Below are 57,671 nucleotides of genomic sequence, written 5' to 3'. Positions count from 1 at the left end.
TCTTCACACTCATTGGTTTTGCATTTCTTACAATGAGGGGATACTCTCACAAAAACGAGATTATTTCGTATTTAGTTGTATTTTTATTTGGACTTTCTTTGCTTACCCTAGAATTTAATATTCTGCCCTTTGATACTCTAAATGTAATTTTCCTTTTAGCACTTTCTGTTGGGCTTTCTTACCTAATCTATGGAAGTGTTGTCAAATTTTCTATAAAGGCAATTTGGACTGGGATTATTTTTACAGCAATAGCACTTCTAATATTTCTTCCTAAAGCTCTTGCAATTGAAGATATTTTCTGGTTTAGTGTAAAAAGATACATTATACCAATTCTTCTTATAGTAGGGGGAATATTCATAATCTTACCCACAAGGAGAAAAGAATGACAGAAATTTGGGAAGAAGGTAAACCTTTTAGTAGTGTGGGTAATAAAGATGTAGGTGTCCTTGTTTTACAGGGCTTTACAGGAACAGTTGGAAGCATAATTTATCTTGCAAAATATCTTGCAAATATTGGATATCATGTTGAAGCACCAAGATTAAGTGGACATGCAACTAAATGGGAAGACCTCAATAAGGTTAAATACACCGATTGGATTAACGATGTTGAAAGTGCCTATAAAAAACTTCAAGATAGGACAAAAAACATTTTTGTTGCAGGCCTTTCCATGGGTGGCGCACTAACTCTCTATATGCTTGAAAATCATACTGAGGTGAAAGGCGGAATTCTCATAAATCATGTTGTCATAGTGAATGATCCAAAGGTTAAGCTTCTTCCGATTTTAAGTCTCTTTATAAAATCGATGCCTGCAATTGGTTCAGATATAAAAGATCCAAACGTAAAAGAACCTGCATACGATAGGACACCAACACGAGGCGCATATGAGATGATTAAACTCTTAAATGTTATCCAAAAGAATCTTTCAAAAGTACAACAACCACTTCTCATTTTAAAATCGAAAGAAGACCATGTTGTACCACTTGAAAATGTTGACTATACTTTGAAAAATGTCAGTTCAAAAGATGTAAAAGTTATCTATCTTGAGAATTCATATCATGTTGCCACAATGGACTACGATAAAGACCTAATAAATAATTACACAAAGGAATTTTTAGAAACACACCTATAACTTCTTAATTACCACAAGATAACCAAAGGAAGTCTCTTTGAGTTCTTTTAAATAAAAAGGATATGATATGTATTTAAGTTCTTCTTCTACATCTTTTTTCTTTCCAAGCACAACGACTCCTTCTGATCTCAGATTTTCCTTAATCCAGGAGAGTATTGTATCAATTCTATTAACTGCCCTCGCAACAACGACATCAAAAATGATCTTATTTCTTTTAAGAAGCGTAGCATCAAGGTTAATTACACTTACATTTTGAAGATTGAGAGTCTTTGCAACAAATTCTAAAAAATCCGTATGAGTTTTTCTTTTGTCGATAAGATAGAATTGAGCTTGAGGTTTCATTATTGCAAGAGGAATCCCAGGAAATCCTGCACCACTTCCTAAATCAAGTACCTTTAAATTATTATCAACATAAGGTAAATAAAGTTTTGCTTCCTCAATGTGTTTTTTGTATAAGATATTTAAGTCCTCTTTTGGACTCATAAGGACTACTCTCTTAGGAGCATTTACAAGTAATTTTAAGTACAAATAGAATCTATATGAAGGAATTATTTCCATAGAATTATTTTATCAAAATTCTTTAAGAATGGCTTAAGGATTTATTAATGAAAACAATGCCTGCAATAAGCTCATTGAAAAAGATGAAATAAACTTCTAAATTTTTTATAAAAAGATAAATAACTCTCGATTCCTTTAAAGTTGCTTCTAACTCACAGGTTGTCATGTCAAACTTAGGAAGACATGTCTATTTACTAAAAGGAAAAAAGTTTCCCATCAACCATCAGAAAGGGGGGTTACCCCATTTCGAATTTAAATCCCAAAGTCAAAGGACTATTGGGTAGAGTGCTGAGGAGGGTATCCCTTTCCAGATTAAAAAGCGGAGATTTCTCATTTAATCGAAGGGGTAAAAGTCCCCCATCAACCATTAGAAAGGGGGTGCCCCCTTTCTAACTTACCCCCAAATCAAAGTTATTATTTGGGGAAGTATTGAGGAAGGTTGTTGCCCCCTCAAAATGGTTGTCATTCCGAAGGCTTTAGTCTGAGGAATCTCCTCAGTTTACATTGGAGGATTAAAGTCTCCCCCTTCGAACTACCCCCAAAAGAGGAGATTTCTCCTCACTACGTTCGTCGAAATGACAATTATTGGAAGAGGGCACATCCCCCTTTAACTCCCCCTAAAAAGTCGGAGATCTCTCACATTCGTTCGAGATGACCAAAAAGCAGTCATTCCGAAGCCAATTTTCATTTGTCATTCCGAAGCCGAAGGCGAGGAATCTCCGTCGTATGGGTGGAGTTCTGGGAGGGTGTCCCTCCTCCATTTGGAGGGGAATCCTCGTCACTTCGTTCCTCGGATTGACAATTCTTTGGTTTATTTTTGGGGAAGTATTGAGAAGGCGGTTTAGTGCCCCCTCAAAATATTGAGATTTCTCACTTCGTTCGAAATGACTGCTTTTTGAGGAGTATTGAGGAGACATTACAATACAATGACAAGATGACAGTTTTTTCACATTTCAAAAAATAAACACTTATTCAAAACTTTTGCAATAACTTCAAATCTAATATAATAAAATATGTGTAGAATTCTTTTTGTTGAAAGCAATAAAGAAAACATTGAAACTGTATATGGACTTATTGATGCCCTTGTCAAAGCATCAGAATCCGACAATACTTATGGGGACAAATCTATAAGTCACAAGGATGGATTTGGGTATATTCTATTTGGAAAAAATGGAGAAAAATTACATAAGGTATATGTAAAAGAAACCAACCCAATCTTTGAAAGTCCATTAGAAATTGCAACATTAAAAGAAACTTTAACTCATTTTGAAAGATTTACTTTTGGAATTCACGTAAGACTAAAATCTGAAGGAGCCATAGATTTAATAAATACACATCCATATATGTTTTCTTTGCCAAACGGAAAAAATCTCTTCTTTATGCATAATGGTACACTTGATAAAACTCTTATTGAAGATGAATTCTCATTTAATGTTCCCGAAAACGTTTCAGACTCATTTACATTTTCCTATGCAATCTCAAGAAATTTTAAAAATATATCCGACTTAAAGGAACTTATAAAAAATGGCACAAAATTTGTAAAAGAAAACAGTGGCTTTAATACAATAACTTTCTTATTAGATCACTCAAAAATTGATGCAATAATTACATCCTATTTTAAAGGTAAAAGGGAATATTACAAAACCTACCTAATCAAAGAAAACGGTTTAACTGCATTTATGTCAAGCACATTACAGCAATATCTTGACAAAGCACTTCAAGCAAAACTAATGCTTATAGGAGATGAGCCATTCAAAGAGACGATAATCATCCTACAAGATCTTCTAACAAATGAAGTTTCAATCAAACAAGAACAATTTTGAACCAAAGACAACGCTTAATTATCAATAATTCTTATTTATTAATAAGGCTTGGTAATGTAAACATTGGAAGATACATCGCAAGCGCTATAAATCCAACTATAACACCGAGAATTAAAATAAGCGTCGGCTCAATTTTCGATGCAAGATTTTTCAAAGTAAAGTCAATAGATTTATCCCATAAATCGGCAAGTCTTGTTAATGAAGTATCAAGCAAACCTGACCTTTCACCAACAGACACCATCTGGACCATTACTTTAGGAAAGAAACTTCTATGAGATAAAGATTCCGAAAGACTTTCTCCTGATTGAATATCGTTTACAATATTTTTAATTTCATTAATTATGTAGGCATTGTCAGAAGTGTTAGAGGCAATTAAAAGACCTTCCAAAATGTTATAACCACTTCCACTAATAAGCGCAAGCGACCTAACAAACCGAGAAAGACTTCCAAGTTTGCTAATTCTTCCAAAAAGAGGTATTTTAAGTTTTAATTGATCAATTAAAATTCTTCCTTTTGGCGTTGAATATATAATTCTATAAATTAAGTAAACAACTACAACAACAGCCACAAGAATATACCACTTTAAACGAACAAAATTACTTACATTAAGTAAAATACGAGTTGGAGTTGGTAGTTTTGCTCCTGATGATGCAAACATTGAAACAAAGCGGGGCAAAACAAAGGATAGCATAAACACAACAACAAGAGTTACCACAAAAACTACAAATTTAGGATATGCAAATGCGCTTGAAATTTTTCTTCTTGACTCTAAATCCCTATCAAGGTATTGATACAAGCCGTCTAATACTTTATCAAGCCTTCCTGTTGCCTCTCCAACTGATAGAAGACTTATATAAATAGGTGAAAACACTCGTGGATATTTCTTAAAGGCATTACTTATTGAAGTTCCACTTTCTATATCTTCTTTTATCTGTAAAATAATTTTTCGCAAATATGGGTTTTCCTCTTGTTCATAAAGTCCCTGTAATGCATCAACTATTGTTAACCCAGATTGCAAAAGAGTTGCAAGTTCACTTGTAAATAAAATCAACTCATCGTCTTTAATGCGACGAGAAATAAATTGCAAGTTTAACTTTATTTTAGGAATTTTTCGTTCTACTATTTCAAGCGGGTAAAGACCCTTTTTCTCAAGTATCGTATGAACTTCGTTTTTATTTGACGCAGAGATTATTCCTTTTACGGTTTTACCAGTCTTATCTACAGCAACATACTTAAATTCACTCATAAGCCTGCAACTCTTTCTATTTCTTTAAGGGTGGTTATCCCTGCTTTCACCTTTATAAGCCCTGCTTGTCTCATAGTTATCATATTGGACCTAATTGCCTCTTCCTTAATTTTGTTATAAGGAGCTGATTTTTCAATGAGTTCTCTTATGGTTTCATTAATCTCCATAATTTCAAAAACTCCTGTTCGCCCTTTATATCCTGTTTCACCGCAAATGGGACAGCCAGCACCAAAATAAAGGGTCTCAATATCTTCTTGAAGTTCTCTTCTGAAAATTTCTTTTTCAAATTCCTGTGGTATATATTCTCTTTTACAATTAGGGCATATAACTCTTACCAATCTTTGAGCAATAACTCCCAAAAGAGATGAAGCAAGTAAATATGGTTCTACCCCAAGATTTAATAACCTTACAGGGGTTGATGCTGCGTCATTTGTATGAATTGATGCAAACACAAGGTGTCCTGTTAAAGAAGCTTCAACTGCAATTTTTGCCGTTTCAAGATCTCTTATTTCCCCCACCATAATTATGTCAGGGTCAAGTCTTAAGATTGATCTCAATCCAGTTGCAAAAGTAATGCCTGCTTCTTCATTTATCTGAATTTGGACGATTCCGCTGATGTTGTATTCAACAGGATCCTCAAGTGTTATTATCTCTTTTTCTCCTGTGTTAAGGGTTGAAATTGCCGAATATAGAGTTGTTGTTTTGCCTGATCCTGTAGGACCCGTTACAAGAATTATTCCATAAGGACGCTTTATAAGATTCAAAAAGATATCATATTGTTCCTTAAGCATCCCCAATCTTTCAAGTGGCATTAACAACTTTTGTTTGCTTAAAATCCTTATATTTAACTTTTCTCCAAAAGCCGTTCCCATTGAGGAGACTCTGAAATCAAAAAATTCATTGCCGTGCTTAGCTGAGAAATGCCCATCTTGTGAGCGGCGTTTCTCTGCAATATCCATTCCTGCATTTACCTTTAAAAGAGAAATTATAGAGTCTGAAATGTCCTTGGGAATGGTTAAGATATCATACATAATTCCATCAATTCTATACCGCACCTTGGTGAAATTCTGTCCGGGGTCAATATGGACATCGGATGCATTTCTATTAATGGCATCAGAAATAATAGAATTAGCAAGGTTTACTGTAGTTGGTTCCGTGCCAGATGGGACTTCAGAAATTACTTTTACTGTTGTCTCTTCTTTTCTTCCTTGAACTGTGGAAATCACTTTATCAACTTTTGTTTCTATGGAATAAATTTTATTTAGTGCCCTCTCAAATTCAGCATCAGTTATAATATAAGGTTTAACCTTTAAACCTGTGATTAGTTTTATGTTTTCAAGTACTTCAGGATTTATGGGAGGGACAACAGCAACTTCAAGTGAATCATTTGTCCTACCGATAGGTAAGACTTTATTTATCCTTACAAAGGCTTCGGGAAGTAGAGATGCAAGAGAAGTATCAAGTTGTCTCTCTTCAATATTAACAGACGGAATATTTGACTGCTTTTCAAGTATTTTTGAAAGTTCTATCGGTGTTATTAAACCCCTCTCAATTAAAATTTCTCCTAATTTTCTGCCTGTTTTTGATTGCTCTTCGAGGGCACTTTCAAGTTGTTCTTGTGTGATTTTTCCTTCCTTTATAAGAATGTCACCTATTCTAAATGTTTCTTTCATGGAACAGCCTTCCCTTCATAAACCCATCTAACCTCAGAATTTGTAAAAATATAAAACACCAAGTTAAGAGTCCCATCGTTTCTTATAATTGAAAGATTAACCTCTTTAATGTGCATCTTGTATTTTTCAAGATAATCAAGAAGGTTTATAACAGACCTGTAATCTGATGAAAAATTGATTTGCACGGGAAGAGTTTTTAAAGAAGGTTTTGAATCCAAAACAGTTGTCAAATTTGAAAAGGTAATTCGCCTTAACTCTACTCCATTGCTCTTACAAACATCATAGAAATCCTTAAAGAAGCTTAAAAGTGTATCATCATAAAAAAAAGAAGCTTGAATATCAGACATACTTTTATTTCCACTTTTTATTTGATTTTTTAGCACTTCTATTGTAGTTGAAGTTGCAACATACTGTTGAAGTTCGGCAGTCTTCAAAGATAACTGCCGTGATTTATAAGCAAGATTAAAGGTAAGATACCCCGCATAAACTAAAACACAAATTACCTCAATAACAACAAAAATGATAAAAATTTTGGTGAATTTTACCTTTTTCTTCATTTCACATTCCTCATTTGCATTTGCATTGTAAATGTCTCTGTGCCTTCTTTGTCTTTTTCTATTTCAAGAATCGTTGCATTTTTTATGAATCTTGCATTAGCAAGATTTTCCTCATAACTGAACACGCTTCTAAAGGAATTCGAAACACCTTTTAAATCCACAGAACCGTCTTCCTTAAGTGAAACTTCTCTTAATTCAATACCGCTTGGTGCAAGGCTTTTTAACTCCCTCAAAACCATAGAATAATACGGCATATTGTAAATATTGCTTTCTACCTCTTTTAAACTTGAAATAGTGCTATTTATCTTTTGTAATTCAATCTGCAATTTATTTGCGTCCTCAACTGGTTTGGAAATCGCGCTTATCGACTTTAGAACACTGCTCAATTGTTCCTCTGTAGATTTTAAACTTGAGGAAAAATAAGGAAAAGCAATTATAAACGCTCCATTTACAACAACAAAAACCAATAAAGTGGCAATTACCTTAAGCCGCTCTGAGACATGTTCCGTCAAAAAATACTCTGTTATTGAAAGGTAATTCTTTTCGCCTTTTTTAATCTTTGAAGTCAACGCAAGGCCTACTGGAACTGCAAACTCATTTCCACCAGTTTTTTGGTATCTTATAAAATCCTCTTCCCTATCAAAATTAATATCCTCTGGGATTGAAAGCATTATAACAGGATATCCTACTCTATTTGAAAGATAGGAAAGTATGTCAAAACTTTCTTCGTCATTTACGGAAACATAGATCTTTTTTACAGAAACATTTAAATTCCTTGAGACATAATTTAAAGAAGACACAATATTTCCCACCCATGCACCTTTTAATGAGGGATCGTTCAATTTAAATGCCTCAAAGCCAATATCTTGAGTGTAATTGAAAATGATTGTTTTTCCTTTTGAAATAGTCAATGTTGTTGTATCTTTATCAACATTCACGATAGCATAATTATCTTCTTCTTTATAAAACGTATTTATAAATTCCACAAGTGCAATTTGAGGAATAGTAATCCTGCGTGTTTTTAACCCTATTTTTCTTAAAAAATTCAAAACGGAAAGGACAATTGATTCCTTTGTTGCAGCCCAAATTATATCAATACCTTCGCTATTTCTATCAATTTCTGCAAATCCAAGAGATACATTTTCTCCTTCAAAAATTGCATAATCCCGAATTTCGGTTTTAATGAGTTTTACGATTTGTGAAGGTGGAATCTTGGGGACGTTCTTTATCCTTGTAAGGACTTTACTTGCAGGTAAAGACACAGATGCTTCATCATAGCGAATTTTCTTTAAGAATGTGCGGACGCTTTCAACAACCTCTTTATCGTTTAAAGCCAAATCAAAATTTTCAAATTGAACCTCAAAAAGTGCGTTAACAGTAAAATCTTGGTTATTTGTTTCTAACGCTACACATCTTATCGAATTCTCATTTATTGATAATCCCAAAAATTTCCTTTTCATAGATTCCCTACCTTCCATAGTTTAATAGATAAATTGAATTTGTCAAAGTAAAACCCGACAAAGTTTGAATAGCAACCTTTGCAAAATACGGAGGTGCTGTAGAAATTGTTATATTAAAGTCTCTAATTAAACCTTTTTCAAGACCCACAGGAAACACAGAAACTGCTGGGTTAGGTGATGTGCCTATACCTCTATTAAAAATTGAGTTCGTTGTCCCTGCATTTTGAAGTGTATATACGCAGTAAATAGTAGTCTTTTTACTCCCATCAGGATTTGCATCGGTATAAGAAAATGTTAGAGTGTAGTTTGAAAAATTTACACTGCCATTATCTGCGCGCCTTATCCTTTGCTCAATATCTTGCATAATTACATTTGCATAGTATTGCTCCTTTAAATAAGTGCTTTCAAAATAATTTGCCTTTAAATAATTCATAAGAAGAGTCCCGATAGGAATTGCAAGCACTAATATCAATGCAATAACAATTGTAATTTCAACAAAAGTAAAACCCCTTTTGAATTGTAAAAATTTATAACCCGATATTTGCACCATCTGAAACTCTCCTTACAAAATTTGCATCCATTTTTATAATAAGATTTCCATTTTTAAATATAGAAATTGTGCCTCTCCTAATGTAATATCCGTTAGAAGTGCTTGAAGATGTGAAATCAATCCTGTAAGTAAAGGCATCATATGGCGATGGGAAAGTACCTGTTAAAGGAGTTTGAAGACTTGACAGTTCTTGATAATTGTATCCTTTTAATTCTTCTATTTTTTGAGATGCAAGTGTTGTTCCTATAACTATATCAGATGAAGTGGAAGAACCCTTCCCAAGATTTGTTAATATATTCAAAGACCATATCACGACGATAGAAATAAGTGCAATAGAAATCGCCATTTCAATAAGAGTAAGACCCCTTCTTTTCATTAGTATTCCTCCCTATAAGAAGGAACAAGGTATGATGAGCCAGTATTCATATTAAAGTAGGGTGGTGGATATTTGTATGAGTCAACAGTATAGTCAAAAATAGTTTCAGTTGTAAATCTTCCATCGCCATTCATATCACCATAATAATCCGTTTCTAAATAATCCCAGTCTGTCGTTAAACTTTTTGCAAAAAGTGACGCCTTAAAATCAACAAAACCCCAATAACTACCATATGCAATAGATACATTTGAATTTGAGTAAAAAAGCCCGTTTATGGTAAAAGTATTGCCATCGTTTCCTTGATAGTCAAGGTTAAGATTTACACTGCTTCTGGAAGTAAGTGTTGGTTTATGAATAAATACAGGATATTTAGTAGTTGAATTATAACTTACAGGATTCCAAGTAAAGTTTCTACCAAAAATCCCCCAAATAGGATCTGTTCCTAAATGGATAAAGTTCACAATGGGAAAATTTGTTATGATTGTTATATTTATGCTTGTTGCTGAGGGATCCCCAAAGTCAACTGTAAGCGTTCCATTAGTGTTGTTCCCCATATAATTAATAAAGACAACTTTATCTTTATAGCTAAAAACTGTAAAATTATAATTCTTTTTAGTGTTTATTGGGATAAATGTATTTGGAGGATAATTATTTGGATTTGTATACTGGTTAAAATCTGGTTCTGGCACAACCGCTGAGCTTGTATTATAGGTTAATCCATAAATAGGGTTATTCATTGTAATAGTATTTGGAGCATTGCTATTGGTTTTTGTAAATCCTCCATTGCTTGTATAAAGACAATATTTAAACGCTTCAGATGTCCCTCTTGTAATTGAAGCATAAACAGTCCTTGTAAAATTTCCTGCAATTCCAACACCTTTAATGTATGCGACTCCTCCGAATGTATCATTTGTATAATAGGTTGCTGTGTATTGGTAACCGCTTGGGGTAGTTCCGCTTATAGATTGTCCGTTAGTGTAAGTTACTCCAACATTAAGATTATAAATCATCTCATTTATACCATATTGAGCCACATAAAGTGCAATTTCGCGCTGTGTTATTTCAGAAAGTTCAGTTGAGTGAGTCCTCATCCATATATTCGTTGCATATAAAAGACCTGTAAGCATCGCCGCTATAATGAATGTTGTAACTATAAGTATATATCCCTTTCTCATATTTCCCCTTGATAAAATTATATACACTACTCAAAAAAATCAAGCATAAAATAAGTAAATTTTCACATTTTTAACAAAATTAATTAGTAGATTATAATAAGTTGGTATGCATTTGATAATAGGACTTGGAAACATCGGAAAAGAATACGAGAACACACGCCATAATGTTGGTTTTATGGCAATTGATGAACTTTCAAAAGTATGGAAAATAAAGGTAAATTTTGCCAAACTTAATTCCATTTATGGGAAAGGCACTGTTTTTATTGATGGAAATGAATATAATGTAATTCTTGCAAAGCCGTTAACATATATGAATCTATCTGGAAGGGCTGTAAAGCAACTTATGGATGGATTTATTGTGCCACCAACACATGTCATTGTAATTCACGATGATCTTGATTTACCTTTGGGTATCATACGAATTAAGGTCGGTGGGAAAGATGCGGGGCATAAAGGTGTAAGATCAATAAAGGAACTTGTAGAAGACCCAATCATAAGGGTTCGTATTGGAATTGGAAGACCTCAAAATAAAAACGAAGTTGTAAATTATGTTCTTGAAGAGTTTGGGAAAGATGAAAAGTTTGCAATCACAGATGCTATAAAAAGATCAGTTAGGGCAATTGAAACAATTATTTCAAAAGGCGTTGAGGTAGCCCAAAGAGAATTTAACCAATGAGGCTTAAAAATATTGTAGAAAATGCAAATTTCTACATAAATTTCATTAAAAATGAACGCCATATAAAAATAAATTCGACATTAACGGGGGTTCTCAGTGCTATTATAAACGAACTTGATACACGAACAATAATAATAACTGAAAGTGATAATCTCGAAAAGCTTGCAAAAATTTTTAAAGAAGGAATTGTTTTTAATGAATTCGGACTTTTTCCCTATGAAGTTGGATATTCAAGCAAAGAAACCATTTTTAAAAAGAAAAAAGCAATTAAAGATCTTAAAAATTCAAAAACCATCATAACAACACTTAAAGGCATTTTTGACTTCACCCCAAGCGAAGATTCTATTAAAGAGCTTAAAATTAGCCTTAATGATACAATATCATTAACAAATTTAACAAATATTCTTACCAATTTTGGCTACGAAAGAGTCCCCGAGATTGAGCATCAGGGCGAATTTTCAGTAAAAGGAGCAATTATAGACATATTTCCCTTTAATTATGAAAAGCCTATAAGAATTCAGCTTGACTTTGACCGTGTTGAAAAAATTGCATTCTTAAGTGAACTTTTGCTTGCAGAAGAAAAAATAGAAGAAATAACAATCTCCTCTATTAAATACATCGAAGAAAAAGAAATCGAACAGATTGAAAAAACTGTGCAGCAAAAACTCAAAAATGAAAATGAGTTTGTAGAGGATGTTGTCCTCAAAGACATCGAAGAGTTAAAAAACTCAAGAAATTTCGGCCTTAACTTCTATCCAAAGTTTCTTAAAAATGGCTTCTATTTTACATACCGCACAATCCTTGATTATACAAGAGACTACCTTATCGTCTTTTTTGATGTTAATATTAACAAATTCCTTGAAGGTGTTAAGGAGTTTATAACAAACCAGAAAGAAAATTACGGAAATCTAATCGACTATGAATCCATCGAAGAAACGATTGATAATCTTCTTTCAAATAAAAAAATAATTGAGTTTGGAAATTTCCCAGAAAATGCGCTTGATTTTCACACAAAGGAACTTTCGGAAAGTTTAATCATGCTTGGAAATTTAAAAGACATCCTCATTAAAGAAAAAAATAGGCGACTAATACTTATAAAAACTGAAAATACAGAAAGAGTTAAAGAAATTTTAAATGCATATGAACTTCCCTATAAAACAGACCTTGATGAAGCATTAGGAATCTGTGTTCAAGAAGGCTTTTTGGATAGAGGCTTTGAATCAGATAAAATTGTTGTCCTCACTGATAGGGAGCTTTTCTTCCATATTGAGCCAACAAAGAGACCAAAAAAAATTGTATCCTCAAAGGAAATTGTTTCACTTGAAGAGCTCAAAGAAGGTGACCTTGTCGTACATAGAGACTTTGGCATTGGTATTTTTAGGGGGCTTGCAAAATTAGGAGATCCACCAAAAGAATTTCTCCTCATTGAATATAGAGACGGAGAAAAACTATATGTCCCGTTAGAGAGGATTGGCTTTGTAGAAAAATACATAGGCGACAGAAGAATCGTAAGTCTAAACTCACTTAGAGGAAATGAATGGGCAAAAACAAAAGAAAAGGCAAAAGAATCTGCAAAAGAACTTGCAAAAAAATTACTTCTCATACAGGCAAAAAGAAAAATCTACAGGCGCCCACCATTTAAGCCTCATCCACAGGAAGAACGCATACTTGATTTATCTTTCCCATATGAACTTACAGAAGACCAGATGAAGGCAATTGAAGAAGTTTATGCTGATTTAGAAGGAACCGAACCTATGGATAGACTTATCGTAGGAGACGTTGGCTATGGAAAAACCGAGGTTGCCATAAGAGCAGCTTTCAGAGTAGTTCTTAACGGAAAAAAGGTAATGGTGCTTGCTCCAACAACAATTCTTGCGATGCAACATGAACGTACATTCAGGGAAAGGTTGCGTCTATTTCCTATAAGAATTGAAATGCTTTCAAGATTAACAGATTCGAAAAAAGAGCAAGAGATTTTAAAAGACCTTAAAGAAGGAAAAATTGATATAGTAATTGGCACTCATAGGCTTCTTTCAAAAGATGTTGAAATGAAAGATGTAGGGCTCCTCATTATTGACGAGGAACAAAAATTTGGTGTAAGACACAAAGAAATCATAAAAGAGTTGAGAGCAAGCGTTGATGTGCTAACACTTTCTGCAACACCAATCCCCAGAACACTTTATACCTCCCTTATAAAACTTCGCCCAGTTTCTTTAATCCTTACTGCACCAACAGGAAGAATTCCAGTTAAAACATTTGCTATGCCTTTTAATGTGGAAGTGATGAAAAATGCCATAAATTATGAAATCAAAAGAGGAGGACAAGTCTTTGTCGTTTATAACGATATTGAAAAAATTTTTGGTTTTGCGGAATTCATAAAAAATCTCACAAACACTCGTGTTGCTGTAGCACACGGCAAAATGCGAAAGGAAGTTATTGAAGATGTAATGCTTGATTTCTATGAGGGAAAAACCGATGTGCTTGTTGCAACAACAATCATTGAAAATGGCCTTGATATTCCAACAGTTAATACACTCATAGTCATTGAAGCAGAGAACTTTGGACTTTCGCAAATGTACCAACTTAGAGGGCGTATTGGAAGGTCATCAATACAAGCATATGCATACTTTTTCTATACTGAAAAAAGCTTAAGTGCAATTGCAGAAGAGCGCCTTGAGGCAATAAGAGAATTTTCAGAAGAAGGTGCAGGCCTTAAAATTGCGATGAAGGATCTTGAAATAAGAGGTGCAGGAAATATCCTTGGTAAAGAACAACACGGACATATCATCTCTATCGGTTATAATATGTACTTATCGTTATTGGATCAAGCAATTAAGGAGCTATCAGGCGAAACCGTAAATGAGATAAAAGAGATATCCGTAAGATTAAACGAAAGCTATTATATAAAGGAATCATACATACCATTAAATGCAGAACGTATAAACTACTACAGAAAAATTACACAGGCAGAGTCAATAGATGAGCTTCGAAAAATTGAAGGCGAGCTTATCGATAAGTTTGGCTATCCTCCAATTGAAGTAAGAAATCTTTTAACAGTTGGTGAAATTATGGTTCATGCAAGAGAAATTCAAGCAAAAGAAATTTATGAGGAAGGAAAGCGAGTGTTTATTGTTATTGAAAAGACAAGCAAAATCACTGTGGATGACCTTATGAACATCGCAAAAATTGCAAAAAGCATCCAATTTGGAGAAGACTATATTTCCTTTGAAGTTAACTTCCCCTTGCAAGATACTCTAAAAGTATTACACTTATTAAGTGGCTATGAAAAGGTTAAATAACTTCTTTTATGATGAAGATTTAAGAAGTGATGCAAAGTGCTTTGTTGTTTTAAACGGCACTCAGATCGAAAGTAAAAAATTTGTTTTTCATTTTGATAAAAATTCTCAGTTCTTTGATATCCTCATAACCCTCTCATATCTTGAAAAAGTAAATCTTCCAACGCAAATTATCACAAGCAATATTGAAGAATTTTATGAAATCCTTGCAAAGTTCTATATTTATAAAAGACAACAAATCCCAAACGAAATTTTAATTTCAGAAAAATTAAAACCCGAAATAGAAAAATTTAAAGAAATCGTCCCTTTTCTTGCGATAAATAAAGACATCGAAAAGTTTTATTATACATATCTTATGATCAGAACACTTCGGAAACTCTGCCCGTGGGATTCAAAACAAACGCATGAAAGTCTTATTCCAGAACTTGTTGAAGAACCTCTTGAATGTATTGAGGAAATTAAAAAGCAAAACCCAAAAGGTGTAGAAGAAGAGCTGGGCGATGTACTTCTTCAGATACTTTTACATGCAGAAATAGGAAGCGAAACAAACGAATTCACCCTTGAAAGCATAGCAGAGGGACTTTTTAATAAGATGTATGAAAGACACCCCCACGTATTCAAAGAGACGAAGGAAAAATCACCTGAAGAGGTCTTAAATGATTGGGAAAACAACAAAAAGAAAAAGAAACACCTAAATATTTCAAAAATCCTTGCAAGCTTTATTACAACGGTAGATCTCCAAGAAGAGGCAAAATACATTGGCCTTGAATTTAGAAACAAAGAAGAAATTTACGATAAAATCCTCGAAGAGTTAAACGAGGTTAAAAAGGCCTCAGATGATGCACTCAAAGAGGAAATTGGTGATTTACTCTTTTCAGTTTTGAATCTTGCTCGCTACCTTCAAATTGATCCAGCACATGCGCTTTTTATTTCATATCAGAAATTTATGGAGCGGGTTCGCAAATTTAAATCACTTAGTGAAGAGGATCAAAAAGATATCGATAAAGCCTGGGAAAAAATCAAGAAAAATGAAAGATAAAGTTATAAGTAAAAATACAATTGTAAGAGATACAATTTTAGCAATTCTTGCAAGTATTATAGGTATTATTTTAATATCTCTTTTAACTCACAACTGGGATTTTTTATCTCTCATAAAATCTTTTAATTTTTTGTACATTTCTTTTGCTTTTATCCTTATGTTTTTGAACTGGTTTATTGAAGCCTATACAATAAAATTAGTTGCAAAAGTACTCGGCTATTCAATAGAAATGAAAGAGGCCATGAAGATTTTCCTTATAGGTGGGTTTATCTCAAGAATCACTCCTTTTGCTGGAGGTGGTGGAGAACCTGTTCAAATGATCATTCTTTCAAAGGAAAAGGCAATACCTCCAGGTGATTCTGCTGCAATTATTTCGATAAAGATGTTTATAGGAACATTCGTAAGAGTGAGCGCGTTTCTCTTTGTGCCTATATGGATATTGATTGCAAAACCTACATGGGGCATATCAGAAGCAGTAAATATCCTTATTGATACGGGGATTGTGATAACTCTTATACTTTTCTCAGCGCTACTTTTTATGATTTTGAAGCCTGACCTTGCACTTGTTATTACACAGAAGGCACTTAATACAAGATTTCTAAAAAAAATCGTAAAGGAGAGGACTCGAAACAAAACAATTGAATGGGTAGAAAAAACCGTAAATGACTATAAACTTGCAAAAAATAAGATATTTTCACTTAAAAGAGATACCTTATATTTTGTGTTCTTTTTGAGTTTTCTTTCGTGGGGAATGATTCTTCTTACACCAGTTGTGCTTATGAGAGGACTTGGAATTATGTCGCCATGGCCTGAAATCGTGATTACTGCAATTATCTTCTATATCTCATCCGCATATATTCCAACACCAGGTGGAAGCGGCACAGCAGAGATTGAACTTCTTGCACTATTTTCTCGCCTCATACCAAACCCCTTGATAGGCACATTCATTATTTCATGGAGATTTTTCACTCATTATTTCTTGCTCATTGCAGGAGGAATTGCCACATTTTTAGATACACTATTTAGTAGAAAGAGACCCTCAAAATCCAGTAAATAATCTCTCACCAAGATAAGAAGGCAAGTTTCTTTCTATTATTTTTTGGTAAACTTTTTCGATGTTATACGAGAATCTAATAAATTCAATAGAATATTCCTCGCTATCGTAGATAACAAATGCGCCTTTTGGGTTGCCATCTCTTGGTTGTCCAACACTTCCAACATTTATAAGATATCTATAATCCTTATCCAACTTAAATTTTGTTTGCCTTAATAGAGGTAATACTTCGATTATATTTTCAGGAGAATTTCTACAAATGCAAGGTACATGTGTATGTCCATAAAATGCAATTTTGGTCCTTATATACGAGAAAGCCTCCATCACATCAAATTCACTTAGGATATACCTAAAAGGATTTTTAGGATTTGGAAATCCATGAAAAATAGTAAAATCATCATTTTCAATCATTGTAGGTAAGCGCTTCAGGAAATTCTCGCTTGCCTTCGAAATGTTCCTTTTGGTATATATAAGTGCAAGTCTTGCATACTCGTTAAATTCGTATAGGATTGAATCCCCTACAACACCTGAATCATGATTGCCACGGACAGATACAATTCCATTTTCAATAAAAATGGATATTGCCTCCTCTGGGTCTGGGCCGTATCCAACAATATCACCGCAACTCATAATCTTTTGGACTTTTCTTTTTTTGATTAGATCAAGTACAACGGAAAATGCCTCAATGTTCGAATGTATATCCGACACAAACGCAATTCTCATACTTCAATTATATAAGAGTTTTAAGAAAACCCCTCACCTTCGCTTTGTTTGAGATAATAAATAAAATGCAAAAATAATCTTGATTTGTTATTTTTAAAAATTATTACAATGAAGAATCCCCATTAATCGAAGGGGTTAAAAACCCCTTCGAAATTTCCCAAAAGGGGAAGATTTCTTATTACTCGAAGGGGTAAAAGTCCCCCATCAACCATTAGAAAGGGGGTGCCCCCTTTCTAACTTATCCCCAAGGAAAAGTTATTATTTGGGGAAGTATTGAGGAAGGTTGTTGCCCCCTCAAAATAATTGTCATATCGAGCGAAGCGAGATATCTCCTCTTTTTATATCGAAGGGGTAAAAGTCCCCCTTCGAACTACCCCCAAAAGAGGAGATTTCTCCTCACTACGTTCGTCGAAATGACTCGTTGTGTCATTCTGAAGCCAATTTTCATTTGTCGTTCCGAAGCCGAAGGCGAGGAATCTCCTCAGTTTTGGGGGAGTATTAAGGGGGGTTGTTGCCCCCCCTCAAAATGGTTGTCATTCCGAAGTCAATTTTCATTTGTCATTCCGAAGGCTTTAGCCTGAGGAATCTCCAATATTAGAAAGGGAGACACCCCCCTTTCTAACTTATCCCCAAATTAAAGTTATTATTTGGGGGAGTATTGAGGGGGCGATTTGTTGCCCCCTCAAAATGGTGAAGCCGAAGGCGAGGAATCTCCGTCGTATGAGTGGAGTTCTGGGAGGGTGTCTCTCCTCCATTTAATAGAAGAATCCTCGTCACTTCGTTCCTCGGATTGACAATTCTTTGGTGTATTTTAGGAGAAGTATTGAGAGGGCTGTGTTCAATTTAGAGGGAGGCTTGCGATTCTTCCCCTCTACCTTCCCAAAAAAGAGGAGATTCATCCTTGCAAAGCTTGTAGAAATTAGTAATTGTTTTTTGGTGAAGTAATTGTAGAGTTAGTGCATCTTCCATTGAATGCCATTCTGAAGAAGCACAAGTCATCGTAGACTCAATTAAGGTTTTTTATGATTGGCTGTGAATTTTAAAAAATCATGAATTTTTTGTTATTGACTTTAATGCTAATTTTATTATAATTATTTTAAGAATTTTTTATTTAATGTAAAAAAATCAAAGAGAAGGAGGTAAGTATGAAGAAAGTATTAGTTACAGTATTGTTGGTTGCGCTCATTGCATCTGTATTTGCAGGATGCAAACCAAAAGCACAGCCAGTAAAACTTACAATCTGGCACTCATGGAGCGGCTCTGAACTTGATGTACTTAACGAAGCAATTTCTCTTTACAACCAAAAACACCCAGAAGTCACAATTGAGCAACTTCAAGTTCCATTTGACCAGTTGAAAAACAAATATCAGACTGAAGCAGCAGCAGGTGGCGGTCCCGATATTCTTGTAGGTCCAGCAGACTGGATCGGCGATTTTACAAAGGCAAATCTTATTGCTCCTCTTGATTCTTATTTTGACTCTACATTCCTTGCAGATTACGTCCAAGGAGCGTTAGATCAAGTAAAATACAAAGGTCACATGATGGCATTCCCAGAATCCACGGAGTGCGTTGCATTAATCTATAATAAATCTCTTGTTTCAAATCTTCCTAAGGATACCAATGAGTTAATTACCCTTGTTGATTCTCTTACAAAGGGAGACACCTATGGGTTTGTTTATAACTCTGGTTTCTACTTTACAGCAGGCTACTTCTTTGCAGCAGGAATGAAACTTTTTGATGAAAACTACAATGCAATAGTTAATCAAGGAAACGGTGGAGTTCTTGCGCTTAACTTCCTTAAGAAACTTGCATCTGACAAACACTTTATTGTGGCAAATGACTATGGAAAGGCTGATTCTATGTTTAAAGAAGGAAAGGCTGCAATGATTATCAATGGGCCTTGGGCAGTTGGAGATTATACTAAGGCACTTGGCGATAAAGTTGGTGTTGCACCAATGCCAGTTTTTGCCGACACTGGTAATCCATTTGCACCTTTTGTAAATACAAAGGACTTCTTTATTAATGCAAACATAAATGAAACCCAGAAGAAAGCAGCGGTTGACTTTATTAAGTTTATGGTAAGCGCTGAAATCGAGCAAAAATTCTTTGAAAAGGCAAAACACATCCCATCAAACGTAAAAGTAAATACTTCCTCTGACCCAATCATTTCAGGTTTCCTTGAACAAATGAAAACAGGAGTTTCAATGCCAATTGCACCAGAAATGAGTGCCGTTTGGGATCCTATGCAAACTGCAATTGATTCTGTTCTTGCAGGAAAAGCATCACCACAAGATGCAATTAACGCAGCGCAAAATACAATTCAAAATAAGATTAACGCAATGAGAGGTCAGTAAATAGATTGATTTATATAGGGGGCTTATGCCCCCTTTTACTTTAAGGGGTAGAAATGGCTGACAAATCAGATATTTCTCTTTGGGAACAACTAAGAAGACATAAACTTGCATACTACTATATACTTCCTTCCGCAATTGTTATGGGGTTGATTACTGCATTTCCAATTATTTATCAAATTTGGATGGCTTTTACCAACTTCAATATCACAAATTTAAGGAATCCCCATCCCCAATTTGTTGGTCTTGCTAATTTTATAAAGATCTTTACAAATCAAGTTCCTCTTGAAAACTTCAATTTTTGGAGGACCTTTGGATTTAATGTTGTTTGGACTTTTGCAAACGTATTTTTACACGTTACAATCGGCATTAGTCTTGCAGTTGCGTTAAACACACCGCGCCTTGCACTAAAAAAATTCTACAGAACTCTTCTTGTAATTCCCTGGGCAGTTCCTTCATACATCAGCGCTCTTATATGGAGAAATATGTTTGACGTAGATTTTGGTGCAGTTAATCAGATTTTAAGCTCTATTTTAGGACATGCAGTTAAGATCCCATGGCTTACAAGCCCCAATGCTCCTATAAAAATTTTATCCTTCTTATCTTATGCTTTTTATGCAGATCTTATAACAAACGTATGGCTTGGATTTCCATTTATGATGGTTGTTGCAACTGGCGCACTCCAAAGCATTCCACATGAAATCTACGAAGCAGCAGAAATTGATGGAGTTAATGAACGTGGAAAGTTCTTTAAAATTACACTTCCTCTCATTAGATCAGCAATGCTTCCTGCAATAATGCTTGGAATTGTTTGGACTTTTAACCAATTTAACGTTATCTACCTTGTATCAGGTGGGGGTCCTCTTGGTACAACTGAAATTCTTGTAACACAGGCATACAAAATCGTAAATCCCGGTGGATTATATGGAGTTGCAAGTGCATTTGGTCTCATAGTGTTCTTTATCCTACTTGGCATCACCTTAATCACAAACAGGATTACAAGAGCAACGGAGAGTCATATATGAAAAGGCATATTATAGAAAGGCTTAAACACCTATACATTCATGCATATATAATTCTATGGATTGTAATTGCGATATTCCCAGTTATTTGGATTGTTTCAATGTCTTTGAATCCCATCGATGTACTTCACCCTACGACTCTTCAAATTATCCCCAAAAATGCAACACTTTCAGCATACATAAAGGTCCTTACACGTCCATATGAAGCATATCCAGTATCATTTGGAAAACTTCTTTTTAATAGCTTATTTGTTGCAGGAGGTACTGCGCTTTTATCAGTTGCGCTTGCATCAACTGCTGCTTATGCGTTTTCAAGATTCAAATTTCCTGGAAGAGAAATAGGCTTGCTCAGTTTTATTGTTACGCAAATGCTTCCTGCAACAGCAACCCTTGCACCACTTTTCGTTATATTGACACTTCTTCACATAAGAAACACACTCTATGGACTTATTGTTGCATATGCATCGGGCTCAGTTCCCTTTGCGATATGGAACCTCAAAGGCTATTTTGATACGGTTCCAAAAGAACTTGAAGAGGCAGCACTTGTAGATGGTTGTGATAGAAACCAGGCATTCTTAAAAATAATTTTGCCACTATCTTTTCCTGCAATTGCGGTAACATTCCTATTCGGTTTCATGAACGGATGGATGGAATGGATGCTTGCGTGGACTTTCCTGACAAAACCAGAGAACTTTACACTTGCAATGACCCTCTATAATATGCAGGGACAGTGGAATACTCCTTGGTCTCAGTTTGCGGCATTCTCTATAATCATTTCACTTCCCGTTATGATTGTTTGGTATCTTCTTCAAAGATACATTGTTTCAGGACTTACACTTGGTGCAGTTAAGGGTTAGTCAAAATCAAGGAATTTCAATACGAGAACCATATTCGTCCTTTACAACTCTTATTTGATTTGGGAAGTTTTCTTTTATTTCGTTTAAGTGGCTTATCACAAGGATTTTTTTGAAATCACTCTTTATATTATTTATCTCTTCAAGGATATTGGTTCTTCCTTTTGCATCTTGACTTCCGAAACCTTCGTCTATTACAAGTGTTTCGAGAGTTGCGTTTCTTATTTGGGCAAGGAACTTTGCAATCCCTAAACGCAAAGAGAAATCAATTCTAAATTTCTCTCCGCCTGAAAATAATTCGTATCTTCTTTCAACTCCTCTATCGTAAATGATGATATCCAGTGTGGGCTTCTCAGAATTTTTGTCAGCTTTAACCGTAAGAAACTTAAGATACATTCTACCGTCTGTAAGTCTTTGAAGGAATCTATTAACCTCGTTTTCAAGATGTGGAAGATAATCGCTTATAATTGAAAGTTGGACGCCATTCCTTCCAAGAATTTCTTCAAGCGCCGTAAGTGCCTCAAGTCGTTTTTTATTCCTTTCAATAGTATCTGTCTTCTCTTTAATTTCAATCTTCATATTTTCTAATTCTTTTAAATTTTCCTCAAGCTTTGCCCTTTGAATTAAAAGTTCATTTAAAACCTTTTGTGCATTTTCAAGGTTTAGGGATTCATTTTCAAATGTTTTTTCAACATAATCAAAATTTTTCAAATTTTCAGAGATTTCTTGAATCTTCTGTTCAATCTCTTTGATTTCTTCATTTGTGTTTTCTATGTCTTTTCCAACTTTTTCTATTTGTTTTTCAAGTTCAGTAATCCTTGCATCTGCTACTGCAAGTTTTGTAAATTTTTCCTCATAGATCTTTAAAGCATTCTCCTTTTCCTTGAGTTCGTTATAAAAATGCTCGTCAAAATTTAAAAGTTCTATTTTTCCTTGAAGTGTTCTTAACTCGTTGAGCTCGTTCTCGATAAAGGTTTTTTCTTCTAATTCTTTCCTTAATTTTAAAATAGCTTCCCTTTCCAGAGCTTCTTCTTCTTGAAGTTTTGTAAGTTTTTCAATTTCATTTTTCTTATTTGTTGATGCCTCAATAAGGCTACTTTCAATTTTTTGTAGTTGCAATTCTATTTTCCCTAATTCTTCTTGTCTTTTTGTTAAATCATTTTGAATTTTATCCTTTGATTTAACCTCTTCCCTAAGTAACAATAACTCCTCTTCTTTTGCACTATTTAGGGCAAGATCTTCTTTTAATTTTTTAAGTTCTGCCTCAATTTCTTTAAGCCTCAAAGTCTCTTCATTTAATTGATCTTCTAAATGGACTTTCTTCTCTTTTAGATTCGTAAGGGATTCTTCAATTTTTGCAATTAAAATATCCGTTTGGGAAAGTTCTTGCGAAAAGCCCTCTAATTCCTTCAAGGTTTTTTCTAAAGTTGATTTCTTTTCTCTTAATTCTCCAATTTGGTTTTTAAGTTTTACTGTATTTTCTTCAAACTCGTTTATAAGAGTATGCCTATGCTCTTCTGTGAGTGGGCTTCCGCACAAAGGACATTTTGCAGTATCTGACTCTGAAATGAGGTTAATTTTTTCTGTTTCTAATTCTAAATTTTTTTCAAAACCTGAAATTTTCTTTAAAATCTCTTCAATCTCTTTTTGAATTGCTTCTTTTCTAGATACTTGGCTCTGAAGTTCAGTTCTATCATCTTTAAGGGTATTTAACCTTTTCTCTCCCTCAAAGATGTTATTTTTTATCCTATCTAAATCTTCTACTTCCTTAGTAATTTTATCAAGGATCTCCTGTCTTTCTTTTTCGTACTTATTGATTGAATCCTTCAGATTCTTTTCAAAATCTCTAATGCTATTTTCGGTATTTTTTAAACGTTCCTCCTTTAATAAGATGCCATCCAGTTTTGTCTTAAGCTCTTCTATTTTTCCATTAATTACATCTTTTTGGAGTAATGCCTCTTCGCGTTGCTTAATTATATTGCCTATAAAAATCTCATATTTATCTATCTTTTCTTTGCTTGAGGTAATCTCATCTTGTATTTCTTTAAGTCTGTTTTCATGTATATCAAATTCTTTTGTCTTTGACTCGACTTTTGATTCTATCTCTTTTTCTTTCAGAGTTTTTTCATTTTTTAGTCTAATGAATTCTTTTTCCTTTTCGCTTTCCTTTTCTTTTTTTAGACGTATCTCCTTTAGAATTTCAAAATTCTTTGTTATCTCTTCTCTTTCGTTTATTATTTCAGTAAATTCCTCGAGGTTTTTTTGAAGATTTTCTTTCTCTTTTTGTAAATTGACTATGCGTTTTAAGGCAACTTCTCTTTCTCTATTTTTGCTTTCTAAACGTTCCTTTAATCTTAATATTTCTTCCCTTTTTTTATTAAGCTCATCTATATGTGCTTTTAAAGTCTCTATTTTTGAAGAATGGGTGGAAATTTCATTATCCAATCTTTCTTTTTCAATTTTTATGTCTTCTTCTTTCAAAAGAGATTCCTCTTTTGCCTTTATTTCATTTTCAAGGAGTTCTATTGTTGTTAAGACTTCTTTTTTTCTTGTTTTTGCAATTTCCTTTGCTCGTTCATAAATATCAAGACCAAGCATTTCACGTAATAATTCCGCCTTTTCTGCAGGTGTCTTAGTTGTGAAAAAGTCAGCTGCTCCTTGTAGGATAAACGATGCCCCAATAAATGTTTCGTAATTAAAACCTAAGACTTTCTTGATCTTTTCTTCTGTGTCTACAATTTTTCCTTCACTTATATTTTTAAAAGATCCTGTTGAGTCATCAAATTCTTCTAATATAAGCCCTGTTGTTTCTTTGTCTTTTCTGTAAGTTCTTTTAATCCTATAGCGTTTCCCTTTTTCCCTGAAGATGAGTTCTATAGAAAGTAAATTTTCGTCAATATTTACAACATCCTGTTTGTTTCTCGTGATACCACGTGCAATTCCAAAAAACGCATAAACAATTGCATCAATAATTGAAGATTTCCCATGTCCGTTATCTCCTGTGATGAGAATTACATCTCCAATTTGGTTAAAGTCAAGGACTGCTTCGTTTCTATAACTTAAAAAACCCTTAATCTTGAGTAATTCTGGAATCATTGGAGGCGAAAGATCTCTTTTATCTTTTTAATTGCTTCCTCGGGAGTATCTACAAAATATATTTCAGCATTTTTTCTTGAGTCAAAGTATTTTCCATCAATAAGGATTTGTTCTATCGAATCAGCAAAATCACCTGTTCCTCTTATTACAATTGCAGGTTTTCCGTTTTGATAAGTAGAGACAAGCTCAAGAAGGGTACCAATTTTTCCACCAATCATTACCGTTACATCAACTGTGTGAATCATAAGAATTGAACGAAAATCCATCCCAAGACCAGTTGTAATGGGAATCGTTACATAGGGATTTGCCTCATCAACGCTATTTGAGGGAAGAATCCCAACATTTATTCCATGAGCATCAAAATTTCCATGCGATGCTGCCTCCATAACTCCGTCACGCCCACCTGAAAAAAGTATAAAACCCTCTAATCCCACAAGATACCCAAACCTGTAAGCAATCTGTTTAACTTCTTCACTTACAGGTTCATTTGGCCTTTCAGATGTACCAATAAGTCCTACTCTTAACTTATTCTTTTCCATCAAAGTTTATATCCTCCAACTTTATTTGCTCTAATTTGATTGGTTCTCCCTCTTTTAATTCGTATCTTAAGCAACAGACAAGCCTTCCACATGCACCTGTAATTTTTGATACATTCATTGGAAGATTTTGCATCTTTGCATATGTTAGTTCAATACTTTCAATATCTTTAAGAAAATTTGTACAGCAAATAGGATACCCACACGGACCAACACCACCAAAAAACTTCATTGCATCTCTTGCGCCAACCTGCCATAGTTTAATTTTGGTATTAAAAGTTGAGACAAGGTCTTTTACAAGTGCTCTAAAATCCACTCTTGAATCTGCTGTAAAGTAAAAAACATATTCCTTTTCACTTTCATCCCATACAGTTTCGATAAGGTGCATTGGAAGTCCATGTTCTTTTATCTTTTGTTTGCAAATCTTGAAAGCATTATTCTCCTTTTTTGCAAGGTTCTCAAAATATTTTAAGTCATCTTCGTTTGCTCTTCGCAATATTCTCATTATGCCAAATCTTTCTTTTAATTTATCGTATAATTTGGCATCCATCTTTACATATGGACGTGTTATCTTACCAAGAGTCACCATTTCATTTTTTTTAACAACCACAAGGTCCCCGATTTTAAAGGTTAAATCTTCTCTTGGAATGAAATATGTGTGCATATCTTTTCTTATCATTACACCTGCTAATATCACTTTGTTTTCCGTTATTTCCATATTTTTCAACCCTTTCAAATATTCTCAATTGTAAATATTACACTTAATATTATATGCATTGCATTTGCATTTGTCAAAAGTCCCTCTTTTGCTTTGGTAAGAAGTACATATATCTCTTTTATCTTTTTTAAACTGAACGCAAGGAATTCATCCGCAATAAAACCCAACAAGTCAATATTTTTTATAATTTCTGTTTCTTTTTTAACTACTATGAACATCACATCTTTCAATAGGTCAATTGCTTCGTCTATAAAGTCATTAACTGTAATGTAGTTAAAGTCTCCATAATAATCCTTGAACCTTAAAATAAATTTTGTACCTGTTTCTTTTTTCTTAATAAGATTCAAAAATGATGTTAAAAGTTGTTTTCTCTTTTTGTATGTTTCCTCTTTTGTCAATTGTTCAAGATTTTTCAATGTTCCATCCAAAATGTGCGCAATAGTTGAAGCCCTTTCATTATCTTCAACAGACTTTTTTACTATTTTTTTGACAACTTCTAACGGCAATTTTCCAAACTTTACAATAACACCTCTTGATACAATTGTTTCGGGGAGGTTTTCTAAATTTTCACAGGTTAGAATGTTTAGGGTATTTTTTGGAGGTTCCTCGAGGAATTTTAACATACTGTTAAATGCTTGGATTGTTGCATTCTCTACATCTACTAAAATATTTACTTTATACCCCTCATAAGGCACATAAGAGTTATCGATAATATCACGAATATCATCAATCCCTATTGTTTCTTTATCAACAATCTTTAGGTTAGGATGCACACGGTTTTCAATTGCAATACACGATTTACAAGTATCACATCCATTGAGAGGGTCTACCTTGCAGTTCAAAGCCTTTGCAAACTCGACTGCTGCAAGTTTCTTCCCAACGCCTTTTTCACCTACAAATATAAGGGTTGAAGGTAAAGCTCTCCTCTCTAAAAGTTTTCTTAAATAGTTTATTGCTCTATCCTGTCCTAAAACCTTGTCAAGCCCCAACGCACTACCTCAAAATCTTTTCTAAATAAGCGTAGAGGTCTGTATTAAAAATTCTTTCATAGGCAATTTTAAACTGCGGATATGACTTTCCCTCAAGATATCGCAAATGAGATTCAATAGTTGTCATTTGTGCCTCTTTGTTAACTTCAAGGAAATATCGCTGTGAAGAATCAGGAATATCATCTTCCATTCCCTCGGGTATTGCAATAAGTCGTATAAAGTTTAAAACATCTTCTCTTGTGAGATTTAGGTTTTTGAAATTTCTTTCAATTTCTTCTGCAAGTGCCTCATCTTGTTCAAAAAAGTGAAGCGAAAACTTATCAAGAGTATCAATAGCATCCGCAAGATATGCGCCAAGTGCAGTACTTATATTGTAAAGCTTTCCCGAAACAAGCACTGCAAGATCATCGGAAACACCCAATCCTTTTTTGTGCCTTATATATTGGAACCTTATGTATGAATGTTTAAGGAAATCTACATTCGTTGGATCAATGATAAGCCCTACCCTTCGATACTCTTCAAGTTTATCTTCATGATCTCCATGCGCAAGCTGTTCGCCATCAAGCCCTAATTTTTCCATAACATGCATATCAACAAGATATGGTTTCCCGCCACCCATATTGAGGTTGAATTTTTGATTTGCAAGTTTCCTTGTTTCAAAATCATCCATAAAACCGCCAAGATATAGTCCTCTAAGAACTGATTCGGGATCCACCTCCACTTCTAAGAATAACGGACAACGCATAAGAGGTTCGCCTTTTTTGTTTACAAGATGTGTCCTTCTTTCGCCTTTCATTACAGATCTTGCATATTCATAGATTTCGTCAATTAAAAGCTGTCTTGAACTTCTAACAATGAAAGAATCCCTTCCAAGTGCAATTACAATATCATCAATTGTTGTATCGACAAATTTCTTCCCCTCAAAAGCTCCATCGCCATTGTGGGAATGTCCTTCAATTGTCTGCATGAAAAGCAAATCTTCAATTTCAGGTGATGTATATAAATCATGTTCTTTTTGCATTTTTCTAAAGTCTTTCCAAATTAATTCTCTTGGCGCAATTTTCATTTTTACCTCCTTATATTATTTTAATACTTTATTGCCCTTTTTATTACCCCACCAAGCACAATAATATCGTTGTCGTAAACAACAAGACTCTGTCCCTTTGTAACCGCAAACTGCTTCTCTAAAAATTCAACTTCGATTTGTCCATTTGTGTTTTTAACTACGCAATCAGCAGGCTTTGATTGGTATCGAACTTTTGCTTTGTAAATCCTATCAGGTTCTACTTCTTCAAGAAAATTTACCTCTGTTAATTCTGCCCCCTTGAATAGGCAATCTTCATAAGTACCAAGAACGACCGTATTTGTAATTGGGTCAGTATCTATAACATATAAAGGCTCCTTGTAAGAAACATTAAGACCACTTCTCTGTCCTATAGTATAGAATTGAACTCCTTTGTGCTTTCCTAAAATATTTCCAAATTTGTTAATGATATTTCCTTCTTTTTCTTTAAGGATTTCTTTAATAGTATCCTTTATGTTTCCCTTAACGAAACATAAATCTTCACTTTCTTTTGATTGGGGAAGATCCAATGATTCTGCAATTTTTTTTACTTCGCTTTTTAAGTAAGTCCCCAAGGGAAATATGATGTTCTTTAAATCCTCTTTTTTAAGGCGCCAAAGCATATAAGATTGGTCTTTTATGGGGTCAATTCCCTTTTTCAGGTGTAAATCTTCATTGCGAGCGTAATGTCCTGTTGCAAAGAGTCCATCACCAAAAAGCAATTTTGTTTTTTCAAAACCTATACCAAACTTTATTTTTTCATTACACACAGTACATGGATTAGGGGTAAAGCCTTCCTTTAAACTTTTAAAGAAGTACTCTTTTACAAGGACATTAAACTCTTCCGATACATCAATTTCGATAAAAGGTATCTCAAATTTTCTTGCAACAATCTCTGCATTAGAAATATTACAGCACCTTGACAAACTTTCATCTTTCTCTAATTTAAAGAAAACTGCAACAACATCATATCCCTGTTTTTTTAATAGGTATAGTGCAACAGAGCTGTCAACTCCTCCGCTTACTCCAACATAAACTTTCATATCTCAATTTTATAATCTTTTCACAAAAATTCAAAACATTTTGATTTTTAAAAACTTTTATTAAAATAAATTGTGAAACTTTACAATTGTGAAAAAAATAATGTAAGGAGGTACAAATGGAAATACCATTCGCAACAATTGAAAGATTGGCAATTTATGTAAGGTGCTTAAGACACCTTAAAGAACAGGGTATAAAAAAAATATCTTCATTTGAAATGGCTCAACATACAAGAACTACACCAGAGCAAGTTAGAAAGGATTTGTCATATTTTGGGAAATTCGGAAAAACTGGCGAAGGTTACGATGTTGAAAATCTTTTAAAGAAGCTTGAGAAAATTTTAAAAACTAAAAGAAAATGGAATGTTGCAATTATTGGAGCTGGTTCTTTAGGTACAGCCTTGTCCAAATACAGAGGGTTTAAAGAAGTTGGCTACGATGTTAAAGCCATGTTTGATATTGACCCAGAGAAAATTAACAAAAAAATAAACGGTGTTCCTGTGTATCATGTAGAAAAATTCTCTGAAATAACAGAAAAAGAAGGCATAGAGATAGCAATAGTTGCTGTTCCAGTTGAAGCAGTTTCTGATGTAGAAGAAGTTATAGTGAAGAGTAAAATTAAAGGAATTTTAAATTTCGTTCCGGTCACATTAAATCTTAAAACTCGAAGAAAAATTGTCGTCCTTGATGTTGACCTCACTCAGAAATTGTATATAATTTCATATCTAATTAAAAATAAATGGGAGGAATAGATGGATATTTTAACACTAAACTGTGGTAGCTCTTCAGTAAAATACCAACTTTATCGATGGAGCGAGAAAAGAATTTTAGCCAAAGGAATTGTTGAGCGAGTTACAATTGGTGGGTCTTTTATCAAACATGAAGTGCCAGGAAGAGAAACTGTAAAAATTGCAAGTGAATGCCCCACGCATAAAGAGGCAATCGAATTAATTTTAAAGACACTTGTAGATCAAGAACTTGGAGTTATAAAAGATGTAAAAGAAGTAAAAGCAGTAGGACATAGAGTTGTACACGGAGGAGAGAAGTTTAATAAATCTGTTCTAATTACTGACGAAGCATTAAGAACCTTTGAAGAACTTCAAGATCTTGCTCCCCTTCACAATCCACCAAATATCTTAGGTATCAAAGCAGCTATGAAGGTCCTTCCAGATGTCCCACACGTTGCAATTATGGACACTGCATGGCATCAAACAATGCCAGAGCATGCCTTTATTTATGCACTTCCAAGAGAGTGGTACGAAAAGTATCACATAAGAAGGTATGGTTTCCATGGAACTTCTTTTCTTTACGTTGCAAAAAGAGCAGCAGTGCTTTTAGGAAAAAATCCATTTGAAACCAATGTTGTAATTGCTCATCTTGGAAATGGTGCAAGTATTGATGCAGTTAAAAATGGTATTTCTGTTGATACAAGCATGGGCTTCACACCTCTTGAAGGACTTGTTATGGGAACGCGTGCAGGTGATCACGACGCTGCAATTGATCTTTACATGATGGATAAGTTGGGATTGTCTTCCAAAGAAATGAACGACATTTTAAATAAAAAGAGCGGAGTCTTTGGAATCACAAATGGAAAATATACCGATAGACGAGATATTAAAATTGCAGCAGAACAAGGCGATCCTCTTGCACAACTTGCAATAGATATTGAAACTTACAGGCTAAAAAAATATATTTCTGCATATATGGGAGTTTTAGGTAGAGTTGATGCAATTGTTTTTACTGCAGGCGTTGGCGAAATGGGTCCTATCTTCCGCGAAAAGGCACTTATAGGTCTTGAAAATTTTGGCGTTGTTATTGACAAGAAGAAAAATAATCTTTCCCTTACAAGAAACGCAGAAACTGATATTACAGGAGAGGGCTCTAAAGTAAGAGTTTTTGTAATTCCAACTGATGAGGAGCTTGTAATGACAGAGGATACTGTAGCTATTATGGAAGGGCGGTATGATGTACATACGAATTTTACTTATTCATTCCAAGATCCAAAATACAAGAATTTATTGAGAGAAGAAAATTTTGCAAAGGAAGTTGAGAAAAAACCAGATCTTGCAAACATTAGAGCAAAAATACCCGGAGTTGATTTTTAGAAAATAATTTGATAATTTTCCTCTAAGAGTATTTGGAGTTTAATTTTACTTCTTTAAAATGACATGTTCTATTTATTACTTGCAAAAATTGGTAAAGTAGGGTATAATAATTGCGGTTTGGAGAGATGGCCGAGTAGGCTGAAGGCACTCGCCTGCTAAGCGAGTGAGGGGCCTAAAACCCCTCCGCGGGTTCGAATCCCGCTCTCTCCGCCAGACTCCCTCCAAAAATCCTTTTTGGTCAACGGAGGAGCTTCCCCCTCTCCTCCGTAATAAAATCAGAGACAGGCGTTCCCCCTTGCCTGTCCAAAAGATGCACACCTCCTCGGGTCAGGTATCCCTCCGCCTGACCCGTTTTTTATTTTGAAAAGTTTAGTTATAATTAAGCGATGCTAAAAATTCTTGTAGCAACAAAAAACAAAGGAAAACTTAAAGAGATTCAAGAAATTCTTGGGGAAATACCTGTCAAATTAATTTCTCTTCCAGAAAATGCTCCTGATGTTGAAGAAACGGGCTCAACATACCTTGAAAATGCTCTTATAAAGGCAAAGACCTACGGGACAAAATACAAACTTATAACACTTGCAGATGATTCTGGTCTTGAAATTGATTCATTGAATGGACTTCCTGGAGTTTTTTCTTCAAGATATCTTGGTAAAGATATTCCATTTGAGGAAAAAATGAAAAACATTCTTGACCTTCTTAAAGATAAAGACAACCGAAAAGCACGCTTCAGGTGTGTAAGTGTACTCTACAATCCAGACGAAGATAAATTTGTAAGTTTTGAAGGTGTCGTTGAGGGAGAAATCTTAAAAGAAATTCGCTATGGGAACTCAGGCTTTGGATACGATCCAATCTTTAAACCTAACGGATTTGATAAAAGTTTCTCTCAATTAGGCACAGAAATAAAAAATAAGATAAGCCATAGGGCAAAAGCCTTAGCTCAAGTTAGAGATTACATTGAGAACAACTTATTAGGAGGAGACATGATTGAAATAAAAGTAAATGGTAAACGCCTTCCAGCAAACAAATATGTTTATTCAGTTTTTGAGAAAGTCATTCTGGCACTACTTTCTACCCTTAAAGACATTCCCGAGATTAAAACTGTTGAAATAAAAATAGATAAGAGCCAGGAACAACAAAATTAGTTTTTGCCACCGCTCATTTTAATTCTTCCCGCAATATCTACAATTACATAGTATTTCTTTGTGCCCAATGCATTTTGTATTTCAATAGTATCAAAACTGTTTGGCTGTCCTCTAAAATGGTTATCTTTCCCGCAATAAAACTCAAGATAATAGTATTCCTTTCCGTTTATCCAACCAAATGGTTTAAAAGGCTTATGTGCAGTAAACTTGAAATTATACTTAAGTTCTCTTTTTACAAAGTGTATACCATCGGGCATATCGTAAGGTGTATAGTGGACTATATTAAGTGGGTCTTTTTGAAATGTTTCAAACATATAAAAAGTCCTTGAGGAGGCCGGTTCTGTACAAAAATAGATTCGCAGATCTTGCTGGTATAAAATAGCCGACTCCTTAACTAATCTTAAATCTTGGACCATTTGCCACGAAACCTCCTCAAGCTCTCTACTCAACATAAAACTATTTAAGTAAGGTAAAGAAATTCCCAGTATAATTAAAGCAATTACTATTACAACTAATAACTCAATTAAAGAAAAACCAAATCTAATCCGCTTTTTGATATCCATATTATGGCTTGACTTTATTTGCAATATTTTCCTTCCACACAATTCTATACATTGGTGTTTTGTTAAAACCAGCCTGAGCAGTGTAAACTGTAGAGATATTGAATACCGTTCCATAGTAATACGTGACCCCATTGTAAGTATATTTGTAAGGATAGTTAGGATCATAATCAGGATCAGTTGGACTGATCTGAATCAGTTTATCTTTTGTTAGCGATCTTAAATAATTATTTATAGAAGGATCAGTTACAACTTCATATTTAACTTCCCATTGAACATCAGTTCTTGAATTCGTCGCTGGATAAAATGGAGGCGCACCAAAATCAAAAAGATTGTAATCATAATAAGTTTGTTGGATTTCATAACCCTTAACATAATCTCCATTTACCAAACACGGCGCATTATCAGTGCTCCACTCAGCTTGTGCACCATACCACTTTGCTAAATATTTTCCAGAGATATCCATTGGTCTCCAAGGATAGTCATCGGTTACACCAAATGAACCATGAACAGCCATCATTGCAGCATCTACCTCAAGCTGGGGATAATTCTTGAATGTTGAGTATGGAATATAAATATTATTGTATGCAACAAGCCCCAAAGCATCTGGACTACCGTTCACCGGCATATTTTTATCGGTACGAGGTGGAGTATTATATAAAATATTCCCGCCTATATAAATGTTCCCGCCTGAACCCACGGTTACTCTTCCTTTAATTGTTCCCGAAACTGTTGCATTTCCTTCAACATAAATTACGCCATTTGGAGGTAAATCTTTCTTAGTGCCATTAATAATGACCTTACCTGCATTATTTTCAACAACAAAAACTATAGTTGCGTTACCATTTATGTAGTAATCAGGCAGTGCTTTATCTTGCATTCCGCCATTTGGATCAGAAGGATTCCTAACAGGAGTTGAACCTTTTAATGCCAAATCTCCATTGGGCCATTGAGCTTGTGGATATCCATTTTTTGCATATCCAGAATTGTAAGCCCAGGAAAGATTTTTCTGATCAGGACCAAATCTTCCAGTACGTGCCCAATTAGCATCTATTGCCTGATCGTAAACTGTTCCCGATGCATACACCGGATCTTGTGCCCATCCTCCCATATAAAGATTACTATCAGATCTTATTATTCCCTTCGTCACCTCATATTTTCCAAAATATACTTTTGTATGATATAAACCAGAAAAATCACTGTAATAAACAGTTGTGGAATCTGCGTCAGTTTTCCTTCTATACCAATTCCCGTTTGCAAGTTGCTGCGTTATTGTGCTAGTACTAATTCCCAACTGACCTCTAACAGCATGTGTCTCAATACTTCTATAAATTTCAGGTTTGGAAAGATTGTATGCAGTTGCTTCTATAACCCATTTGTCAGGATTTCCCGGCCAATATTGAGTATTTGTATCCACTTCAAACCAGAGATTATCTTTTTTGTAATTCGGGTCAATTTCACTGATATTGTTGTATGTATCGCCTGTTGTTAAATTCTTAATCGTTCTACTTTTGATATCACCGTCAGGTCCCACAGATGCAACAGAAGCAATCTTATTATTTAAAGGATCCCAAACTGCAAACCATACATTATCATCCGCCTTAAAAAGATAAGTAGAAACATTGTTAATAATCGCATTGTAAGAACCGATCGGATCATCTAAACTCGGCACACCACCATTTAATTCAGAAAGTCTTACTGCTATCGCATAATCCCTTGTTTTTATTAAAGCTTCTTGTTGATCATTATCATTTACCACTGGGGCATTATATGGAAAACTAAACGTATTAATGGTATTAAGAATATTTTCAACAGCAGAATCTGCAACAACAAGTGCTCTATCAGATATTGCCTCTCCAGAAGTTGTAAAATTACGGGTAGTAGTTGAAGAGAATAACATTAAAACAGGTATCATCATTAAGACCCCCATAAGCACGGCAAAAATCATTGAAAAGCCTTTTCTTGTAATCATTTAACTCACCTCCTATTGTTTTAAAGTTACTTGTATCATTCTAATGAATCTTTTCCCTTCTCTTGAAGTAGGGTCCTTAAGAAACGCTTCCACAATTATTTGAAAAACTTTAGGTGAATAACTTGGTCTTATTACGGCAAAATTAGTTATCACCTGTTCTGTAATGGGTTGAGATGTTATTCCACTCCATTTTGTTCCGTCCCAAATTTCGTTAGAGTATAGTACTTCGCAAGGTTCGTAAATTCTACTTAGCCAATAATTCTTGGGAACTCCTGCATAATTTCCGTTAGATGTAGGAACACCTAAGGTATAGGTTATTCTATGTTTCACACCAGAACTATCCAGAATATAAAACCGGAGAATTGGAGAAGCATTCGGAAGAAATGAGTAATAATCATGAACTGAGTCAAGAGGATATGGCGTTACAATATCTGATAAATCTCTTTTGGAGTCACTATTTGGATTGTATTGAGGAAAATCAACACCAGAAAATCCAGTTCCATCATCTAAAGTTGACGCTTGCATAAGTTCTTTCTTAAGCTGAGAAAGAAATGTATCTATATTTTCCTGAATATTTTGATTTACTGAAATATATCTTGCAAAGGCATTTATATAAGAAAAAGATGATAAACCGATATAAAGTAGAATAAGCATTATAACCATTGACACCATGAGCTCAATAAGGGTGAATCCTCTTCTTCTCATTAGCTCCCTCCATAAACAGTAAGTTTTGTTTTTGTCTGGTAAGACTTTTCTAATTTTCCTTCCATCCAATATACAGTTACTTCTACATCAAACCACTGGACATGGTCTGGATCGTTTACTTTTTGTTTTCTTGCAACAACTTTTGTTAAAACTCTAAAACCATTGTAATCAGTTGTTTTAGAAAATAAAGAACCATCATTTGTAAAATATGGTGTATAGTTTGGATTTCTTCCGTCAGTAAATGCGTTGGCTTTCACATAAATCTTTGGTATATAGTTTAAACCTGGATTGAAGAAATTTATTTTGTTTGGATTTGGTGCTCCATTTATAGTTGCACTTAGAGGGAACCTCACAACAATTGGATTAGAAGTCACTCTATCATAGTATTTGCCGGAGGAAGTAAAAAGGTTTGCATCTTCTAAAGATGGATTCGAGTCTATAATATAGCCATTTTCACCAAGAGAGACGAAACCTTGAAGCGAGAAATAAAATGCAGAAGGTTTATCATTATATTTGCCGTTTGGTGTTATTGGATTGACATTAATCGAGAGAGGATTACCATAATTATCAATAAGACCAGGTAAAGGATGATTTTCATCGTTACCAAAAAGATTTACATCAAAGCCAAGATTGTTGTCATATGTTACGTTTCTTGACCTTATATAATCAATTACATAGTTAGCAATGTCTTTAGCTTCTTGAAAGCTTTCTTTCCTTTTTTCTGAAACATTCATAGAAATAGCAACAGTAGTCACAGCAACAACAATAAAGGTAACAATAACAATTGAGATCATAGTTTCGATAATGGTAAATCCCCTTCTCCTTTTATTCATTTTTTTCACCTACCTTTTAACCCAATCAATAGATACGCTCCCCAATTTCGAAATGTAGATGCCTAATATTTTGGTCTCGTTGTTATTAGAAAGAAATATGCCATAATTTTTATCTTTACTGTAATAATTAGGATTCCCGAAATTATTAAATACTATTGAAACATAAGTAAGTGGCGGAGATAAAATGGTTGTAGTATCATCAGATTTAGCTAAATAAATCCTTTTTATTTTTATATTTGAAGGAAGAACAATTTTCTCTACTTTTCCTGTTATTGAATTTGTATTAGGATCAAAACGTGCATTTATATCTTTCTCTACATAATAAGTATTCAATTGAGGGAAAAAATAAATTTCAAAATTCCCAGAACTTTGTGAAGTACTGTAAGTTATTGCCTTGTTTTGAGCATAGAGTAAGCTTTGCTGTATTTGAACTCCTGCGTTGTAAAGATTCTTTTCAACTAAAACGTTAGGCATAATAGACATCGAAACTCCAATTAATATCATTAACACCACTATTACTGTCAATAGTTCTATAAGAGTAAAGCCTTTTTTAGAACGGTGTAGCATTGATAAAATCATCTATTGAAATTTTCCTCCATGCATTTCCCGATTGTTCTGCAGAAGTAATGATGTTTTGGACACTGCCGGAACTTCCAGGCGTCCCAACAATGCTTAAATTTGACATATCAACGGGTCTATAATACACATTATAAGTTCCGTTAAGATTAACTGCTCCTTTAGAGACAAGAGCTCCATACAGATCAAAAGTTCCGCCTCCCGTGAAACTGCCTGTGGTATAGAAAATGCCTTTTAATAAAGCATTACCGTTTGCAAGTTCCACATTTCCGTTTACAAGCATTGCAAGTGCTCCGTCATTATCTATAGTAGAGTTTCCGTTTATTATGAGGTTGCCGTTTATTACAATAGTTCCTTGAAGCTTAACATTGCCGTTTATATGTACATCTCCTTCAACAAAATAGACTATATTTTTAGCATAACTCTTTAGTTGCTGCCATTTAGCAACATCAAGTCCTGCAAATAAACCTGATTTATTGGATAAGTCGTTATAGAATGCTGCAATTTGGTTGATTGTTGAATTGTAAGTTGGACCAAGATAAGAAACAATTATAGACTTTACTATTGGATCTGTTGTATTGGGAAATCCCGAAACGCTTCCGTCGTAAGGCTTTTGACCAGTTTTGAATGCAAGTGCAAAAGCTTTGTAGTAATCAGTATTTAGCATCGGAAACTCAATAGGATTCTGACCCGGTTTTGCACCAACCTGCGCAACACCTTTTCCTGTAATCTGTCCCACTGCATATGCTGTGCCTCCGCCGTATGTTGGATCGTAAGCAATTCTTATCTTGCCTTTTGCAGGTCCCAGATCAATATTGCCATTTGCAAACACATTACCTGCAACTTCTTGAGCATTGCCGTTAAATGCAATGTCCGACCCAGAGAAAATTCCGTAATTAAAAACTGCAGAATTTGGCATAACTTGTGTTGCAGGAATTGTTTTCTTGTGATATGTTACAGCCATCTCAGTATAAACAGCGGATTGCGATACAATTTGACCATTCTGTTTTACCATACCGAGAGCATAAATACCAATAAAAATCGTCTTATCGCCGTCTAACCCTGTATCAGGATCCCAACCATTAACATCGCCTTTGCTCAATCTTTTAATCTTTGCTTTATAGTATGTATCAGGACTTGAAGAAAGTGATGCTTCGTTTAACTCTAAAATATATCCTGCACCATTTCTTACAATTGATTTGACATTATCCACCGTAAGATAGTGATAAACATTTGGGGGGTTTATAACATTATTTCCTAAATCTGCATTTCTTAAATCAAAAGCAATTTGAGATACACATGCTTCCGCTGCAGTCAAGGCTCTTTGGGAAGTAGATTGTGCATTAGAAATTGCTTTTTCTGGAACTACCTTCAACACTATCCCAATGATTGATGTTAAAACTAAAGCACTTATTAATATTACAGTTATTAAAGCAACTCCTTTTCTTCTAATATTCATAATATTCACCTCCTTATGGTGATTGTTCATTCGAATTTCTTGAAAAAATCAAAGATGTATACGATACACTTTGTTCTTTTCCAAAATAATTAATTTTCCCAACCATTATTACTACAACCTTCCCACCCTGTCTTACAAAATACAACTTCACAAGTTGCTTCATATATTCTGTTACTGGCTCTCCAATTGAAGTAGGATTTGTTCCATGAGGATACTTCACCTTATAGACAGCATTACCATTATTGGTTTGTTCCATCCTGTATCTAATATCCCAAGTGTTTGTTCCATCATAGTATGTAAAAATAAGTTCTTCTCCCATAGCATTTCCTGTGTTTAAACTGTCATTTGGCTTAAGAATTATATCAAAATTAGCATCGTTAGGTTTACTTGCCTGCATTAAGTCTCCAGTTATTTTTGTAAGTGCATATCTAAAATTCTGTTGAAGCGTCATCTCCTGATCATAATAGGTTCTTATCCTGAGAAAACTTGAAATCCCAGAAAATGCAAGGGAAAAGATTATTAAAAGTATAGCAAGAGAAACTACAACCTCAATAATCGTAAAACCCCTACGGTGTTGTCTGACTTCTTGCATAGCTTTTTTCTCCTGTAACCATTACGCTTTTTTGATTATTCCCTACCATCCAATACACAATAATTTTTATTTCATAGATTTTGTTTCTTAGGTCAGTAATCGTAGGAGTTTTGTCAATAATGATAATCCTTTTTGTATAGTGAGGATATACTTCCTTATGCAAGATAATGGTAAAATCATAGTAAGATTGATTAGTAATTGTATCTACCCTTAATCTAGGTGCAATCTCAATGTTTGGTGGAAGCATAATACCACTTGTATCTGGGACTGGCGGAGGATTTGTTGCGGTTCCGGTCTCTGATTCGATACCGCAAACATTAAGAATATGTTCTACTCTATATGAACCATCCATTGGATAATACTTATTAGTCGTAGGATCGTATTGAATAGAGTCATAGACGTTGTTATATGTAGTCCCATAGTCTATAAAATATGGAGAACTTGGTGGTGGTGGTGAAGATGGCTTTTGAGGATAATTAGGCGCATCATATGTAACAGTAGTGGGGAATTGACCACCCTTTATTAAGGAATCTATAACAGAAATAGAAAGACTCTTTACATCTTCTAATTGAAGTTGTGCTAAATTTAAACCAATTGACTTGTATCTTAAATCCTTTACAAAAGAGTAGTAGGAATAATAACCATAAAGGAGAGCAGTAGTTACAACAGCAAATATAGTAACTGCAATAATCACTTCAATTAGACTAAACCCCTTCTTCTTTTTCATTAAACTCCTTCCCATTTTAACTTCTCAAACATTATACTATTATTTTGAAAAATATTAAAACAAAAAAATTTTTTGTCAATAGAACAAAATATGATTATTGAGAGTATAATTTAGATAGAAGTTCAAATTCTTTTATGGAGGTTTATATGAAAGTTGTTGTGATGGGAAACTATCCTAAAAATTTATTGGAGATGTTTGATAAGTATAAAAAGGAATTTGATTTTGAGAATGTTGAGGTTGTTATTCTAAAAGATGACAGCGAAAAGGAAGATGCACTCAAAGATGCAGTTGCAGTAATTTCGGGATCATTAACTGAAAACGACCTAAACAATGCTCCAAATCTCAAATTCATTCAAGTACCTTTTGCAGGAGTTGACACCTACAACATTCCTGAGCTTATAAGACGCGGAATAAAGATTGCAAACGTGCATTCAAACGCAACAGCAGTTGCAGAGTTTGCTATGGCACTTGTCCTTGCGCTTGCTAAAAATGTAGTTGAAGGCGATAGAGATTTAAGAATTGGTTATTGGCACGGGTGGATGTCAAGAGAGCCAGTAATAAGCCTCGAAGGAAAGACAATGACGATCCTCGGACTTGGAAGCATTGGAAAAGAAATTGCACGATTTGCAAAAGTATTTCACATGTATGTAATTGGCGTAAAAAGGGAAAAGGTTGATGGTAAAATTCCTAATGTAGATGAGATTTATACACACGCAGAAATTGAAAAGGCAGTTGAGAAGGCACACTTTGTTGTTTGTGCATTACCTCTTACACCAGAAACAAAAGGAATGATAAATAGAAGGTTGTTTGAAAAAATGGCAGGTAAATTTTTTGTGAACGTTGGACGAGGTGCAGTGGTTAATGAAGAAGATCTTTTTGTTGCACTTAAAAATGGAATTTTGAGGGGCGCAGGAATTGATACGTGGTGGGTATATCCACAAGCTCCTATGCAAACTGCAATGCCTTCAAGGTATCCTTTCCATGGCTTAAAAAATATCATAATGACTCCACACGCAGCAGGATTTACTGATGTAACGCCTCAAAAAATGTGGGAAGATTCCGTTAAAAATGTAATACGCTTCCTTAAAGGATTACCAATTGAAAACGAGGTAAAAGAGGTAGGTTACTAAAACAATTTGAGGAGGCATAACACCGCTCCTTCAATACTCCCAAAAATACACCAAAGAATTGTCAATCCGAAAAACGAAGTGACGAAGATTCCCTCCTTTTTAGGGGGAAGTTAGAGGGGGAGACTTTCAAATCCACCTCTAAATAAGGTATTCCTCGTGGCTACGCCACTTCGGAATGACAATTATTTTGAGGGGGCAACAACCCCACTCAATACTCCCCCAAATAATAACTTTGATTTGGGGGTAAGTTAGAAAGGGGGATACCCCCCTTTCTAATGGTTGAGGGAGGGCTTTTACCCCTTCGATTAATAGAAATCTCCTCCTTTTAGGGGTAGTTAGAGGGAGAATCGAAAGTCCACCTCTAAATAGGAGGTACTAAGTAGGTTCTACCCAAAAGTTTTTTGACTTTGGGATTAGTTTTGAAAAAGTAACCTTCCTATTAAAGAATGGTTAAAAGTGGTGAAATCAAAAGAGGGGCGATGCTTAAGCCCCCTATAGTAAAGCTTATATTCCTAAATAATTTATGGCACAGGGATTGCATTAAAGCAGCGCAAACCTAACTCATATTTTGAAGCAGATGCCTGCTTGAGATCAAATTGTTTTTGAAGAAGTGATGCACATTCAATTAAATCTTCACTACAACCCTTCTTTAACTCAATCTCTACTTCATAATACTCTGCTTTCCTTCTGCCTTTTACAAAATTCAAATAGTCGAGATCAAGTTCAAGTTCAGCATTGTTCTTCTTTAAAACTATAGGATGCCTTTCATTCACGATCTCAAGTACTTCCCTTAATTCGTCATCTTTTACAATTTCGTAAACTTCAGGAAAATTTCTTTTCAAAAAACTTTTAGACAAAAAATCCTCATGATCAAGCTCAATTTCTTTCTCTTCTCTTACATAAACTCCTGCATTAAATGTCCCATTTGATTTTAATGTGAGCGTCTTTTTTGAACCCTCTTCACGCAAACGAAAAGCAAGATTCTTAAAAAGAAGTTTGAGATCATCTGTGTCATAATAATGGCTTATGAGCTTCTTTGGGGGAAGACGTGTAACTGACCAACTTAAAAAGTCCATCTCAGCCTCAATCTTCTCGAGAATCTTTCGTGAGGCTGTAAGTTTAACTTCGTACTCAATCATTTTTAACCCCCTTTCTTTTTGTTAATCTCTTTTAGATAAAGAGTCCTCTTGTATGCCGAATAAACCGCTTTTTCTAAAACAGTTCTAAAACCCCCTTTTTCAAGTTCATAAAGCGCATCAGCAGTTGTCCCTCCAGGAGAAGTAACCATATCCCTCAATTCTGCTGTATGCTTTCCAGACTGCATTGCAAACAACACTGACCCAAGAGTTGTTTTATATACAAGTTCCATTGCATCTCGCCTTGAGAAACCAAGATGCACTCCCGCATTTACAAGAGATTCCAAAAAGAGAAACACATATGCTGGCCCTGTACCTGAAAGTGCGGTTGCCATATCCACATAAACTTCATTCTCCACATACATCTCGCTTCCCATTGAAGTTAAAATCTGTTTAACAACATCTTTTTCAGAATCCTCTACCTCTTTTGTAGCAGTCCATACAGTCATACCCTGTCTTATCTGAGCAGGCGTATTTGGCATACAACGAACCACTTTTTTGTGAAGAAGATTTCTTTGTAGAGTTTCAACATCAATACCCGCCATTATCGAAATTATAAGCTGGGTATCCCTAATGTAATCTTTAACTTCATTTGCAACAGACTCAAAAATCTGAGGCTTCACGGAAAGCACAACTATATCTCCGAATTTAACGGCCTCAGTGTTTGATGTGGTTGTGTTTATATGAAGAGCCTCTTTAACTTCTTGGGCTTTCTTTTCTCTATGAAAACTTCCCATAATATCTTGTGGTACAAATATTCCTGCATCAATAATAGACTTGATCATTGCAGTTGCCATTGTACCTGTACCAATAAAACTTATCTTCATTTTCTTATTTCTCCTCTAAAATTATCGAAGAAATCCTTCAAACTCATCTTTAAAAGCCCCAATTCAAGCACTCTAAAAAGTGCTGCAAAGTCAAGGAGGAAAAATTCTTCAAGATCGACATCGTCAGAATTCTCAATTGCAAACTCCTTAAGTTCAACAAGCCTTTCTTTGATTGTTTTAAGTGAACGAACATTTCTAAAATATCTTTCCTTTATTTGAAGAATTGATTCAAGGGCATTAATTCTTTCACTCTCTGGAACTTGTAGAAAACTCTTATATTCGTTTAGAAAAAACTCCTTTGGGGATTGCTCAATGCTCTGTACAGGATATTTTGAAAGATTGATACTTCTAAAATATGTATTCAAGTCATCAATTGTACTTGCAAAGGTTTGGTCGGCATAAGGATAAATATCTATCGTAAAAAGTGTCATTCGTTCAATCTTCTTTTTTGAGTAGGTGAAATTTTTATAAGTCCAGCCAAGCCTGTAAAGAATATTTGCAAGTTTTTTAACATCATCCTCTTCAAGCAAAGATATCTTTACTGAGACAAAATCATCAACTTGAACAATATTCATCTCCTCGCCAATGTTATGGACAACAAACTGATTAAGACCTTCTTCCTTGATTTTGTCATACTTTATTTTTCTTGACCTTAGCACATCCTCGATTGCCTTTTCAATGCTCTTCTTACCCAACTCTTTAAGCCTCCATGTATTAATATTATACTCATTATTGCTTAATTTTCAAAAAGCTAATTTAAATGCCTAATTGTTTGCATTGATTGTTAAAAGTAAGGGAAGATTTTTCTTCATTTTAATTGACTATTAAACCTAAGAATGGTAAAATATAAAATGAGGTGAAATATGAACGAAATAATTGAATGCATTCCAAATGTCAGCGAAGGAAGAAATCAAGATGTTATAAATCAAATCATTGAAAATCTCAAAAAAACAGGTGTAAAAGTTTTAGATGTTTCGTCGGATTCAGATCATAACCGCACAGTTATAACATTTGTGGGAGATAGGTCAAATGTACTTGAAGGCGCATTCTCTGTTGCAAAAAGTGCAGTCGAACTCATCGACTTACGGCATCATAAGGGCACACATCCAAGAATGGGAGCAGTTGATGTAATTCCATTTGTGCCGATTAAAGGCATAACAATGGAAGAAACAGTTGAGTTAAGTAAAACACTTGCAAAGCGTATCGGAGAAGAACTTAAAGTGCCAGTGTATCTGTACGCGGAATCTGCAACAAAAGAAGAACGAAAAACACTTCCCAATATAAGGCAAGGTGAATTTGAAGGCTTTTTTGAAAAGATTAAGGATCCAAATTGGGCACCTGATTTTGGTCCAAATGAAGTGCATCCGACTGCAGGTGTTGTTGCAGTTGGTGCAAGAGAATTTCTCATCGCTTACAATATATACCTTAATACGAAAGATGTAAATATTGCAGAAAAAATTGCAAAATCCATAAGGGAAAGTTCTGGTGGTTTAAGATTTATACAGGCAAAAGGAATGTATATAGAAGAAAAGGGAATGGCTCAGGTTTCTATGAATGTTTTGAATTATAAAAAGGCACCCCTTTATAGGGTTTTTGAGATTGTAAAAATGGAAGCAGAGCGATATGGCGTAAATGTTGTTGAAAGCGAACTTGTTGGACTTATGCCACTCAAGGCTGCCCTTGATAGTCTTGCATTCTATTTAAGATTTCCAAAACTCACATCCGAAAGTATTATTGAAATGAAAATCTACGAATAAGGAGGGAAAGTTGGAAACTCAATTAGCAGACCTTATTATTTTTAATGCAAAAGAGTTGTTAACTCTTGTTGAAGACACAACAGTAGAAGGAACTGAGAAGGACAAAAAACTTGGGCTCATTCACGACGGCGCAGTTGCAGTAAAAGACAAAAAGATCATTGCCGTAGGTAAATCGGATGAGGTAATAAAAAGTATTAGAATCGGGAAACACACTTACCAAATAGATGCTTCAAACAAGGTCGTTATGCCAGGATTTGTTGACCCGCACACACACCTTATATTTGCTCACACGAGGGAAAAAGAATTCATTTTAAGACACCAGGGAGTACAAGAATCAAAGATTTTAAAAGAGGAAAACACAGGCATAATTTCAACTGTGCGCCATACAAGAAAGGCGACATTCGAAGAACTTCTTGAAGAAACCAAAAAACATCTTTCATACCTTGTTGATTGGGGCACAACAACTGTTGAAATAAAAAGCGGTTATGGGCTAAATCTCGAGGAAGAGATAAAGATGCTTAAAATTGCAAAATATCTCAAAGAAAACACTCCAATAAATATTAAATCAACGCTACTTGCGGCGCATGTAATACCTCCTGAATATCATATGAGAGACGAAAAGTACGTTGAGCTTGTCGTTGAAGATATAATACCAATCATTGCAAAAAATGATCTTGCCGATTTTAATGATGTTTGGTGCGAAAAGGGACAATTCACAAGAGAACAAGCAAAGAAGATTCTTTCACAAGGAAAGAAAATGGGTTTAAAACCAAAAATCCACGCAGATGAGTATTCTGACTCAGGTGGTGCAGAAGTTGCAGCAGCGGTACAGGCAATTTCAGCAGATCATCTTGTACATTCAAACGAAGGGGGGCTTAAAAAAATGAAGGAAGCAAATGTTACAGCAGTTCTACTTCCCTGCACGATGTTTTTCCTTGGTAAAGATACCTACCCAAATTACGAATTGATGAAAGATATTGGGCTTACAGTTGCATTGGGCACAGATTTTAACCCAGGCACATCATTTTGCCCTTCAATGCCCTTCATAATTACGCTTGCAATTATGAAACTCAAGATGACCGTTGAAGATGCAATAATTGCCTCAACTAAAAATGCAGCAAAAGCAATTGACATGGAAAAAGAAGTTGGTACCTTGGAAGTCGGAAAACGTGCAAACATAAATATTCTTGATATTGGGCATTACGAAGAAATTCCTTACAGAGTTGCACAAAATTATGTAGAAACGGTTATTTCAAATGGAGAAATTTTAAAAGGAGGATAAAATGGAAAATCTTAAACGAACCCCGCTTTATGAGGAGCACCTCAAATTAAATGCACAGATGGTGCCCTTTGCAGGCTTTGAAATGCCGCTCAAATACACAAGCATAAAAGAAGAGCACCTTGCAGTAAGAAATGCTCTAGGAATCTTTGATGTATCCCATATGGGTGAAATTGAAATTAAAGGTCCCGATGCACTCAAATTCACACACTACTTAGTTACAAATAGTGTCCTTGATATGAAACTTGGAAGGGTAAAATACACACCTATGTGTTATGAACATGGGGGAGAAGTTGATGACCTTTTTGTGTATAATCTTGACTCAAACTTTGTCCTCCTTGTTGTAAACGCTTCAAACTATGAAAAAGACCTTAAATTTGTACTCGACCATAAGGGGAATTTTAATGTAGAAATTGAAGGAAAAACAGATGACTACGGTGAAGTTGCAATACAAGGACCTAAAGGAGAAGAATTTTTGAAGAACTACTTTGAAGGAGAAACTCCGCTTGAAAAACTTGGATACTTTAAGGCAACATATGGAAAACTCTTTAATGTTAATGTTCTCATTTCAAGAACAGGATACACAGGCGAAGATGGTTTTGAAATCTATGCAAAACCTATTGATATCGTTCATATTTGGAATGAAGCACTTGAAAAAGGCAAACCATATGGCATTAAACCTGCTGGACTTGGAGCAAGAGATACCCTAAGATTTGAAGTCTGTTATTGGCTTTACGGAAACGATATCGACGAGACAATAAACCCGTTTGAAGCAGGGCAGGATTTTGCAGTAAAAATGGATAAGGAAAATTTTATTGGTAAATCTGCCTTAGAAAATATCTTAAAAGAGGGTATTAAAAGAAAACTTACAGGTTTTAAGGTGCTATCAGGTGGAGTACCACGACACGGAATGAAAATTTATAGCAAAGATGGCAATGAAATTGGTCATATCACATCGGGTAATATGTCGTTTGTAAGAAATGAAATCCTTGCGTTAGGTTATGTAAAATTAGAGTACAGAGATTTAGGAACACGTTTAATTATAAAAGACGGGAACAGGGTCTTTGAACTTGAAGTGATTGAAATGCCTTTTATTGAACCAAAAGCAGGCAAGAAAAAAGTTTGAAATTTAGACAATAATTTGTATAATAAATTGTTAAAGAAATTTAACAAAATTTTATGGAGGTTTAAAAAATGAAAATATCAAAAATGATTCAAAGAGCAGGTACTGAAACTGCCTTTGAAATGCTTGCAAAAGCAAAAGAACTTGAGCGACAGGGGAAAAGCGTAATTCACTTCGAAATTGGTGAGCCAGATTTTAACACCCCAGAAAATGTAAAAGAAGCAGGAATTAAAGCAATTAAAGAAAATTACACCCATTATTCACCAACACAGGGAATTCTTGAGTTAAGAGAGGCAGTTGCAGAATACATTTCAAAGACGAGAGATATTAAGGTAACACCAGATGAAGTAATCATTACTCCAGGTGGTAAGGATGTAATTTTTGGAACGATGTTATCCTTACTTGACGAGGGAGATGAAGCAATCTATCCAAATCCAGGTTATCCAATCTACGAATCGGCGATAAGGCTTGTTGGTGCAAAACCTGTACCAATGCCCATAAGAGAAGAAAATGACTTTGCCTTTGATAGGAAAGAATTTGAAAAGCTTGTAACTCCAAAAACAAGACTCATTGTCATTAACTCACCTGCGAACCCAACAGGTGGCATACTTTCCTATGAAGACCTTGAATTTATTGCAGACATTGCAAAGAAAAATGACATAATGATACTTTCTGATGAAATTTATTCGAGAATCATTTACGAAGGAAAATTTGTAAGTATTGCATCGCTTCCTGGCATGAAAGAAAGGACAGTAATTCTTGATGGATTTTCAAAAACTTATGCAATGACAGGTTGGAGATTAGGCTATGCTGTTGCTAATAAGGAAGTAATTGAAGCACTTAAGAGAGTTGCTGTAAATTCATTCTCTTGCGTTGCAACATTTGTGCAAATGGCAGGTATAGAAGCTCTTCGTGGCCCACAAGATGAGCCTGAAAGAATGAGAAAAGAATACGAGGAAAGAAGAAATTTGATTGTTCAAGGTTTAAATGAAATCCCTGGATTCTCTGTTAAGATGCCAAAGGGAGCATTCTATGCATTCCCTAACGTAAAGAAAGTCGGAAAATCCTCAAAAGAACTTGCAGATTATCTTCTCTATGAAGCAGGCGTCTGCACGCTTTCAGGCACTGCATTTGGTGAATATGGTGAAGGCTATTTGAGATTCTCTTACGCAACTTCCAAAGAAAACATTATTGAAGGCTTGAAGAGAGTAAAACAAGCAATTGAAAAGATCATATAGGATTCATATATTGAGGGGGCTTAAGCCCCCTTTTATATCATGGCATTAATAAAATTTTTAGGCACTGCGGGTGCACGATTTGTAGTTGCAAAGCAACTTCGCTACTCAGCAGGAACAGTTATAAAAAGCAAAAATGCAACTCTAATTTTGGATCCTGGACCTGGAACACTCTTAAGACTTGCCTCTGCTCGTCCAAAAATTCCAATTGAAACAGTTAATGGAGTTATTCTTACGCACATTCATCTCGATCACTCAACTGATGCAAATATAATTATTGATTCTATAACAGAAGGTGGCTTAAAAAAATCTGGGGCTCTTTTTACAACAGACGAAGCGCTCAATTCAGAAAATAGAGTAATTCTTCCATTCTTAAAACCATATCTTGAAGGGATTTTTACCTTAAAACATAAAGGTATTTTTGAATTCAAAGATATAAAATTTACTTCTTTTAAGCATAACCACACCGCAGAGACATACGGGATAAGATTTGAAATTGAGGAAAAAACTGTTTCATTTGTTGTTGATACGCTATTTTTCAATGAACTTCTTGATTACTATAAAGACTCCGATTATCTAATATTAAATGTGGTTCGCCTTTCCGAAAAAGAAGGAGTAATGCATTTATCAATTTCTGATGTTGAAAAGTTTATAAAATACTCAAACCCTAAAAAGGTTATAATGACTCACTTCGGAATGACAATGCTTCGAGCAAATCCTGAGAAAGTTGCAGAGTCACTCTCAAATAAATATGGAATTGAAGTAATTGCAGCATATGATGGACTCACAGTAGAGTTTTAGGAGGTAAATGTGAAATTAGGATTAGTTTTATCAGGTGGTGGCGCAAGAGGACTTGCACATATTGGAGTTCTTAAAGCCCTTGAAGAAATTGGAATTCATCCTGATGTTATTACTGGTGCATCAATGGGTGGTATTATAGGTGCAATGTATTCACTTGGGATTGAAGCAAAAGATCTTGAGAATATGCTTTCAAAACTCGATTTTAATGAACTTCTCGAAATTAGAAGTTTTTTCTATTCACAAAAGGAAAACAAAATTCTTAATACAGTAGTTCAGCAAACGTCTCTTATACCTCTTTTTACAAAGTTGGGTTTTGACTCTGGAAGAAAAATAAGAAAAGTCTTTAAAGATATAACTCAAGACAAAGAATTCAAAGACTTAAAAATACCATTTTCTTGCGTTGCAGTTGATCTTATTACAGAGCGCCTCATCACTCTAAATTCAGGAAAACTTTATGAAGCAATGTATGCAACGGGTGCAATTCCACCATATCTTGAACCATTAGAAAAAGATGGAATGCTTCTTGCAGATGGAGGTATTTTAAGTAATGCGCCAGTTGATGTTGCAAAGGAAATGGGAGCAGAAAAAGTAATCCTTGTAGATGTAAACACACTTCAAACATTCAGAAGAAAAGAAAACTTTAGAAACGCATTTGATATTATTTTAAGGGTACTTGATATAACGCTTGACACCCTCTACATAGATGAGCTTGCAAAAGCAGATTACCTAATTCAAATCCCGTTAAACTTTGATATATTTGATTTTGATAAAAAAGAGGAGATTATAAAAATCGGATATACCATCGGTAAAGAAAGTCTACTGGCTAAGGGTTTGAAGGGTTCTTAACTGCAAGTTTAAAAGTTAAAATAAGACCTAAAAGCGCCACAAGAAAGCCCAAAATAAATACGCCATTTAATTTAAACATTCTATAAGCAAAACTAAATATAAGTGGTCCAATTGTTTGCCCTAAATTTACCATTGAACCGTTTGCTGTCATTATTAAACCCCTCAATTCCTCTTTTGAAAATTTATTTAGAAGTTGTGGAGTAAGAGTTATATTAATGCCCTGCGCAACACCGAAAAACATAGAACCAAGTGTAAGAAAAATGTAATCTTTTGAAATGTAGAAAAGTATCATAGACAACGCATAAAATACAAAACCACTTACATATACAACTTCGTCTCTGAAAAATTCAGTAATACGCTCAATTTTATATGAAACTATTGCCGAAATAAAAGAAGAAATACCGATAAAAACACCTGTAAGAGTTGATGACATTTCAAACCTATATTTTGCTAAAAATGAAAAATAGTTAAGATATGCTCCATAAAGCACTATGAAGGTAAAAGTTGTACCTAAAAATACAAAAATAAGGTCATCGTTAACGGCATTTCTTATTGGAACTTTAATCTCATTTTCTGACTTTTTTATAGCTCTGTCTTCAAGAAGGAAAAGCAGTAAAATAAGCGAAACAAAAGAAAAAAGTGAAAGCAAAAACGGATTTCTTGGATTGATATCTGAAAGTACTCCCCCTAAAATTGGAAATAAAGTAAGTGCAATTGATGTTACAACACCGTTCATTCCAAGTGCAAATTTTAAGGCACGCCCTTCAAATGTATCAGCAAGGATTGCAACATTAAGGGATAGTAAAGTTGATGCACCAATGCCTTGGACAAAGCGAATAATAAGAAGCGCTTTAAAATCATTTGCAAAGTAACCAAGAAAGCCAAGCCCAAAAATAAATAGTGCAATTGAAAGAATAATTTTTCTTCCAACCTTATCAGAAAAGAACCCCAAAACTGGCGAAAAAACTATTCCAGGAAGAGTAAAAAATAGAAGAATAAGTCCCGAAGAGGCATCATCAATTTCAAAAGACTGTGCAATTTTAGGCAGCGCAGAAGACAAACTCGAAATACCTAAAACTGCCGTAATTGTAACAAGAATTGCAGCGTAAAAATTCCTGTTTTTAAAAACAATCGCACTAAAATTTTCTTTAGAATACGAGTTTAAAAAACTGTCTTTTGCCAACTCTTAAAATGTCTCCGTTATTTACCTTTACTTTAAAATTTTCAATCTTCTCATCATTTATTTTTAATCCGCCTTGCTCAATAAGTCTTTTAACCTCGCTTTTTGAGGGAAGGATTTTTAGGCTCACAAGAAGATTCACAATATCAACAACACCATCTTCTACAAATTCTTCAATGTGAAGTTCGGGCATCTCATCTGGCAGCTCTCTTTTACTGAAAACTTTTATGAAGTTATCATAGGCCTTTTGAGCTTCATCAATTCCATGGAAAATTTCAACAATACCCTTTGCAAGTTCAAGTTTAAGGTCTCTTGGATTGACCTTTCCTTCTTTTATACTTTCTTCTATTTCCTTTGCCTTTTCATCATCAACATCAAGGACAAGATAATAGTACTCTGAGATAAGGTCATCTGGAATGGACATAATTTTTCCAAACATTGTCTTTGGATCTTCTGTTATCCCTACATAATTTCCAAGGCTTTTACTCATCTTTTGAACTCCATCAAGCCCACGTAAGATTGGCACAATAATTGCAATCTGAGGAGGTTTTCCTTTAACCTCAAGTAGATGCCTTCCCATTATGAGATTAAATTTTTGGTCTGTTCCTCCAAGTTCTACATCGGCATCAATTGCATAAGAATCGTATGCTTGCATTATTGGGTAAAACAATTCATGGAAAAATATGGGAATATCCTGCGAAAAACGTTTTTGGAAGTCATCACGCTCAAGAATCCTTGCAAGGGTAAAATTGGCGCATAGTCTAAACCAATCTTCGAAAGTTATTTTTGATAACCATTCAGAGTTAAAGCGCACTTCGGTTTTTTCCTTGTCAAGTACTTTAAATACCTGATCAAAATAGGTCTTCGCATTTTCTTGTATTTGCTCTTTTGAGAGGGGTGGTCGTGTCTTTGACCTTCCAGACGGATCACCAACAAGCCCAGTAAAATCTCCTATAATAAAAACAACTTGATGTCCAAGTTCTTGAAAATCCCTTAACTTACGAAGGACTACATAATGTCCAAGGTGAAGATCTGGGGCAGTGGGATCTGCACCAAGTTTTACTCTTAATTTCTTTCCACTTGCAAGACGCTCTTTTAATTCGTCCTCATTTATTATCTCAACTGTTTTTCTTTTTATCTTTTCAAAGGCATCCATCAAAACCTCCCAAAATAAGTTTTTATATTTTACGCATAAATTTAATTTTTAAAAGCACAATCAAAAAAGCCCCTGACAAACAGGGGCACAAAAATATTGGCGCGCCTGAGGAGAATTGAACTCCTATTCATGGCTCCGGAGGCCATTGCTCTATCCGTTGAGCTACAGGCGCTAATAGACTACTTATTTACTTTTTATACTATGGTGGGCTTTACTTTGGCAATCTTTGCAAATGCCGTAAACATTTAAGGCAATATCCTCAACCTTAAAGCCGGTTTCTTTAATTTCCTTCTCAACATCTGAAAGATCTATATAAAGGTCTTCAATTTTTCCACACACTTTACAAATTAGATGTACGTGTGGTTCAATATGCCCATCATACCTTTTTGCATCTTCCGAGGTAGAAACTTCCTTTACAAGTCCCTTTTCAATAAAATCATTGAGCACATTATAAACTGTTGCATAACTTATTTTGTCCATTGTTTGTTTAACATTATTAAAAATTTCTTCAACCGTTGGGTGAGAATAGGTACTCTTAAGAAACTTGTAAATTTCTACTCTCGGTTTCGTTACCTTTAGCCCATTTTTTCTTAAAATTATTTCAATATTATCTTTCATCATGGTATATATTATTACACACTTTTTAATTTTTTGCAAGTACCAAATTGAAAAAAACTTTAAGACCCTCGATACTTTCCCAAAAATACACCAAAGAATTGTCAATCCAAGGAACAAAGTGACGAGGATTCTCCTCCTTTTGGGGAAGTTGGAGGGAAGCCTTAGGGGGTAAGTTAGAAAAGGGGGTACCCCCTTTCTAATATTGGAGATTCCTCGTGGCTTTGCCACTTCGGAATGACAAATGAAAATTGGCTTCGGAATGAACACATCCAGTCATTTCGACGAACGTAGTGAGGAGAAATCTCCTCCTTTGGGGAAGTTTGAAAGAGAATATGCCCTCTTCCAATAATTGTCATTTCGACGAACGTAGTGAGGAGAAATCTCCTCCTTTGGGGAAGTTTGAAAGAGAATGTACACCTTCCATCGATTGTCATTTCGAAGGAGCGTAAACGACGGAGAAATCTCCTCTTTTTGGGAAAGTTGGAAGATAGGTATTTTTACCCCTTCAATATAAACAGAGGAGATATCTCGCTTCGCTCGATATGACAAATATTTTGAGGGGGCAACAACCCCCCTCAATACTCCCCCAAAACTGAGGAGATATTCCTCAGGCTCAAGCCTTCGATATGACAATTATTTTGAAGGGGAGAATCGCAAGTCCCCCTCTAATTAGGGTATCCCTCCCAGAACTCTACCCGAAAAATTCCTTTTACTTTAGGGCAATACTTAAATAAAAAATAGGCGGGTAAATCCCGCCATAAACGATTTTAAAATCATCAAAAACATTTACTAAATCACATTTTACTTTTATAAATTACTGATTTGATAATTTAAAATAGTTTGCACCAATCTCCTTCAACTTATCATAATTTGGCACAACATAAGAAATTCCATCAATCATTTGAGTAACACCAGGAAAATTTACAATCTGTAAATCCTTGCTTGTAAGATCCTTATAGGTAAGACCAATTTTGGTAATCTGCGCAACAGTCAAGTTAGTATCAACTGCGTTTCCAATTTCTTGTGCAATTTGAGGAAGTTTAAAGATATTACGTATATCCTTAGTTTGGTCAATAATTGCTTTTATAAGTTCTTGTTGCCTCTCAACTCGACCGTGGACATTACCTTCCTCGTCAACTCCAAAGTCTCCCCATTGGTCATACCTAAATCTTGCATATTCTAGTGCCTTGACGCCATCAAGATGTTGCACTCCCGGATTTAAATCTATTTTTACATCACCTGCCCAGGAATGATAATGCATTGGCTCTTTTACATCGATAGTAACACCACCAATTGCATCAATTACCTTTGCAAATCCTTCAAAATTAACAATTACATAAAACGGGATATCTTTACTATCAATACCAAGAAGATTTGCAACAGTTTTAATCGAAAGATCTACACCACCATCGTCAAAATAATCAGAATTAAACGAGGAGTTAATCTTATCATATCCATGCCCTGGGACTAACACTCTTGAATCTCTTGGAATTGAAAGCAAAGTTACCTTTTTATTCACAGGATCAAGGTGAACAAGAATCATTACATCAGAGCGACCTGCTTCATTTTTGGTCCGCCTATCAGTCCCTAAAATGAGAATGTTTGTTGGCTTTGAAGTATCAAGCGGAATTTCTCCTTTTGAGTGTTCATTAATTAAACTCAAATTTTTTGCCGTAATATAAACATAATACCCCAAAACCGATAAAAACGCTACCAGTACTACAATTATAATCTGCTTTATAATTTTTTTTGTATTTACATCCATCTTTTCAAACTTCCTTTCAATCAAAAAATGCTGCTAAAATTATTACAAGTATTATTATAATCAAAAATTTTAATAAAATTATGAATTTTCTCACTTTAAAATTAATTTAACAATATATGGTCCAAACAAAAGAGAAATTGTAGTCATTAACTTAATTAAAATATTAATTGATGGACCTGCTGTATCCTTTAGAGGATCACCAACTGTATCTCCCACAACACTTGCCCTGTGTGCTTCAGAACCTTTGCCTCCAAAGTTTCCTTGCTCAATGTATTTCTTTGCATTATCCCAAGAAGCCCCAGCGTTTGCCATATAAATTGCAATTATAACGCCAGACAGAACTGCCCCTGCAAGAAGCCCACCTGTAAATTCTTTTCCGTAAGACATAAAAATGATTAAACCCGCAAAAGGAGAAATAACCGCAATTAAAGACGGAAGAATCATACTTTTTAAAGCACCTTTAGTTGATATTGCAACACACTTTTTATAATCAGGATCTGCCTTACCAGAAATTAGTCCGGGGATTTCTCTAAATTGTCTTCTCACTTCCTCTACCATATAACCTGCCGTTCTTGAAACAGCCATAATTGCAAGTGCAGAAAACAAAAACGGAAGTGAGGTTCCTATAAACATTCCTGAAATTGTATAAGGAGACATTATATCAAGCGAGGACATACCCATCGTCTGAATGTATGAGGAGAAAAGTGCAAGAGCGGTTAACGCTGCAGAACCAATTGCAAAACCTTTTCCCATTGCAGCAGTTGTATTTCCAAGAGCATCTAAGGTATCGGTCCTTCCTCTTACTTCGTGCGGAAGATGCGACATCTCAGCAATACCACCTGCATTATCTGCAATAGGTCCGTATGCATCAACGCTAAGGCTTATCCCAAGAGTTGCAAGCATTCCTAGACCAGCAAGAGCAATTCCAAAAAGCCCACTAAAGTGATATGAAATAATAATTCCTATTGCAATAAGAAGAAGGGGTATAAATGTACTTTCCATACCAACTGCCATTCCAGAAAGAATTGTTGTTGCAGCACCGCCTTCGGAGGCAGATTTTGCAATTTCAATAATTGGTTTTGAGCTTGTGTAATATTGGGTTATAAAACCAATTGCAAGTCCAATGAGAAGACCCGTTATTATTGACACAAAATAGCTAATACCGTTTGGGATATCTTTTGAAACAAAATAAAAGATTATAATTGCAATAATATTTGCAATGACAGAACCAAGATTTAGTGCTTTTTGAGGCTCAATATTAAGCTTGGAAGCAATAAGTGAAGAAGCTACCCCAATGATTGACGAAAGAATACCATAACCCACAATAAGATATATGTAAGTTGCTGCATTATTTCCAAGTGCAAGAACTCCAAGAATTATTGCAGCAGTAATTGAACCTACATAAGATTCATACAAATCAGCCCCCATTCCTGCAATATCTCCAACATTGTCGCCAACATTATCCGCAATGACTGCAGGATTTCTTGGGTCATCTTCTGGAATGCCTGCTTCAACTTTTCCAACCAAGTCTGCACCAACATCTGCAGCTTTCGTGTATATACCCCCACCCACACGTGCAAACAATGCAACAAAACTTGCACCAATTGAATAACCTGTTACTGCAACAAGTGGGCTAATCCCTGGAAAATACTTTGATGAGACTAAATATGTTATAAGAGATCCTATTATTCCAAGCCCTGTCACCGTTAGTCCCATTACAGAGCCACCTGAAAATGCAACAAACAAAGCTTCGCCTGTGCTTTTCATTGCGGCATTTGTTGTCCTCACGCTTGCCCTTGTTGCAATATACATACCAAAAAATCCCGAAAGCGTTGAGAATATCGTTCCAAGGACAAAAAATATAGCAACATAGGGAGAAATAACAACGCCAATAACAATTGCAAAGACTACAACCCAAAGATACATTGTTTTGTATTCTTCAAGAAGAAACGCAAGAGCACCATCTTGGATTGCCTTTGCGGTTTTTTTCATTCGCTCGGTTCCTTGATCACGTTTAAGGATTGAGATTGATAAAATGACTGCAACCACAAGTGATAACACCCCAAAGATCCCTGCAAGAAAAATTCCCATTTTCGCCTCCTTCTTATTCTATCTTATGGAGCCGGCGATCTGATTTGAACAGACGACCCGCTCATTACGAGTGAGCTGCTCTACCCCTGAGCTACGCCGGCACCAAATATAACCTAAAATAAAAATGGAGCGGAAGACGGGATTCGAACCCGCGACAGCTGCCTTGGCAAGGCAGTGCTCTACCCCTGAGCTACTCCCGCTTTTTTCATCATCTTCATAAAATTGGCGGGATCGATGGGATTCGAACCCACGGTCTCCGGCGTGACAGGCCAGCGTGTTAGACCACTACACCACGACCCCGCTAAATGTATTATATTTAAACTTACAATTTTTTGCAATATCCCAAGTGGTGGGCGAAACAGGATTCGAACCTGTGACCCCTTCCGTGTGAGGGAAGTGCTCTACCGCTGAGCCATCCGCCCACAACCCACCATAAAAAATGGTGCCCTCGAGGAGAGTCGAACTCCTATCGCCGCCTTGAAAGGGCGGTGTCCTAACCGTTAGACTACGAGGGCTCTGGTGAGCCGTGCAGGATTCGAACCTGCGACACCCGGCTTAAAAGGCCGGTGCTCTGCCTACTGAGCTAACGGCCCCCATAGGGGTATAGCAATAATATAATACAGAAATATTAATTTCTGTCAAGTGGCAAATTAATACTCTTCGGCTCTTTCAACAAACTTTGTGTAATCCTGAAGGAATTGAAGACGCGCACTTCCCTGAGGTCCGTTTCTCTGCTTTGCAACAATGAGTTCTATTTCCTCTTTATTGTCTTCATCTGGCACATGGAGGAATATAACAACATCTGCATCTTGCTCAATTGAACCTGATTCTCTTAAATCAGATAGAACTGGGCGTTTATCTTCACGTTTCTCAACAGCCCTACTTAACTGGGAAAGCACAACAAGTGGAATATCGAGTTCCCTTGCAAGATTTTTAAGACCACGTGTTATTTGTGATATTTCAAGCACTCTATTTTCAACTTTTTGCTCAGATCGAATTAATTGAAGATAATCTATAAAAATAACCTCAACTTTTGCTTCAATTTTTAG

52 protein-coding genes, 8 tRNA genes and 1 pseudogene (2 of these 61 cut by a window edge) are annotated in these 57,671 nt (G+C 35.0%); 21 read left to right on the top strand and 40 right to left on the bottom strand.

The annotated features are described in order from the left end of the window. Both ACMV0E_RS03535 and ACMV0E_RS03530 read left to right on the top strand, forming a co-directional pair. A protein-coding gene (locus ACMV0E_RS03535) for a hypothetical protein (protein ID WP_416084989.1) crosses the window boundary here: on the top strand, positions 1-386 show its 3' portion. It extends 118 nt beyond the left edge of the window; the window shows 386 of its 504 coding nt (coding positions 119-504); the start codon falls outside the window, past its left edge; the stop codon is at positions 384-386. After that, entirely contained in the window at positions 383-1,129 is a 747-nt protein-coding gene (locus tag ACMV0E_RS03530) for an alpha/beta hydrolase (RefSeq protein WP_416084988.1), read from the top strand. The genes ACMV0E_RS03535 and ACMV0E_RS03530 overlap by 4 nt, the downstream gene beginning before the upstream one ends. Here the strand turns inward: ACMV0E_RS03530 and rsmG are convergent. After that, complete coding sequence (rsmG, locus tag ACMV0E_RS03525) at positions 1,124-1,687, bottom strand: 16S rRNA (guanine(527)-N(7))-methyltransferase RsmG (protein ID WP_416084987.1); 564 nt, start codon at positions 1,685-1,687, stop codon at positions 1,124-1,126. The genes ACMV0E_RS03530 and rsmG overlap by 6 nt on opposite strands. Positions 1,688-2,700: 1,013 nt before the next feature. Here rsmG and ACMV0E_RS03520 point away from each other — a divergent pair. After that, positions 2,701-3,510 (top strand): class II glutamine amidotransferase, encoded by an 810-nt coding sequence (locus ACMV0E_RS03520; protein ID WP_416084986.1) that lies wholly within the window; start codon positions 2,701-2,703, stop codon positions 3,508-3,510. A 31-nt stretch (positions 3,511-3,541) separates the two neighbouring features. On the opposite strand, the gene ACMV0E_RS03515 is transcribed toward ACMV0E_RS03520, so the two are convergent. The 7 genes from ACMV0E_RS03515 to ACMV0E_RS03485 are packed head-to-tail and all read right to left on the bottom strand — an operon-like array spanning position 3,542 to position 10,547. Then, positions 3,542-4,756 carry a type II secretion system F family protein gene (locus ACMV0E_RS03515; protein WP_416084985.1) on the bottom strand — a complete coding sequence of 405 codons (1,215 nt, stop codon included), beginning with the start codon at positions 4,754-4,756 and terminating at the stop codon, positions 3,542-3,544. After that, entirely contained in the window at positions 4,753-6,429 is a 1,677-nt protein-coding gene (locus ACMV0E_RS03510) for a GspE/PulE family protein (RefSeq protein WP_416084984.1), read from the bottom strand. Before ACMV0E_RS03510 ends, ACMV0E_RS03515 begins: the two co-directional genes overlap by 4 nt. Continuing rightward, positions 6,426-6,986, bottom strand: a complete 561-nt coding sequence (locus tag ACMV0E_RS03505; RefSeq protein ID WP_416084983.1) for a hypothetical protein — start codon at positions 6,984-6,986, stop codon at positions 6,426-6,428. Before ACMV0E_RS03505 ends, ACMV0E_RS03510 begins: the two co-directional genes overlap by 4 nt. Next, on the bottom strand, positions 6,983-8,446 hold the full coding sequence (locus tag ACMV0E_RS03500; RefSeq protein ID WP_416084982.1) for a PilN domain-containing protein: 1,464 nt from the start codon (positions 8,444-8,446) through the stop codon (positions 6,983-6,985). Before ACMV0E_RS03500 ends, ACMV0E_RS03505 begins: the two co-directional genes overlap by 4 nt. A 7-nt stretch (positions 8,447-8,453) precedes the next feature. Beyond that, complete coding sequence (locus tag ACMV0E_RS03495; RefSeq protein ID WP_416084981.1) at positions 8,454-8,996, bottom strand: PilW family protein; 543 nt, start codon at positions 8,994-8,996, stop codon at positions 8,454-8,456. Further along, positions 8,974-9,372, bottom strand: coding sequence for a type IV pilus modification PilV family protein (locus tag ACMV0E_RS03490; RefSeq protein ID WP_416084980.1), 399 nt, complete (start codon positions 9,370-9,372; stop codon positions 8,974-8,976). The genes ACMV0E_RS03495 and ACMV0E_RS03490 overlap by 23 nt, the downstream gene beginning before the upstream one ends. After that, positions 9,372-10,547, bottom strand: a complete 1,176-nt coding sequence (locus ACMV0E_RS03485) for a hypothetical protein (RefSeq protein WP_416084979.1) — start codon at positions 10,545-10,547, stop codon at positions 9,372-9,374. Before ACMV0E_RS03485 ends, ACMV0E_RS03490 begins: the two co-directional genes overlap by 1 nt. Positions 10,548-10,653: 106 nt before the next feature. Between ACMV0E_RS03485 and pth the strand changes: the two genes are divergently transcribed. The 4 genes from pth to ACMV0E_RS03465 are packed head-to-tail and all read left to right on the top strand — an operon-like array spanning position 10,654 to position 16,615. Continuing rightward, positions 10,654-11,223: an aminoacyl-tRNA hydrolase gene (gene pth, locus ACMV0E_RS03480; RefSeq protein WP_416084978.1), complete on the top strand. Its 570-nt coding sequence runs from the start codon at positions 10,654-10,656 to the stop codon at positions 11,221-11,223. Continuing rightward, the gene (gene mfd / locus ACMV0E_RS03475) at positions 11,220-14,522 is read left to right on the top strand and encodes a transcription-repair coupling factor (RefSeq protein WP_416084977.1); all 3,303 of its coding nucleotides are present in this window, start codon (positions 11,220-11,222) and stop codon (positions 14,520-14,522) included. The genes pth and mfd overlap by 4 nt, the downstream gene beginning before the upstream one ends. Beyond that, positions 14,506-15,558: a MazG family protein gene (locus ACMV0E_RS03470; RefSeq protein ID WP_416084976.1), complete on the top strand. Its 1,053-nt coding sequence runs from the start codon at positions 14,506-14,508 to the stop codon at positions 15,556-15,558. Before mfd ends, ACMV0E_RS03470 begins: the two co-directional genes overlap by 17 nt. Next, a complete protein-coding gene (locus ACMV0E_RS03465; RefSeq protein WP_416084975.1) occupies positions 15,548-16,615 on the top strand; it encodes a lysylphosphatidylglycerol synthase transmembrane domain-containing protein in 1,068 nt (355 codons plus the stop codon). Before ACMV0E_RS03470 ends, ACMV0E_RS03465 begins: the two co-directional genes overlap by 11 nt. Here the strand turns inward: ACMV0E_RS03465 and ACMV0E_RS03460 are convergent. Continuing rightward, positions 16,598-17,335 (bottom strand): metallophosphoesterase family protein, encoded by a 738-nt coding sequence (locus tag ACMV0E_RS03460; protein ID WP_416084974.1) that lies wholly within the window; start codon positions 17,333-17,335, stop codon positions 16,598-16,600. The genes ACMV0E_RS03465 and ACMV0E_RS03460 overlap by 18 nt on opposite strands. 1,145 nt (positions 17,336-18,480) lie before the next feature. Here ACMV0E_RS03460 and ACMV0E_RS03455 point away from each other — a divergent pair. From ACMV0E_RS03455 to ACMV0E_RS03445, 3 genes are read left to right on the top strand one after another with little or no spacing between them, the layout of a single operon-like run. Beyond that, positions 18,481-19,689, top strand: a complete 1,209-nt coding sequence (locus ACMV0E_RS03455) for a sugar ABC transporter substrate-binding protein (RefSeq protein ID WP_416084973.1) — start codon at positions 18,481-18,483, stop codon at positions 19,687-19,689. A 53-nt stretch (positions 19,690-19,742) separates the two neighbouring features. After that, complete coding sequence (locus ACMV0E_RS03450; protein WP_416084972.1) at positions 19,743-20,711, top strand: carbohydrate ABC transporter permease; 969 nt, start codon at positions 19,743-19,745, stop codon at positions 20,709-20,711. After that, complete coding sequence (locus ACMV0E_RS03445; protein WP_416084971.1) at positions 20,708-21,565, top strand: sugar ABC transporter permease; 858 nt, start codon at positions 20,708-20,710, stop codon at positions 21,563-21,565. Before ACMV0E_RS03450 ends, ACMV0E_RS03445 begins: the two co-directional genes overlap by 4 nt. A 6-nt stretch (positions 21,566-21,571) precedes the next feature. Here ACMV0E_RS03445 and ACMV0E_RS03440 read toward each other — a convergent pair whose 3' ends face one another. The 6 genes from ACMV0E_RS03440 to mnmA are packed head-to-tail and all read right to left on the bottom strand — an operon-like array spanning position 21,572 to position 29,007. Next, entirely contained in the window at positions 21,572-24,658 is a 3,087-nt protein-coding gene (locus tag ACMV0E_RS03440) for an AAA family ATPase (protein WP_416084970.1), read from the bottom strand. Continuing rightward, complete coding sequence (locus ACMV0E_RS03435) at positions 24,655-25,197, bottom strand: TIGR00725 family protein (protein ID WP_416084969.1); 543 nt, start codon at positions 25,195-25,197, stop codon at positions 24,655-24,657. Before ACMV0E_RS03435 ends, ACMV0E_RS03440 begins: the two co-directional genes overlap by 4 nt. After that, positions 25,184-25,930 carry a regulatory iron-sulfur-containing complex subunit RicT gene (gene ricT / locus ACMV0E_RS03430; protein WP_416084968.1) on the bottom strand — a complete coding sequence of 249 codons (747 nt, stop codon included), beginning with the start codon at positions 25,928-25,930 and terminating at the stop codon, positions 25,184-25,186. Before ricT ends, ACMV0E_RS03435 begins: the two co-directional genes overlap by 14 nt. Further along, the gene (locus ACMV0E_RS03425) at positions 25,927-26,901 is read right to left on the bottom strand and encodes a DNA polymerase III subunit (RefSeq protein ID WP_416084967.1); all 975 of its coding nucleotides are present in this window, start codon (positions 26,899-26,901) and stop codon (positions 25,927-25,929) included. The genes ricT and ACMV0E_RS03425 overlap by 4 nt, the downstream gene beginning before the upstream one ends. Positions 26,902-26,905: 4 nt before the next feature. Continuing rightward, entirely contained in the window at positions 26,906-27,967 is a 1,062-nt protein-coding gene (locus tag ACMV0E_RS03420) for a hypothetical protein (RefSeq protein WP_416084966.1), read from the bottom strand. Positions 27,968-27,987: 20 nt separating this feature from the next. Continuing rightward, on the bottom strand, positions 27,988-29,007 hold the full coding sequence (mnmA, locus tag ACMV0E_RS03415) for a tRNA 2-thiouridine(34) synthase MnmA (protein WP_416084965.1): 1,020 nt from the start codon (positions 29,005-29,007) through the stop codon (positions 27,988-27,990). A gap of 116 nt (positions 29,008-29,123) precedes the next feature. On the opposite strand from mnmA, the gene ACMV0E_RS03410 reads away from it, so the two are divergent. The 4 genes from ACMV0E_RS03410 to rdgB all read left to right on the top strand — a co-directional run bounded on the left by ACMV0E_RS03410 (position 29,124) and on the right by rdgB (position 32,254). Further along, on the top strand, positions 29,124-29,756 hold the full coding sequence (locus ACMV0E_RS03410; protein ID WP_416084964.1) for a redox-sensing transcriptional repressor Rex: 633 nt from the start codon (positions 29,124-29,126) through the stop codon (positions 29,754-29,756). Continuing rightward, complete coding sequence (locus ACMV0E_RS03405; protein WP_416084963.1) at positions 29,757-31,109, top strand: acetate kinase; 1,353 nt, start codon at positions 29,757-29,759, stop codon at positions 31,107-31,109. Positions 31,110-31,228: 119 nt separating this feature from the next. Next, positions 31,229-31,322 (top strand) — tRNA-Ser (locus tag ACMV0E_RS03400). Positions 31,323-31,495: 173 nt separating this feature from the next. Next, on the top strand, positions 31,496-32,254 hold the full coding sequence (rdgB, locus tag ACMV0E_RS03395) for an RdgB/HAM1 family non-canonical purine NTP pyrophosphatase (RefSeq protein WP_416084962.1): 759 nt from the start codon (positions 31,496-31,498) through the stop codon (positions 32,252-32,254). On the opposite strand, the gene ACMV0E_RS03390 is transcribed toward rdgB, so the two are convergent. The 9 genes and pseudogenes from ACMV0E_RS03390 to ACMV0E_RS03350 form a co-directional block, all read right to left on the bottom strand. Continuing rightward, positions 32,251-32,568 carry a hypothetical protein gene (locus tag ACMV0E_RS03390; RefSeq protein ID WP_416085035.1) on the bottom strand — a complete coding sequence of 106 codons (318 nt, stop codon included), beginning with the start codon at positions 32,566-32,568 and terminating at the stop codon, positions 32,251-32,253. The two genes, rdgB and ACMV0E_RS03390, sit on opposite strands and share 4 nt — an antisense overlap. A gap of 165 nt (positions 32,569-32,733) precedes the next feature. Next, positions 32,734-32,817: pseudogene (locus ACMV0E_RS03385) on the bottom strand (prepilin-type N-terminal cleavage/methylation domain-containing protein); the annotation flags it as partial. A 1-nt stretch (position 32,818) separates the two neighbouring features. Continuing rightward, positions 32,819-34,786 (bottom strand): hypothetical protein, encoded by a 1,968-nt coding sequence (locus ACMV0E_RS03380; RefSeq protein WP_416084961.1) that lies wholly within the window; start codon positions 34,784-34,786, stop codon positions 32,819-32,821. Between the two features lie 12 nt (positions 34,787-34,798). Then, positions 34,799-35,491 (bottom strand): PilW family protein, encoded by a 693-nt coding sequence (locus tag ACMV0E_RS03375; protein WP_416084960.1) that lies wholly within the window; start codon positions 35,489-35,491, stop codon positions 34,799-34,801. Beyond that, a complete protein-coding gene (locus ACMV0E_RS03370; protein ID WP_416084959.1) occupies positions 35,491-36,324 on the bottom strand; it encodes a prepilin-type N-terminal cleavage/methylation domain-containing protein in 834 nt (277 codons plus the stop codon). Before ACMV0E_RS03370 ends, ACMV0E_RS03375 begins: the two co-directional genes overlap by 1 nt. A gap of 9 nt (positions 36,325-36,333) precedes the next feature. Then, complete coding sequence (locus ACMV0E_RS03365) at positions 36,334-36,903, bottom strand: prepilin-type N-terminal cleavage/methylation domain-containing protein (RefSeq protein WP_416084958.1); 570 nt, start codon at positions 36,901-36,903, stop codon at positions 36,334-36,336. Continuing rightward, complete coding sequence (locus ACMV0E_RS03360) at positions 36,875-38,359, bottom strand: hypothetical protein (RefSeq protein ID WP_416084957.1); 1,485 nt, start codon at positions 38,357-38,359, stop codon at positions 36,875-36,877. The genes ACMV0E_RS03365 and ACMV0E_RS03360 overlap by 29 nt, the downstream gene beginning before the upstream one ends. A gap of 13 nt (positions 38,360-38,372) precedes the next feature. Next, a complete protein-coding gene (locus tag ACMV0E_RS03355; RefSeq protein WP_416084956.1) occupies positions 38,373-38,951 on the bottom strand; it encodes a PulJ/GspJ family protein in 579 nt (192 codons plus the stop codon). Continuing rightward, complete coding sequence (locus ACMV0E_RS03350; protein WP_416084955.1) at positions 38,926-39,678, bottom strand: type IV pilus modification PilV family protein; 753 nt, start codon at positions 39,676-39,678, stop codon at positions 38,926-38,928. Before ACMV0E_RS03350 ends, ACMV0E_RS03355 begins: the two co-directional genes overlap by 26 nt. A 146-nt stretch (positions 39,679-39,824) precedes the next feature. Here ACMV0E_RS03350 and ACMV0E_RS03345 point away from each other — a divergent pair, with 146 nt between their 5' ends. Then, positions 39,825-40,808 carry a 2-hydroxyacid dehydrogenase gene (locus ACMV0E_RS03345; RefSeq protein ID WP_416084954.1) on the top strand — a complete coding sequence of 328 codons (984 nt, stop codon included), beginning with the start codon at positions 39,825-39,827 and terminating at the stop codon, positions 40,806-40,808. A 521-nt stretch (positions 40,809-41,329) separates the two neighbouring features. Here the strand turns inward: ACMV0E_RS03345 and ACMV0E_RS03340 are convergent. Genes ACMV0E_RS03340 through ACMV0E_RS03330 form a run of 3 tightly spaced genes read right to left on the bottom strand, consistent with a single transcriptional unit; the run spans position 41,330 to position 43,466 of the window. Beyond that, positions 41,330-41,947, bottom strand: coding sequence for a CYTH domain-containing protein (locus tag ACMV0E_RS03340; RefSeq protein WP_416084953.1), 618 nt, complete (start codon positions 41,945-41,947; stop codon positions 41,330-41,332). A 2-nt stretch (positions 41,948-41,949) separates the two neighbouring features. Further along, a complete protein-coding gene (proC, locus tag ACMV0E_RS03335; protein WP_416084952.1) occupies positions 41,950-42,771 on the bottom strand; it encodes a pyrroline-5-carboxylate reductase in 822 nt (273 codons plus the stop codon). Then, entirely contained in the window at positions 42,768-43,466 is a 699-nt protein-coding gene (locus tag ACMV0E_RS03330) for a hypothetical protein (RefSeq protein ID WP_416084951.1), read from the bottom strand. Before ACMV0E_RS03330 ends, proC begins: the two co-directional genes overlap by 4 nt. Before the next feature lie 168 nt (positions 43,467-43,634). On the opposite strand from ACMV0E_RS03330, the gene ftcD reads away from it, so the two are divergent. The 6 genes from ftcD (at position 43,635) to ACMV0E_RS03300 (ending at position 49,812) form a co-directional block, all read left to right on the top strand. Next, complete coding sequence (gene ftcD / locus ACMV0E_RS03325) at positions 43,635-44,528, top strand: glutamate formimidoyltransferase (RefSeq protein ID WP_416084950.1); 894 nt, start codon at positions 43,635-43,637, stop codon at positions 44,526-44,528. Between the two features lie 10 nt (positions 44,529-44,538). Next, positions 44,539-45,810 (top strand): imidazolonepropionase, encoded by a 1,272-nt coding sequence (gene hutI, locus ACMV0E_RS03320; RefSeq protein WP_416084949.1) that lies wholly within the window; start codon positions 44,539-44,541, stop codon positions 45,808-45,810. A 1-nt stretch (position 45,811) separates the two neighbouring features. After that, complete coding sequence (gene gcvT, locus ACMV0E_RS03315) at positions 45,812-46,933, top strand: glycine cleavage system aminomethyltransferase GcvT (protein ID WP_416084948.1); 1,122 nt, start codon at positions 45,812-45,814, stop codon at positions 46,931-46,933. 68 nt (positions 46,934-47,001) lie between these two features. Continuing rightward, entirely contained in the window at positions 47,002-48,168 is a 1,167-nt protein-coding gene (locus ACMV0E_RS03310; RefSeq protein WP_416084947.1) for a pyridoxal phosphate-dependent aminotransferase, read from the top strand. Positions 48,169-48,207: 39 nt separating this feature from the next. Further along, entirely contained in the window at positions 48,208-48,966 is a 759-nt protein-coding gene (locus ACMV0E_RS03305; protein ID WP_416084946.1) for an MBL fold metallo-hydrolase, read from the top strand. Positions 48,967-48,975: 9 nt separating this feature from the next. Beyond that, positions 48,976-49,812 (top strand): patatin-like phospholipase family protein, encoded by an 837-nt coding sequence (locus ACMV0E_RS03300; RefSeq protein ID WP_416084945.1) that lies wholly within the window; start codon positions 48,976-48,978, stop codon positions 49,810-49,812. Here the strand turns inward: ACMV0E_RS03300 and ACMV0E_RS03295 are convergent. The 13 genes from ACMV0E_RS03295 to dnaB all read right to left on the bottom strand — a co-directional run. Beyond that, the gene (locus ACMV0E_RS03295; protein WP_416084944.1) at positions 49,790-50,995 is read right to left on the bottom strand and encodes an MFS transporter; all 1,206 of its coding nucleotides are present in this window, start codon (positions 50,993-50,995) and stop codon (positions 49,790-49,792) included. The genes ACMV0E_RS03300 and ACMV0E_RS03295 overlap by 23 nt on opposite strands. Then, positions 50,961-52,148, bottom strand: coding sequence for a tyrosine--tRNA ligase (gene tyrS, locus ACMV0E_RS03290; RefSeq protein ID WP_416084943.1), 1,188 nt, complete (start codon positions 52,146-52,148; stop codon positions 50,961-50,963). The genes ACMV0E_RS03295 and tyrS overlap by 35 nt, the downstream gene beginning before the upstream one ends. 97 nt (positions 52,149-52,245) lie before the next feature. Further along, positions 52,246-52,320 (bottom strand) — tRNA-Arg (locus ACMV0E_RS03285). Between the two features lie 11 nt (positions 52,321-52,331). Continuing rightward, a complete protein-coding gene (locus tag ACMV0E_RS03280) occupies positions 52,332-52,769 on the bottom strand; it encodes a Fur family transcriptional regulator (RefSeq protein WP_416084942.1) in 438 nt (145 codons plus the stop codon). Positions 52,770-53,580: 811 nt separating this feature from the next. Further along, entirely contained in the window at positions 53,581-54,531 is a 951-nt protein-coding gene (locus tag ACMV0E_RS03275) for an LCP family protein (protein ID WP_416084941.1), read from the bottom strand. Positions 54,532-54,621: 90 nt separating this feature from the next. Further along, positions 54,622-56,622 carry a sodium-translocating pyrophosphatase gene (locus ACMV0E_RS03270; protein ID WP_416084940.1) on the bottom strand — a complete coding sequence of 667 codons (2,001 nt, stop codon included), beginning with the start codon at positions 56,620-56,622 and terminating at the stop codon, positions 54,622-54,624. Positions 56,623-56,648: 26 nt separating this feature from the next. Next, positions 56,649-56,723: transfer RNA gene (locus ACMV0E_RS03265), tRNA-Thr, on the bottom strand. 24 nt (positions 56,724-56,747) lie between these two features. Beyond that, positions 56,748-56,822: transfer RNA gene (locus ACMV0E_RS03260), tRNA-Gly, on the bottom strand. 23 nt (positions 56,823-56,845) lie between these two features. Continuing rightward, a tRNA-Asp gene (locus tag ACMV0E_RS03255) sits at positions 56,846-56,922 on the bottom strand. Positions 56,923-56,969: 47 nt separating this feature from the next. Further along, positions 56,970-57,044: transfer RNA gene (locus tag ACMV0E_RS03250), tRNA-Val, on the bottom strand. A gap of 18 nt (positions 57,045-57,062) precedes the next feature. Next, positions 57,063-57,137 (bottom strand) — tRNA-Glu (locus ACMV0E_RS03245). A gap of 2 nt (positions 57,138-57,139) precedes the next feature. Continuing rightward, positions 57,140-57,215: transfer RNA gene (locus ACMV0E_RS03240), tRNA-Lys, on the bottom strand. 57 nt (positions 57,216-57,272) lie between these two features. After that, positions 57,273-57,671, bottom strand: partial view of a replicative DNA helicase gene (dnaB, locus tag ACMV0E_RS03235; protein WP_416084939.1) — the 3' end only. The gene runs 918 nt beyond the window's last position; only the last 399 of its 1,317 coding nucleotides appear in the window; its start codon lies off the right edge, out of view; its stop codon occupies positions 57,273-57,275.

Source organism: Caldisericum insulae, assembly GCF_047785965.1.
Lineage (GTDB): Bacteria > Caldisericota > Caldisericia > Caldisericales > Caldisericaceae > Caldisericum > Caldisericum exile_A.
Note: the sequence above shows the minus strand (reverse complement) of the source record. Positions and strands in the feature narration are given on the sequence as shown.

Excerpts from the sequence above, each read along its gene's own strand:
- ACMV0E_RS03530 (WP_416084988.1), top strand. The coding sequence starts at position 383 with ATGACAGAAATTTGGGAAGAAGGTAAACCTTTTAGTAGTGTGGGTAAT.
- rsmG (WP_416084987.1), bottom strand. The coding sequence starts at position 1,687 with ATGGAAATAATTCCTTCATATAGATTCTATTTGTACTTAAAATTACTT.
- ACMV0E_RS03520 (WP_416084986.1), top strand. The coding sequence starts at position 2,701 with ATGTGTAGAATTCTTTTTGTTGAAAGCAATAAAGAAAACATTGAAACT.
- ACMV0E_RS03515 (WP_416084985.1), bottom strand. The coding sequence starts at position 4,756 with ATGAGTGAATTTAAGTATGTTGCTGTAGATAAGACTGGTAAAACCGTA.
- ACMV0E_RS03510 (WP_416084984.1), bottom strand. The coding sequence starts at position 6,429 with ATGAAAGAAACATTTAGAATAGGTGACATTCTTATAAAGGAAGGAAAA.
- ACMV0E_RS03505 (WP_416084983.1), bottom strand. The coding sequence starts at position 6,986 with ATGAAGAAAAAGGTAAAATTCACCAAAATTTTTATCATTTTTGTTGTT.
- ACMV0E_RS03500 (WP_416084982.1), bottom strand. The coding sequence starts at position 8,446 with ATGAAAAGGAAATTTTTGGGATTATCAATAAATGAGAATTCGATAAGA.
- ACMV0E_RS03495 (WP_416084981.1), bottom strand. The coding sequence starts at position 8,996 with ATGGTGCAAATATCGGGTTATAAATTTTTACAATTCAAAAGGGGTTTT.
- ACMV0E_RS03490 (WP_416084980.1), bottom strand. The coding sequence starts at position 9,372 with ATGAAAAGAAGGGGTCTTACTCTTATTGAAATGGCGATTTCTATTGCA.
- ACMV0E_RS03485 (WP_416084979.1), bottom strand. The coding sequence starts at position 10,547 with ATGAGAAAGGGATATATACTTATAGTTACAACATTCATTATAGCGGCG.
- pth (WP_416084978.1), top strand. The coding sequence starts at position 10,654 with ATGCATTTGATAATAGGACTTGGAAACATCGGAAAAGAATACGAGAAC.
- mfd (WP_416084977.1), top strand. The coding sequence starts at position 11,220 with ATGAGGCTTAAAAATATTGTAGAAAATGCAAATTTCTACATAAATTTC.
- ACMV0E_RS03470 (WP_416084976.1), top strand. The coding sequence starts at position 14,506 with ATGAAAAGGTTAAATAACTTCTTTTATGATGAAGATTTAAGAAGTGAT.
- ACMV0E_RS03465 (WP_416084975.1), top strand. The coding sequence starts at position 15,548 with ATGAAAGATAAAGTTATAAGTAAAAATACAATTGTAAGAGATACAATT.
- ACMV0E_RS03460 (WP_416084974.1), bottom strand. The coding sequence starts at position 17,335 with ATGAGAATTGCGTTTGTGTCGGATATACATTCGAACATTGAGGCATTT.
- ACMV0E_RS03455 (WP_416084973.1), top strand. The coding sequence starts at position 18,481 with ATGAAGAAAGTATTAGTTACAGTATTGTTGGTTGCGCTCATTGCATCT.
- ACMV0E_RS03450 (WP_416084972.1), top strand. The coding sequence starts at position 19,743 with ATGGCTGACAAATCAGATATTTCTCTTTGGGAACAACTAAGAAGACAT.
- ACMV0E_RS03445 (WP_416084971.1), top strand. The coding sequence starts at position 20,708 with ATGAAAAGGCATATTATAGAAAGGCTTAAACACCTATACATTCATGCA.
- ACMV0E_RS03440 (WP_416084970.1), bottom strand. The coding sequence starts at position 24,658 with ATGATTCCAGAATTACTCAAGATTAAGGGTTTTTTAAGTTATAGAAAC.
- ACMV0E_RS03435 (WP_416084969.1), bottom strand. The coding sequence starts at position 25,197 with ATGGAAAAGAATAAGTTAAGAGTAGGACTTATTGGTACATCTGAAAGG.
- ACMV0E_RS03420 (WP_416084966.1), bottom strand. The coding sequence starts at position 27,967 with ATGAAAATTGCGCCAAGAGAATTAATTTGGAAAGACTTTAGAAAAATG.
- mnmA (WP_416084965.1), bottom strand. The coding sequence starts at position 29,007 with ATGAAAGTTTATGTTGGAGTAAGCGGAGGAGTTGACAGCTCTGTTGCA.
- ACMV0E_RS03410 (WP_416084964.1), top strand. The coding sequence starts at position 29,124 with ATGGAAATACCATTCGCAACAATTGAAAGATTGGCAATTTATGTAAGG.
- ACMV0E_RS03405 (WP_416084963.1), top strand. The coding sequence starts at position 29,757 with ATGGATATTTTAACACTAAACTGTGGTAGCTCTTCAGTAAAATACCAA.
- rdgB (WP_416084962.1), top strand. The coding sequence starts at position 31,496 with ATGCTAAAAATTCTTGTAGCAACAAAAAACAAAGGAAAACTTAAAGAG.
- ACMV0E_RS03390 (WP_416085035.1), bottom strand. The coding sequence starts at position 32,568 with ATGTTTGAAACATTTCAAAAAGACCCACTTAATATAGTCCACTATACA.
- ACMV0E_RS03380 (WP_416084961.1), bottom strand. The coding sequence starts at position 34,786 with ATGATTACAAGAAAAGGCTTTTCAATGATTTTTGCCGTGCTTATGGGG.
- ACMV0E_RS03375 (WP_416084960.1), bottom strand. The coding sequence starts at position 35,491 with ATGAGAAGAAGAGGATTCACCCTTATTGAGCTCATGGTGTCAATGGTT.
- ACMV0E_RS03370 (WP_416084959.1), bottom strand. The coding sequence starts at position 36,324 with ATGAATAAAAGGAGAAGGGGATTTACCATTATCGAAACTATGATCTCA.
- ACMV0E_RS03365 (WP_416084958.1), bottom strand. The coding sequence starts at position 36,903 with ATGATTTTATCAATGCTACACCGTTCTAAAAAAGGCTTTACTCTTATA.
- ACMV0E_RS03360 (WP_416084957.1), bottom strand. The coding sequence starts at position 38,359 with ATGAATATTAGAAGAAAAGGAGTTGCTTTAATAACTGTAATATTAATA.
- ACMV0E_RS03355 (WP_416084956.1), bottom strand. The coding sequence starts at position 38,951 with ATGCAAGAAGTCAGACAACACCGTAGGGGTTTTACGATTATTGAGGTT.
- ACMV0E_RS03350 (WP_416084955.1), bottom strand. The coding sequence starts at position 39,678 with ATGAAAAAGAAGAAGGGGTTTAGTCTAATTGAAGTGATTATTGCAGTT.
- ACMV0E_RS03345 (WP_416084954.1), top strand. The coding sequence starts at position 39,825 with ATGAAAGTTGTTGTGATGGGAAACTATCCTAAAAATTTATTGGAGATG.
- ACMV0E_RS03340 (WP_416084953.1), bottom strand. The coding sequence starts at position 41,947 with ATGATTGAGTACGAAGTTAAACTTACAGCCTCACGAAAGATTCTCGAG.
- proC (WP_416084952.1), bottom strand. The coding sequence starts at position 42,771 with ATGAAGATAAGTTTTATTGGTACAGGTACAATGGCAACTGCAATGATC.
- ftcD (WP_416084950.1), top strand. The coding sequence starts at position 43,635 with ATGAACGAAATAATTGAATGCATTCCAAATGTCAGCGAAGGAAGAAAT.
- gcvT (WP_416084948.1), top strand. The coding sequence starts at position 45,812 with ATGGAAAATCTTAAACGAACCCCGCTTTATGAGGAGCACCTCAAATTA.
- ACMV0E_RS03310 (WP_416084947.1), top strand. The coding sequence starts at position 47,002 with ATGAAAATATCAAAAATGATTCAAAGAGCAGGTACTGAAACTGCCTTT.
- ACMV0E_RS03305 (WP_416084946.1), top strand. The coding sequence starts at position 48,208 with ATGGCATTAATAAAATTTTTAGGCACTGCGGGTGCACGATTTGTAGTT.
- tyrS (WP_416084943.1), bottom strand. The coding sequence starts at position 52,148 with ATGGATGCCTTTGAAAAGATAAAAAGAAAAACAGTTGAGATAATAAAT.
- ACMV0E_RS03280 (WP_416084942.1), bottom strand. The coding sequence starts at position 52,769 with ATGATGAAAGATAATATTGAAATAATTTTAAGAAAAAATGGGCTAAAG.
- ACMV0E_RS03275 (WP_416084941.1), bottom strand. The coding sequence starts at position 54,531 with ATGGATGTAAATACAAAAAAAATTATAAAGCAGATTATAATTGTAGTA.
- ACMV0E_RS03270 (WP_416084940.1), bottom strand. The coding sequence starts at position 56,622 with ATGGGAATTTTTCTTGCAGGGATCTTTGGGGTGTTATCACTTGTGGTT.